The following is a 57671-nucleotide window of genomic DNA, read 5'->3' as shown; positions in this document are numbered from 1 at the left end:
GGGCGCCTCGTCGACGCGTCGATCACCCCGCCACACGTGACCACGGGGGCGCTCGCACACGGCGAGTTCCTGGACCGGCTCGCCGGCTGCGACGTGCTGCTGACCTCCCCGGGCCTGACCACCCTCCTCGAGGCCGGCCGGCAGCACGTCCCCACCCTGTGCCTGCCGCCGCAGAACCTCAGCCAGATCTTCAACGGGCGTTTCCACAGCCGCGCGATCGGTACGCAGACCCGAATCGCCTGGCCCAAAGCGGTGTTCGCCGAGGAGGAGGCGCTGTCGCTGCGCACCCGCGGCGAGGACCACGCCCTGGAACGCATCTACGCCGGAATCGCCGCGGCGGCGGACACGGCGGGCCGGAGCACGGCCGTCGTGCTGCGCGACGACATCCTGACCGCGCTGCGCGCCGCCGCCGCCGAGACCCGCGACTGGGGCGCGCTGACCGCGACCGTCGGTGTCGACGGGGCCGCGGACGTGGCCGACGCCCTGCTCGCGCTGCTGCCGGGCGTACCCCGGGCCGCCTGACCGCCACACACCCTCGACCGTCGCACCACCGCCACACCCATGCCCGCCCCGCCTCCGACCGGCCCGAAGGGGTCCCCCGTGCGTGAGCGTCATCGTTATCTGTTCGTCCGGATTCTCGAAGCCTGCAACGCCGACTGTTTCATGTGCGACTTCGCCTTGTCGCGCGACACATTTCGTTTTTCCCGCGAGGACTTCGCCGACCTGCTGCCGAAAGCCCGCGCGGCCGGCGTGGCCTACGTGCGCTTCACCGGCGGCGAACCGCTCATGCATCCGGACGTGGTGGACCTGGTGCGCTCGGGCACGGCGGCCGGCATGAAGATGTCCCTGATCACCAACGGCTCGATGCTGCCCAGGATGGCCGAGCCGCTGGCCGAGGCGGGCCTGGCCCAGGTGATCGTCAGCCTCGACGGGGCGTCCGCGGCCACCCACGACGTCTACCGCCGTTCGCCCGGCATGTTCGACAGCGGGCTGCGCGGACTGCGCGCCGCCGCCGACCTCGGCGTCCTGCCCCGGGTCAACACCGTCGTCGGACCGCACAACTACTCCGAAATGCCGCAGCTCCAGCAGGTGTTGACGTCCGCCGGAGTGCGCCAGTGGGAACTGTCCGCGCTGAAACTGGACCGCAGCATCACCTACCCCGACCCCGACGACGTGCGCCGCGTCTGCGGCCGCGTCTACGACGCGGACCCGAACGTGCTGCTCGTGCCGATGGGCAAACGTTTCTACGGGGACGAACCGGCGGAACAGGAAGCCTACTTCACCGAATCCGTCACCCCCCGCGCGTCGCTGCCGCAGTGCCACGTCGCCGACGACGTCATCTACATCGACGGCAAGTACGGACGGATGTACGCGTGCAGTTGCATCCCGCACCGCGAAGGCGACGACGGGCCGGGCGGCGCGCCGCTGCGCGAGGCGGGTGTGATCGACCTGGACACACCGGCGTTCCGCGCGCATGCCGACTTCTACCGTGAACACGGGCCCCTGGTGTGCAACGGCTGTTCCACCACGGCGGCCGGCTACAGCGACGACGTCGCCCGGCTCGGGTCGGTGACGGCATGGCAGTACTGACTCCCCGGGAAGGGGCCGACGCCCGACGGACGGCCGCCGAGGATCCCGGACCGGGCTCCGCGCCACCACCCGCCGAGTCCGGGCGGCGGATCCTCCTGGTCTCCCGCGACGAGCACCTGGACTCGCTGCTCGCCCGGCGCCGGATCGCCGCCCACCTCGGCGACCTGCGGCCGGTCCTGGAGGCGCCCGACGAGCCGCCGCCGCACGTGGTGTTGGTCTGCGACGACGAGGGCGCCACGGAACGGCTGCGCGCGTCCGGCGTGCCGGTGGTACATCTGACCTCCGGCCACCGGCCTCCGAGCGACCCACCCGCGCGCCTCGACGGTGTGCTGCATCGGGTCCACCGACCCGGATGGTTGCCCGACCCCGCCCCCGACCCCGTCCCCGGGGCCACGGACGCCCGCCCCACCGGCCTGCTCGCGCCCGCCCGGACGGCGCGCAGGCGGAAACGCGAAGGAACCCTGCTGCTGTTGTCGGCGTGGAACGTGCCGGCCGCCGAGGCGGACACCTTCGCCGCCGAGACGGTGCCCGCGCTGGTCCGCGCGGCGCTGCGCCGGACCGGCCGGTGCGACGTGGTCTGCGATACCCGGCTCGAGCCGATCCGGGCCGCGCTGGCGGGCCTCGGCGACGACCGGCGGGTGCGGGTGCGTCGCGCGGTCGACGTGGACGTGGACACGCTGCACGCCGAGGCCGAAGTGTTCCTGGCCGCACCGACGTTGGGCGCCGTCGGCCTGGCCCGGGCCCGGCGGGCGCCGCTCGCGTTCGTGCCCGCCCTGGGCGCGGCCCAGCGCGATCTCGCCGCACAAGTGCGGCAGTTGGTCCCGATTCCGCTCGTCGACGATCCCGAGCACGACTCCGTATGGGAATCGTCCGACGACGCCGTGCCGTGGGATGTCCTCGATCCCGAACCGGACGATCTGCGCGGCGCCCAGCGCGTCGCCCGCACCCTGCGCCAACTCGCGCTCGCACCACTGTGAGCAGCCCGACCCCCGGCGAGGCGGTCCATCGGGCGCCGACCCGGCCGTACCGCCACCGCTGAGCGCCCGCGTCACCCCCCACCCGGCCGGGTCCCGCCCCGCGCGCCCCGACCGAACGCCTCGTGTCGCCGAAGGCCCGTCAACCCTGGAGCCGCCATGTCCACCACACCCCTCGACACCGACACCCAGGCCGCCCCCACGATCGTGCGCCCCGATGTCCCCGACTCGGACTGGAACGACTGGCACTGGCACATGCGTCGACGCATCACCAACGTCGACAAGGCCCGGCAGTGGATCAACCTCAGCCCCGAGGAGGAGCAGGCGATCGCCGGGGTGGCGGGGCGATATCGCTGGAGCGTCACGCCCTACTACGCCTCGCTGATGGATCCCGACGACCCGCTGTGCCCCGTGCGACAACAGGCCGTGCCCGCGGGCGGCGAACTGGTCGAGTTCACCGGCGCGGAGGTCGACCCCGTCGGCGACACGTACTACCGCAAGACCAACCGCGTCGTGCACAAGTATCCGGACCGCGTCATCCTGCTGGTCACCGAGGCGTGCCCGGTGTACTGCCGGCACTGCACGCGCAAGTTCCACACCACCGACGTCAACGGCACCTACTTCCGCGACGACGAGGGCGAGTCCTTCGACGAGGATCTGCGCTACATCGCCGATCACCCGGAGATCCGGGACGTGTTGCTGACCGGCGGGGATCCGCTGTCCTATCGGGACGGCAAACTCGAGGAGATCATCGCGGGACTGCGGGCGATCCCGACCGTGGAGATCATCCGGATCGGCAGTCGATTCCCGGTGTTGTTGCCGCAGCGCATCACCGACGAACTGTGCGAGATGCTGGCCCGCCATCACCCGGTGTGGATCAACACCCACTTCAACCACCCCAAGGAGATCACCCCGGAGGCGAGCGCGGCGGTGGACCGCATGCTGCGTCACGGGATCCCGGTCGGGAACCAGACCGTGCTGCTGCGCGGGATCAACGACGACGTCGCGACCATGCGCACGCTGATGACGGAACTGCTGCGCATCCGGGTCCGCCCGTACTACCTGTACCACTGCGACAACGTCACCGGCGTCTCGCACTTCATGACCTCCGTGGCCAAGGGCTGGGAGATCATGGAGGGCCTCCAGGGCCACATCACCGGGTTCGGGGTGCCGCAGTACGTGCTGACCACCCGCCTCGGCAAGATCCCCATCGCGCGACCCTACTTCAGCGTCACCCCCGACGGCCTGCGCCTGCGCAACCACAAGGGCGAGGAAATGCTCGTCGACAACGCGGTGTACCCGATCACGGAGGCGGACGCGCAATGACCCTGGACAAGCGACTGGGACAGCGCTTCCTGCCCTACGGCGCGAACTGGCTCGACTGGTCCGACATGACGGAGCTGCGGGAGGTCATCGACCACCGGGTGTTGTTCCGCTACCAGACCGAGACCGAGAGCATGGCCTCGCGGTTGGAGCGGGTCACCTGCGAACGCCTGGGCGCAGCCCACACGTTGGCCGTACACAACTGCACCGAGGCGCTGAGGCTCGCGCTGATCGCCACCCGCCCGCGCATCGGGGACCGGGTGTACATGCCGGCCGTCACGTTCGTGGCGGTGGCCGGCGCGGTGTTGTCCTGCGGGCTGATCCCGGTACTGGTGGACGCCGACGACTCGTTGTCGCTGGACCCCACGCTGCTGCCGGCCGACGCCGAACGGGTGATCGTGGCCCACATGGAGGGCACGGTGGCCACGCTGCCCGAGGGCGTGCCGTATCTCATCGAGGACTGCGCCCAGTCCCTCGGCGCCCGCTTCCCGGACGGCCGTTCGGTGGGGACCGCGGGCTACGCGGGGACCTTCAGCTTCCACCACAACAAGATCCTCACCTCGGGCGAGGGCGGGTTGGTGATCAGCAACGACGAGCAGGCCTGGGCGGCGATGCGCCGCTACCACGACCACGGCTCGGCGCGGGTGCCCGGGCGCTATCCCACCTGGAACGAAGACGCCCACTACGGCGAGAACTTCGTCACCGGCGAGCAGGTCGCCGCGGTCCAGTGCCAGCAGTTCCGCCACCTCGACGAGCTCCTCGAGGGGCTGGAGCGCATGTACGCCATCGCGATGCGGGACCTGCCGGACCGTGCGGACCTGGAGGTACGGCCGCGCGCGGCGGGCGACGCGAAGGTCAGCCTGCGCTTCCGCTGCCGCGACCGCGCCCTGCGCGACGCCGCCGTGGCCGCGCTGACCGCCGAGGGCATCGCCAACTGGACGCTGAACAAATACCTGTTGCCGGAGCATCCGGTACTCACCGGCCGCCGCTCGATCTACGCCGACGGCTTCCCGTGGAATTTCGCCCCCGAGGGCTCGCTCATGCTCAGCCACGACGGATTCGCCCGTACCCGCGACCGGTTGGACCGCACGCTGTGTGTGCCGCTGGCCCCGGAGTTGCCGGAAGCGGAACAGGTCGCCGCGGTCAAGGCGATCCGACGCGTCCTGGAGGCGGTGTGAGCACGGGGCGGGCGCCCGCGCTGCTGATGGTGGACGACCGTGCCTCCTCGTTCACCCGCTACGCGGCGCGGGCGTTGCCCCAGGAACTGGTCCTGCTGCGGTTCGCCGAGGCGCGTGGCGATCTGCGGGAGGACTACCTGAGCGAGACCGCGCACCTGCCGGCGTTCTGGGTTCGCGAGGGGGCGCCCCTGGCAGAGGAGGCCAGGCGCTACCGGGAGTGGGCCGCCGAACTGCCCACGCCACCCACCCGGTTCTGCAACCCCTCCGAGCCGCGTCAGCACGTCGCACAGCGCTTCGCCGCCCTGGCCGGGTTGCCCCACCTCGGCGAACACCAGGTGGCCTGGGTGCGCGACAAGGCCGCGATGAAGCGGCGATTTCGCGAACTCGGCCTGCGTACCGCCGCCTTCGACCGGGTGCGGTCGGCGGCCGAGGTGGAGCGGTTCGCCGCCGAACACGGCTGGCCGCTCGTCCTCAAGCCGGTGGACTCGTTCGCCTGCGTCGACACCCACCTGCTGCGCGGCCGGGACGCGGTGCGGGACATCGACCTCGCCGCCCGGGACTTCATGGTCGAGCAGTACCTCGGCGGCACCGAATGGGAGGTGTGCGCGCTCATCCACGACGGCGAGGTGCTGAGCGCCTGGCCCAGCGCGATGCCCCACCGCCCGCTGGCCATCGTCGACGGCGCGATGAACGCCAACATCAGCGTCGCCACGGACGAGGGCCCGGCCGTGGATCTGCCCGACCTGCTCCAGCGCATCGTCACCGGCATGGGCATCGACCACGGATACGCCCACATGGAGTTCTTCGTGGTCGACGGGCAGGTGTACGCCGGCGAGATCGGGATCCGACTGGCCGGCTGCGAGATCCCCGCCAACCACGGACACGCCTACGGATTCGACGTCTTCGCGGCGACGCTGGACGTGTACCTGGGGCGCCGCCCCCGCCTGGACTACCGCGAACGCCGGTGCGCCGGGGATCTGCTGCTGCCGCTGCCCGGATCGGGAACGGTGCGCCGGGTCACCTCGGCGGACGAACTCCTGCGCCTGCCGGGCGTGGTCGACGCGGTCGTGCGGGCCGGGGTCGGCGACTCGGTGACGGCCCGCCGCGCCTCGCACAACGCCTCGGGGCACGTCCACGTCGTGGGCGAGTCGATCGGGCAGGTCGAACAGCGCATGAGGGCGGTCCTGGACGCCTTCACGATCGAGGTGGCCCCGGTCCGCGAACCCGATCCGGTGTCCGGATGACCGCCGCTCCGCGTCGGGACGGCACCGATACCGGGATCGACGCCGGATCCGAGGTCGCCCCGGGCCCGGCCGCCGGGAACTCGGCACCGGCGGCGGCTTCCGGGCCCGACGGTGGGCTGCTCCCCCGCTTCCGTGCCCTGCTCACCCGCCCGGGCGTCGCCGGTGTGGCCTGGTGGAGTGTCGTCGCCCGGTTGCCCGTCTACCTGATGTCGCTGGCCATGGTGCTGACGATCCGCGAGCAGGGCGGGAGTTACCCGCAGGCCGGGCTGATCGCCGCGCTGTATACGGCGGGCATGGCCCTCGGCAGTCCGCTGATCGCCCGGCTGCTCGACCGCGACGGCCGCCGAGGCGTGCTGATCGTGACCGGCCTCGCCTATCCGGCCACGCTCGCCGCGCTGGTGTGGGCCACCCGACCCGGTTCCTGGGCGCAGCCCGTCCTGGCCGTCGCCTCGGGCATCGCACTGCCGCCGACGAACGCGTGCATGCGGGCGCTGTGGGCGCGCATGCCGCTCGACGACGCGCAACGCGAGACCGCCTACCTCTGGGAAGCCCTGCTCACCGAGGTCCTGGTCATCGGCGCGCCACTGATGCTCGCGGCCCTGATGGTGTGCGGATCCGCCGGAACGGCGCTGACCGTGGTCGCCGTCGTCGGCGGCGCGGGCGCCCTCGGCCTGGCCTGCGTGCGCGTGCCCACGAGCCCGGAGGCGGCGACCGAGTCCGGCCCGGAGGGGGTCGCCGCCCGGGATACGCCGCGCCACCCCCTGCGTGATCCGTCGATGCTCGTGCTGATGGGCGTGATGGCGGCGAGCGCCGTCCCGATCGGTCTGATGACGCTGGCCATTCCGGCCTCGGTGTCCGCGCACGGATCGAGCGACGGCACGGGAGTCGTGTACGCGTGCTGGGGAGTCGGCAGCGCACTGGGCGCGCTGTGGCTGGGGCGTGCCCCGTCGCGGGTCGCGATGCATGTGCGCTTTCCCCGGCTGGTGCTCGCCTACGCGATCGGTACGGGGCTGACCGTGCCCACCACCACCCCGGTGACCCTGGGCATCGCCCTGGTGGTCGGGAGCATGCCGATGGCCCTGGTGTCGGCCGGCGAGATGACCCTCGTCGGCGCCCTCGCGGACCGGCGGCTGCTGGCACAGGCGTTCACCTGGGCGTCGCTGGCAACGGTCCTCGGGGACGCGGTGGGTCAACAGGTCGGTGGTCTGCTGATGGACCCGATCGGTCCGCGCGGTGTGTTCACGGTCGCGTTCGGCGTGGCCCTGGTGGGGGCGGGACTGGCCTTCGCGGGGCGCGGGTTGCTCGTTCCCGAGGCCGCGGCCCCGGCGCGGTGCGCGACGTGACCGCCCCGCTGCGACCGCTCCGCCGGGACCGTTCCGACCCTGCCATCGCCGTCCACCGCCCACGGAATCCCCATCCGCCCCCGGTTCGTCCCGTGCCCGACCGGGCCAATCCACATCACACACGAGGTCACCCGTCATGAACGCTCCCGTTGTCGCCGCAGCACCAGACCGCCCGGATCCGACGCCCGCCGGCGCGCTGTTCACCGTGGTCGACGTCGACCGACTGCCCCAGGCGGTGGCCGAGTTCCTGGTCGCGCCCGCGCACACCCCCGTGCCCGTGGCGTGCGCGGAACGCCCGGACCTGGCGCACGCCGTCGACCTGGCCTCGCGCCTGTACGCCGGGATCGAACTCCCCGAGCCCCTGGACGTCGGCGTCCTGCTCGGGGCGGAGGACCTGCCCGACGGCCTGCCCGCGCTGGCCCGCCCGCTCGCCCGCACGTGGGTCACCGAGCACGAACTCTGCGGCACGGCGGAGGCGTTCCGGCGTCGACACCCCGGGACACTGCTGCTCGTCGGGTGCTACGACCGGCTCAACCTGGACCCGATCCGCGGCCTGCTGTTGACCACCTACCGCGGCCGCGAGCCCGGCCTCACCCTGCTGAGCGGACGCGACGCGGCCTCGGTGGCCTGGAATGTGGCCAAGCAGTACACCTCGACACCGGCCGCCGGGGTCGACGCGATCGGCCTGTTCACCGACACCGACCGCCCGCCGCACCCGTCCGGGGTCCGGGTGTTCGACGACCGGGATTTCGAACGGGTCGACATCCGCGCCGAGGTCCTGGGCACGCGCTGGCACCGGGTGGCGTTCCAGGGGCACGGCAAGGACGACAGCGTCAACCTCGGCGAGTTCACGATCTGCGGCCTGAACGCGGCCGTGCCGGCCCGGGCCGGACTGCTCGGGCCGCGCTGCGCGTACGGACTGCCCTGCTACAAGCCCGAGGACAAGCTGATCCCGCTCAACCGCGTGGAGGCGGCCGAGGTGGTGCTCAGCGCCTGCAACAGCGGACCGCTGGCCGACCTCGCGCTGTACGACCCCCGGTATCAACTGCTCCTCAACGCCCTGGACGGACCGGCCCGCACGGTCGTGGCCGCAGTCTCCGTGCACGACTCCGACCGGCCGGAGAACGTCGCGTGGATGCGCGCGGCCCTGGCCGGCGCGGACTCCGTGGACACCCTGAACGCCGGTCTCGCCGGATCGCACCCCTACCCGGCGTTCATGCGCTTCGGATTGCCCCGCACGCCCCGGGACATGCCCGCGCCGACCCCCTCCGAGCACCGCCCCGACCCGCTCGTGCTCACCGTCGGACGGCGTCTCACCACCTTGCTCACCTCGGAACTGCTGCCGCACAACCACGCGTTGCGTCCGAGGCTGGTCAAGCTCGCGCGCAAGGTGGACCTGTGGCTCGCCCGGCCGACGCATCTCGCCGACCAGTCGCCCGACGAGATCCGCTCCTCGCTCACGGCCGACCTCCAGTCGCTGGACCACGTGATCACCGAACAGGTCGTGGCGAACCCCGAGAACGAGATCATGAGCTACCCCGCGCACTTCGGCGACCGCAGTTCGCTCGACCCGCAGGTGCGGGAGGTGGCCTGCCACTGCGGGCGCCCCGCCCAGGAGTTCACCCGGCGCGGACTGCTCCCGCACGTCTCGGACACGATCTGCGCGGTCTGCATGCGCTGCGGCGACGTCACCTTCCGGGTGCCCGAGGCCCCGTCCCTGCTGGCATACGCGGCCGACGAGGTCGCGCAGGGCGGGGTGTTGGAGGTGCGCGTGGCGCTCCGGGCCGCCCGGCCGGGACCGGTACGACTGGGCCTGTTCGTGCCTACGTACCTGCGTGAGGACACGACCGTGGAACCGGCCGCCGTCCGCATCCGGGCCGTGGACGACCGGCCCCGGGACGTCACCTTCCGCGTCCGGTTCGCCGCGGAAACCGCGCCGCAGGCCTACTACTTCACGGTCTTCGCCGTGCAGGACCTCGCCGTCTCGACGGCACGCCGCCACTTCGGGGTCGTGCCGCGCCCGACCTGAGAATCCGCCCGCCCACGAACCCCCTTTCCCTCGTCACCGCAAAGGACGGATGCCATGGAAACCCGAGACAAGCCCGAGATCGAACTCGTCGAGCAGGACGGCGAGGTGACCCTGAGCATCGGCGGCGAACAGGCCATGCAGGCCTGGGAGCGCGACCTGATGTGGGCCAGTGCCGACATGTTGTGCGAGTACGGCCGGGACTTCTACGAAGTCGGCCTCGGCCTGGGGCTGTCCGCGCTGCGCATCGCCGGCAACCCGGCCACCCGCAGCCACACCGTGCTCGAACTCTTCGACGAGGTCGAGGAGTTGTTCCGCAGCGAGCACCCGACGTTGCCCGACAACCTCACCATCGAACGCGGCGACTTCTTCCAACGCGTCTTCGAACTGCCGTCGGAGAGCATCGACGGGATGTTCTTCGACCCCGCCCTGGACATGGACGTATGGAAGGACGAGGCGCTGTGGGCGAGGACCATGCCCGAGGTCGTGCGGGCGCTGCGCCCCGGCGGGGTGTTCATCCCCTTCTTCAGCACCCGGCCGGAACTGCGGTGGCAGTACCTGCCGCACTTCCGGAGCATCCGGGTCGAGTCGCATCCGTACCAGGCGTACGCGGGCACCGAGTACACGTACGGCACCAGCGGCCAGGCGTACATCCAGTGTTTCCGCAAGACCTGACCACGCCGTTCCGTTCCCACGATCTCATTCCGGAGGCAGCCGCATGACCATCGCCCCCTCGACCGACCAACTGTGCGGCCTCGACGTGAGTTCGCTGTTCCTGGCCGGGCCGTTCATCCAACTCCTCGACCCGGCCACCGGCGAGATGCCGGAGCATGCCCGGGCGCCCTTCGACATCCTGATCCGACACTTCGAGGCACGCGGACTCGCCGTGCACAACGCGCACCGCCGCGAGGCATGGGGCGCCGAGTTGATGCGCCCGGACCAGTGCACCGGCCTCGACCAGGACGAGATCCGCAAGGCCGACGTCTTCGTCGCGCTCCCGGGCTTCCCCGCCTCGCCGGGCACCCACATCGAGATGGGCTGGGCCAGCGCCTTCGACAAGCCCATCGTGCTGATGCTGGAGGAGGGACGGGAGTACACGTTCCTCGTCCAAGGGCTGCACACCGTGGCCACGGTGGAGTATGTGGAGTACGCGCAGGGCCGGGACATCGCGGAATACCTGCCCGAAGTGGACGCGGCGCTGCACCGGGCGGTGTCCCGGCACCGCGAGCGCACTCGCAAGAGCGAGGGCTGAGCGGCACGTCGCCGCACCGGCGGGTGGCCGAGCGCGGGCTCGGCCACCCGCCTCCACACGTCGCCGATCCGACGGGGACAGCGAGGGGATCGCGATGGGGACAGGGGTTCGATGAGAATTGCCGTGGCCGCCCTAGCCGCCCTGGCCACGTTCGTCGCGGGGGTCGCAGCGAGTTCCGGGTCGGTGCGCCCGGAAGGGGCACGAGCGTTCACGGCGGCGCCGGCGGAGGCGGTCCGCACGCCGGCGGCGCCCCGCTACACGGTCGAGGTGACCGGGGACGCCTCGGGGAGCGGGTGGACCGGCCGCGAACGGGTGGGGTTCACCAACGTGTCGGCCGCGCCGCTCGGCGAGGTGTACCTGCGGTTGTGGGGCAACGCGCACGGTACGTGTTCGGCGCCGCCGATCGAGGTCTCCGAGGTCACCGGCGGTGTTCCGGCGGGCCTGTCCGTCGGCTGCACGGCCCTGCGGGTCGTGTTGGGCGAGCCGCTGCGCCGAGGGGAGAGCGCCACGATCGGCTTCCGGCTGCGGATCCGGGTCCCGGCCGGTATCGACCGGTTCGGCCACGACGGCGACCACGCCTTCCTCGGCAACGCGCTGCCGGTGCTGGCGGTTCGGGACGGGACGGGCCGGCACCTGGACCCGTACACGAACACGGGTGAGTCCTTCTACTCGCTCGCCGCCGACTTCGACGTCACGCTCGACCACCCGTCGAACCTGCGGGTACCGGCCACCGGCACCTCGGTCCACCGTCCGGGCGCACCCGGACGCACCGTCACCACCGCAACGGCGCGCGACGTACGGGACTTCGCCTGGGCGGCGGGGCCGTTCACCGCGGTATCCGGGACCTCCGCGACCGGCGTCGAGATCAACGTGTATGCGGACGGCGGCGTCGAAGCGGCCGACGCCCGCGCCATGTTGGAGGTCGCGCGGGCGGCCGTCGACGCCCACGCCGGGCGCTTCGGCGCGTACCCGTACACCGAACTGGACATCGTCCTGGACGACGACCTGTGGTTCAGCGGCATGGAGTATCCGGGCTTCGTCCTGGACCGCGTGCGCCCCACGGCGCTCGTGCACGAACTCGCCCACCAGTGGTGGTACGGGATCGTGGGCAACGACGAGTACGACGACCCGTGGCTCGACGAATCGTTCGCCGAATACGCGACGGACCTCGCGCTCGGGAAGACGGGGGAGGGGTGCGGGAGCGAACTGTCCTGGGCCGCGCCGACGGAGCGGATCACGAACTCGATGCGGTACTGGGACGCGCACCCGGCACGCTACGAGACGGTGGTGTACGACCACGGCAAGTGCGCGCTGCACGAACTGCGGCGTCTGATCGGCGAACCCGCGATGGAGACGCTGCTGCGCGACTACGCCGCCGCCCACCGGTACGGGATCTCCACCACGGCGGAGTTCAAGAAGGCGGCTCGGGCGGCCGCTTCGCGGGACCTGACGCCGTTTTGGGCGCGGTACCGCATCGACGGCTGACGGTGCGCGTGCGGGGCACGGACCCGTAGGGGGGATCCCCGGCAACGGCGGCAGTGCTTGAGGGAGTTGCTGCCCCGATGGACCAGGGTCGGTGTCCTCCGCGCCGACGATTCGCGCGGACGGCGGGCCTCGCAGACTGAAGTGGCGATGTCCCTTCGATCCTTGGGAAGAGCCCATGCGTACCCGTACCTCGATCCTTGCCTCAGCTCTCGTCCTGACCCTGGCCGCCGGCCCCTTGGCCGCACCCGCGTTCGCCGCGGACGCGCCGGCGCCGGCGGCCGTACACACCGAGCCGAAAGGCCCGGACGCCGAGGCGCTGGCCGCCGCGTTGGCCGGATTACCGGATGCGACCGCGACCGCGGCGCTCGTTCGGGTCGGCGGTACCGAGGGGGTGTGGCGCGGCAGTTCGGGTGTGCACGATCTGATCAGTCGTCGGGACGCGGACGCCTGTGCACGCTTCCGGGCGGGGTCGACGACCAAGGTGGTGACCGCCGCCGTGGTGCTGCAACTCGCCGCCCACAACACGATCGACCTGGGGGAATCCGTACAGCACTATCTTCCGGGGCTGTTGGAGTCGGGGCGGTCGCATGTGCCCTTCAAGCCCGTCACCGTACGCCAGTTGCTCAACCACACCAGTGGCATCCAGGCCGGTGACGGCTTCGGGGACACCTTCGAGGAGGCCTACGCGCACCGCTTCGACACCCTGAAGCCCCGCGACGTGGTGGCATCGGCGGTGGCGAAGGGCCCGGAGTTCGACCCGGGCACGCGGCAGCACTACCTCAACATCAACTACACAATCCTCGGCATGCTGATCGAGAAGGTGACGGGAGACTCGTACACGTCGCAGGCCACCCGGCGCGTGTTGCGCCCCGCCGGCATGACGAGCACATACTTCCCCGGCACTGATCCGCGGATCCGCGGCCCGCACAACCGGGGCTACCAGGCGGTCGCGTGGGCCGACGGCACGACCGAGTTCGTCGACGTCACCGACTGGAACCAGGCGGACCGCTGGGCGGCGGGCGACATGATCTCGACGACGGCCGATCTGGAGCGGCTGATCACCACGCTCTTCCGGGGCCGCATCGTCCCCCTGCCGCAACTGCGGGAGATGTTCACGGTCCCCGCCGACATCCCGGGCGCGAAGATGAGTGCCGGATTCGAGCGCTTCGAGTACGGCGGCAAGGTCTACTGGATCAAGTCGGGCGCCCGCTACGGCTACAGCACGGTCATCGCCGCACCCGAGGACCTGAGTCGCACGCTGGTCGTGTCGGTGGGCTCCACGGACGCGAAGGGCGAATCGATGAACCCCGTGGTTCAGCGCATCAGCCTGGCTGCCCTGAAGGAGAGCCGGGAGCCCTCGGCCCCTGACGGCGGGGCGAGTGTGTTTCGGGTGTAAGGGATCTCGGGGGAGGGCAGGCGGGAAGATCGCCGGCCTGTGCGCCGGTCGGTGTCCGAGGCGAGGGAGACGGTTGTGGAGTTCGGTCCGAGTCGGCGCGGGGTTCTCGGTGGGGTGGCCGCGGGGGTCCTCGCCGTTGTTGTTCCGGGTGCCGGAAGCGCCGTCGCGCGGGGTCTGGACGACCGGGGGGTCGTCGGGCGGTTGCGGGCGCTGGAGCGGGCGCATTCGGCGCGGCTCGGGGTGTTCGCGTGTGATGCGGTTTCCGGGCGGGCCGTGGTCCATCGTGCGGATGAACTGTTCCCGATGTGTTCGTCGTTCAAGACCATCGCGGTGGCCGCGGTGCTGCGGGACCTCGATCGGGACGGGCAGTTCCTGGGCAGTCGCATCCGGTACACGGAGAAGGACGTCACCGAGTCCGGGTACGCGCCGATCACGGGGCGGCCCGAGAATCTGGCCGACGGCATGATCGTCGCGGACCTGTGCGCCGCCGCCATCGCCTACAGCGACAACGGGGCGGCGAATCTGCTGCTGCGTCGGCTCGGCGGTCCCGGCGCGGTGACCGGTTTCTGTCGGTCCGTCGGGGACGAAGTGACTCGACTAGACCGGTGGGAGCCCGCGCTGAATTCGGCGGAGCCGGGGCGGGTGACGGACACGTCGAGTCCGCGTGCACTCGGCCGGACCTACGCCCGGCTCGCGCTGGGTGGCGCGCTCGACGCGCGGGACCGCGAGCGGTTGACCGGGTGGCTGCTGGCCAACACGACCGGCGGCAAGCGGCTGCGGGCGGGGCTTCCCGCGGGCTGGGTCGTCGCGGACAAGACCGGCACCGGAAGCTGCGGCACCACCAACGACGTGGCCATCGTCCGGCCGCCGGACCGGGGGCCGATCGTGATGGCGGTCCTGTCCACGAAGGACGACGCCGCGGCGCCGGCCGATGAGGCGCTGCTCGCCGAGACCGCGACGGTGCTCGCGGAGGCATTGGGCTGACGTGTGCGGGGGCGGGGCGGGGGCGGCCATCGTCCCCGGCCGGGTTCGCTACCGCGGGTCCCACCAGGCCGGTGACACGTCGATGGACCATACGTCGCCCGCCTGATGATCCTGCGGGCCGGGTGGCTCGTGGTCGCCGCGGGCGTAGGGGTCGGGATCCGCGATGACGAAGATGCGGGCGCCGGATTCGGCCACGCGGTAGCGATGGATGTCGCCCGTCCCGTCGTCCGTTTCGACCGTGTGGCCCAGACCCGTGACACGGGCCCGGAGCTCGTCGAAGCGGATGCGGGGCGCGAACGGCCCGTACCTCCGGGACAGGGGCGACGGCACCGTGCGCCGAGTGCGATCGTGGATCAGCCGGTGGATCTTCACGCCGAAGCCGAAGCAGGCCATCCGTCCTCCCGGCGCGGGCGCGAAGGAGATTTCCACGAGCCCGTGATCCCGCCGCAGGAGTCCGTCACCCGGAACGTCGAGGTGGTCCGGCCCCACAGCGGCTTCCCACGTGTCGGGATCGTCGCCGATGCCTGCTCCGAGGACGGTGCGGGCCGTGGCGACGAGGGCGTAGAAGTCCGGATCGGATGGGTCGGACAGTGGGCCGGTCACCTCCACAGCCTACGTGTGGGAGTGCGGGCGGGGGGCGGGGTTTTCGGCGGGAATCCGTTGTTGTTGCGGTGCGGGTGGGTCTGCGGTGGGCGATTGCGTGCTTGCATGTGGCGGGCGGCCCGCACGGGTCGCGCATGAGAGGACGGGATATCGATGGCGGAAGAACTGATTGCCACGCTGAACACGACGCTCGGACAGGTCGTCGTGCGACTGTTTCCCGAGCACGCGCCGGAAACCGTCGCCAACTTCGTCGGACTGGCCGACGGCAGTCGCCAGTGGCGTGATCCGTCGACCGGCGCGCCCGGGAAGGGAGCGCTGTACAACGGAACGATCTTCCATAGGGTGATCGACGCCTTCATGTCCAGGGCGGCGACCCCGAGGGAACGGGCATGGGCGGGCCGGGATACGAGTTCGAGGACGAGTTCCACCCCGCCCTGAAGTTCGACCGGCCCTACCTGCTGGCGATGGCCAATGCCGGACCGGGAACCAACGGCTCCCAGTTCTTCATCACCGTCGCCCCGACGTCGCACCTCACCAACCGGCACACGATCTTCGGCGAGGTGGTCCAGGGCCGGGAGGTCGTCGACGCCATCGCGAAGGCCCCGACGGGCAGGAACGACCGCCCGCTCACGGACATCGTCATACAGTCCGTCACCATCGAGCGCCGGCAGTCCTGACCCATGCCGATCGTGGTGCCCCGCCTCGGAGGTCGGAGGTCGGAGGCACCACGATCGCGCACCGGGCTACCGCCCTATCGGCCGGACTTGCCATAACCGCAAGATTTCGTGCCGCCGTGGTGTGGGCCGGCGAGGCTGGGGTGCGTCGAACGAGCCGCTGGTTGCCGGGGTCGTTCGGTTCCCGTAGTCACCGGGTGCCGTCGGGCGGGTTTCGCGGACGGCCGGTGATCCCCCGTCCCGAGGGCAGGAATACATGAATTTCGGACCAGGGTTGTTGCCGCGTCGCCTTCTTCGATCCGGGCGGGTGGTGGTGGCCTTCGTACTTGCGCTTCTGCTCACGGTCGGCGTTGCCGGCTGTTCGGCGTCGAGTGGCGACGATGTGCCCTCCTACGCCGCCGCGACTCGGGGTGATCGCGACTTCGAGGGTTCGTTTCGGCATGAGTTCGCCGATGTCGACGGCGTCCGCATGCACTATGTGACGGGTGGCAGCGGCACGCCGGTGGTGTTGCTGCACGGGTGGCCGCAGACCTGGTACGGCTGGTGGCCGATCATGCCGGAACTCGCCAAGCGCCACACCGTGTACGCCGTGGACCTGCCCGGACTGGGCGACAGCACCGGATCGCCGACCGGGTACGACAAGGCAACCCTGGCGCGGTACGTCCACACGCTGATCGCCGATCGGCTCGGGGTGCGTGACGCCCGCGTCGTCGGGCACGACTTCGGGGCCGCGGTGGCATTCCAGTACGCCGGGCAGTTCCCCGGCGACACGGCTCGGCTCGGCTACCTGGATCTGCCGTTGCCCGGACCCGCGATCGATGCGCGCACGTATCGAACGCTGAGTTGGCACATCGCTTTTCACTCCCAGCGGCGGGTCCCCGAGGCGGTCGTGGGCAATGACGTCCGGAAGTACCTGGCGCTGTTCTATCCCCAAGTCGCCTTCGGTGGTTCGGCGTTCGGCGGCAATTCGGACCGATCCCCGTTCGACGACGCGGAGGTCGAGGAGTATGCCCGCACCTACAGCCGGCCCGGTGTTCTGTCGGGGGGCTTCGAGCTTTATCGTGCCTTGGACAAGGACGTCAGCGACACCGTGGCGGTGGCACCGGTACGTGTGCCGACACTGCTGATGACCGCGCAGGGGCAACTCGACGCGATCCGGGGCACGGTGGCGCCGCGCGTGACCGACATCGTGCGGGCGGTGGATGTGCCGAACGCGGGGCACTGGCTGGTCGAGGAGAACCCACGTTTCGTGGCGGGGGAGTTGTCGCGGTTCCTTGACGGGTGATCCCCGCTCAGTCGGGGCGCGTGGCGGTGACCCGGTCGAGGTCGTCGCGGGCGGATCGGGCAGCGGCCGAGGCGTCTTGGGCCGCCTGGTCCGCGCGCGTCCGTTCGGCTTCCGCCTTGTCGGCCGCGGTGCCGAGACGGGCGGCCCGGGTGCGGGCCTTTTCGAGGCGGGTGGCCAGGGCTTCGGCCTCGGCGAGGGCTTTTGTGTGGCCGGCTCGGGCTTTTTCGGCGGCGGTGCGGCGTTCCCGGGCCGTGCGGGTTGCCTGCCGGGCGGACTTCTCCGCGGCGTCGACGGTGGTGCGGGCGTGGGCGAGTTCGGATTCGTACTGCTTTCGGGCGCGTTCGCGGGCGGCGCGCTCTTCGGCCGCGTGGTCGCCCTGCGTGGCTTTGGCGTCCCGGGCTCCCTTGGTTCCCTTGGTTCCCTTGGTTCCCTTGGTGGCCTTCCCCGTCTTCCCCGTCTTCCCGGCCTCGGCGGGTGGAGCGGCCTCGTCTCGCTCGGTCGTCGGGCCCGTCGGGGCGGCGGCGAAGGCGTCCTCGGGGTGCAGTGGGGCGGTGAGTCTGCCGGCGGCGAGTCGTTGCGCGGCTTCGGGGTCGGCCAGGGCCGTGTTCAGGGTGTCCTGGAGATCACGGAGGGTGGTGTCGCCGAGGGAGGGGTGGTCGTGGGAGGCGGCGAGGGCGAGGGCCCGGTGTTGGAGCGCGTCGATCACGCGGTGGCGTTGGCGGGAGAGTTCGCGCAGTTCGGGGCCCTGCAACTGCTCCTGTGCGTCGCGCATGGCGGCGCCGAGTCGGAGGAAGGCGTCGATTTCGTCGCGGTGTTCGCGGACCAGGAGGTTCGCGAGCCAGGCCGCCAGGACGGGGCGCCGCAGATCGCCGATCCGGCCTGCCAGGGCCCGGTCACCGCCGGCGCGGGCGGTGTGGGCGTGCGCGTCGCGGGCGGCGACGAACTCGTCGGGGGCGAGGCCGTACAACTCGTCGACGATCGTGTCCTCGTCGACGCCCGCGTCCTCGGAAGTCGGCTTCCCACGTGTGGCCATGGCCCCATGGTGGCGTCTCGGCACCGCCGCGTCCCGGTAGTCCGGGCGCGGCCGGCGTGTCGGCGATGCGCGGCCGCCGCCGTGTTCCCGGGTGACCGCCCCGCGCCCGCTCCGGTCAGCGGCCGCCCGCCGCCTGGGCGACGGCGTGGTGTTGGCGCTCGATCGCGGCGGCGAGGCGGGCCGTGTCCTCCAGGACGTAGTCGTCGACCATGCGGCCCCAGCGCAGGGTGACCCACTGGACGCCCTCGTTCTCGTAGCGGCTGCCGTCGGCCAGGGTCGCGGTGACGGCCAGCCGGACCACGACCGTCGTCTTCCACGGCCACCCCTTGGCCACCACGTCGGTCAGCCGCAGCCGCAGGTCGGGCAGCAGCCTGTACAGATCGGCGAACCACTGTTCGAACGCATCCCGGCCGACCAGTTCCGCGGCGGGCGCGGCGTCCCCGACGAAGCGAAAGCGCACCGTCGGCGCGGCCATGTCCACCGCCGCCCGGTAGTCGCCCCGAGCCATGCGAGCCCAGATCCTCCGCGTCTTCGCGCGCACGATCGTGTGGTACATGCCGGCCTCCGGCCTCGAACCAGTGACTTGTCTTCTGCAAGTCACCGTAGGCGCAGTGACTTGCCGAATACAAGGCACTAGCCTGATCCGGGTGAACAAAGACCGATTCGCGGACATGTCCTGCTCGGTGGCCCGTACCGCCGCCCTGATCGCGGACCCGTGGGCGCTGCTCGTGCTGCGTGACCTGTTCCTGGGATTGGTGCGTTTCGACGAACTGCGTCGCGATCTCGACATCGCCACGAACGTCCTGGCCGATCGCCTGGACCGCCTCCGGGCCGCCGGACTCGTGGTTCGGGAGCCCTACCAACAGCGCCCCGTGCGCCACGAGTACCACCTCACGGACGCGGGCCGCGACCTCTACGGCGTCGTCCTGAGCCTCCTGGCCTGGGGGGACCGGCACCTGGCCGTGGACGGAGTCCCGATGCGGCTGGTGCACAAGAGCTGCGGACGGCCGTGCACACCCACGGTGACGTGCGGTCACTGCGGCGAAGAGCTCGTCGACGAGGCGGTAGAGGTGCTCCCCGGCCCGGGCGGGCGCGACGCACCGGGCACCGCGGTCATCGCGCAAAGGCTCTTCGGGGCGCAGGATCGTGCCGACGACGCGGGCGAATCCGACGTACACGAAGCGGGTACGCGGCCCTGACGGGCGCGGCTCGGCCCTGCTGCCCGACGAATTCCGGTTGCGGCGGGGTCGGCGCGCCGGGTGGGGTGGTGCCATGGACGGTGTCACGGCGCGGATGCGAGCAAGATCGGGAGCACCCCTCGGCGGCCCGGTACGACCGGCTCCGTGGCACAGGGCGGCGATACTCGCGGCGCTGATGCTCGCCGCCTTCACCTTCAACACGGCGGAGAACCTGCCGGTGGGCCTCCTGGAGCTGATCTCCGCCGGCCTGCATGTGTCGGTGCCGGCGGTCGGCCTGCTGGTCACCGGCTACGGCGTGACCGTGGCCGTCGCCTCCGTGCCGCTTGCGCACCTCGTGCGGGCGGTGCCCCGACGGCATGTGCTCTCGGGCGTACTGGCCGCGCTCGTCGTGTCCAGCCTGGTCGCGGCGTCGGCGAGCGCGTACGGACTGCTGCTCGGGGCGCGATTGTCGACGGCGCTCGCCCAGGCGCTGTTCTGGGCGGTGATGGCGCCGGTCGCGGTCGGTCTGTTCGCGGCCGAGGTCCGCGGGCGGGTGCTCGGGGCGTTGTCCGTCGCCGGGTCGCTGGCCCTCGTCCTCGGCGTCCCCGCCGGGACCTGGCTGGGCCGGCACAGCGGTTGGCAGGTGCCGATGGCCGTGCCGGCCGGTCTGGGGCTCGTCTCCCTGGCAACGATCGCCGTACTGTTGCCGACTGCGCGGCCGGAGGAGGAGCAGGCCGCCTACGCCACCGCCCCCGACGCCCGCCGGTTCGCGATCGTGCTCGCGGCCGGGACCCTGTCCGCCTGCGGGGCGTTCGCCGGATTCACCTACATCGTGAAGTTCCTGGGCGACGTGAGCGGATTCGCCCCGAGCACGGTCGGCGTGCTCCTGGTCGTGTTCGGGGTCGCCTGTCTGGTCGGGGTGGGCATCACCGGCGCACTGCTCGACCGCTTCCCGTATGCCGCACTGGCCGCTGCGGTGGGCACGCAGGCGGTCGGCCTGCTCGGGTTGTACGCCTTCGGGGCCCATCCGGTGGCGGCGGTGGTGTTCCTGGTGCTGATGGGCGGTGCGCTCGGGCCGGTGTTCATGGCGGCGCAGAACGCGATGCTGCTGTGCGCCCCGGGACGCACCGACCTCGCCCTCGCGGCGAACTCCGGTGCCTACAACGCCGGTATCGCGGCCGGCGCCGCGCTCGGGGGCCTGACCCTGCCGTTCGTCGGCGCGCGCGGCACGTTCCTCGCCGGCGGGCTGGGAACGGTCGGGGCATGCGCGGTGCTCGGCGCCGGATGGGCGTGGCAGGCGCGGAGCGCTCGGGCGGTCGCCTGATCACCGCCCGCGCGAACCGCGGCAGATCGCATGTGTCGTCGGATCGCACCCGCCGTCGGCGGCTCAGTGCCGCCCGTGGGCGGAGTCCGAGGCGCCGCCGAACAGGCGGGCCAAGGCGCGGAACGGCAACGTGACAACGGTCGCGATGGCGCTCCCGATCTTGCCCAAGACGTCACCTATGGCTCTGAACATGCCTGCCTCCCGTCGACACACGCGCGCGATACAACAGTCATATCGTGCGGATGCCGCATAAACGATGTTTACCCTACGATCCATGGCTGCCCCGTGAAGTCGACGGGAAACGGACCCGATGGGCGCCCGGCGAGCGCCCGGCGCGGTCACCGTACGGAGCCGGTCGGGCGCCCGACGTATGCGGGGCGGTTGTCCACGCAGTCGCCTCGGAACAGGCCCGAGTCGGCGGCCTGTTCCTCCGGATCAGATGCCGACCGTCTGCGAGTGCGGCCCGGTGAACAGGGTCGAGGCCAGTTGCGCCCGGTCGTTGACGCCGACCTTGCGATACATGCGCGTCAGATGTTGCTCGACCGTACTGACCGTGATGTAGAGGAGTTTCGCGATCTCGCTGTTCGTGTGGCCCAGGGCCACCAGGTCGGCGACGCGCTGCTCCGCGTCGGTGAGCAGCGCCGACGGTGCCTTGGACTCGGCGTCGGGACGGTCCCGGTCCGCCGGGAGCAGCCTGCTCAGCGGCTCCGCCCCGCACGTGTCCGCGATGATCCTGGCCTGGGAGCCGATCACCCGGGCCCGCCGGGTCTCGCCGACCGCGTTGTACATGTCGGTCAGGTCGGCCAGCGCGCGGGCCAACTCGTAGCGATCCCCGCTCTCCTGCAACGCGTCGACGGCCTGACGCAACAGGGCCGGCCGCCGGTGCGGTTCGTGGGTCGCCGCCAACAGGCGCAACGTCGCCCCGCGAGTACGCGGCGAACTCCCGTGCTCGCCGCGGCTCGCCTGCTCCTCCAGTACGGCCCGGGCCCGGTCCCGCTCGCCCATCCGCAACCACGCCTCGCCGGCGTCGTTGCGCCACGCGATCAGCCCCGGCACGTCCATGCCCCAGCGGAGCATCAGCTCGCCACACCCCCGGAAATCCGCCAGCGCTCCCTCCCAGTCCCCGACGGCCATGCCGTACCGGCCCCGCGCGTGCAGATAGTGCAGGCCGGGTCGGCTGTGGAGCATGTGCTCCGGGATCGGCAGGTACAGCAGTTCGGCCGCCTCCTCCAGACGGCCCATCGAGGTGAGCGCGTTCAACAGACAGGACAGCGGCGCGCCGACCGCCGCGCCCCACGCGCCGATCGGGACCAGGTCGAACGCCGTCGTCGCGTGCAGCACCGCCCCGGGCAGATCGCCGAGACGGACGCAGATCTCCGCACGCAGCGCGTGCAGCCTGGCCTGGCTGCCCGTTTCGCCCCGCTGCAGCGCGGCGGCGATCAGTTCGTCGCAGTACGGCAGCGCCGACGCGGGACGCTCCGCGTAGATCAGCGCGAGCAACGCGCACTCGACGGTGTCCAGATCGGTGCCGTGCAGCCGGACGCCGTGCAAAATCCTTTCGGCGGTATGCACCACGTGGTCGCCGAAACCGCTGGTCAACACCGAGTCGAGCAGCGTCGCGGCGTCGTGGTGACGCCGACTTTCGGTCGAACCGGGCATGCCCGGCGTCGCCGTGTCGAACTCCCGCACGTGGAGCAGCAGTTCGAGCAGTAGGGGGTACGAGCAACGGATCCACATCCGGGCGGCGCGCAGTTCCGGTCCCGCCTCGGGGGTTGCGGCCCGACCCGATTCGACCAGAAGCCGCACCACCTCGCCGGCGGCGTCGAAGCGCCCGGTCCACACCAACGCCCGGACCACGGCCAGGATCTCGCCGCAGTCCGGGCCCCCGCCCGGGGTGCCCGTCGGGCCACCGACACGCACCGCCCGAAGCAGCTCGGGAATCCGTCGATCCAAAATCCCGGGTTCCAGCCGCCACTCCACCCGAAGCAACGCCACCGTGGCCCGCGCCAGTTCGCCCTCGCCCTCGCTCAACGCACAGGCCAGACGCAGACAGTCGACCGCGTGGGTACTGCGGCCCTCGGCCAGCGCGGACGACGCGGCGGCGTCGAGTACGGGCACCGCCCACGGTGCCCGCACCCCCCGGCCCGCCAGCAGATGCTCGGCGACCACGGTCGCGTCCGCACCGTCCGCGTACGCCAGTTCCGCCGCCTTCCGATGCAGCGCCGCCGTGCCTTCGGGGCCCAGATCCGCCAGGACCGCCGCTGCCGCCACCGGATGCCGGAACCGGCCCCGCTCCAGCACACCCGAGGCGTCGAGCACGCTCAGACACCGTGCCACCGCACCCGCTTCCAGACCCAGGAGTCGGGCGATCGGCTCCGGACCGCCCAGGACGGCCAGCGCCTGCGCCACCACCGCCGCGGGCGGCGGGCTCCGATGCAGGCACGAGAGCATCGCCCGCGTGTAGCCCGGTGACGACGCGTGTTCGCCGCGCCGGAAGTCGTCGAGGATCCCGTCGAGCAGCAGCGGGTTGCCTCCGCTCAACCGCTGCGCTCGAACCGCCACCTGCCCCGCCCGGTCCGCGCCGAGTCCGGCCGCCGTCGCCGCGACCCGTACCTGATCCGGGTCGAGCGGCGCCAAGCGCACACTGCGTACGTGCGGCAGCCGGAGCAACTGCTCGACGAAGTCGATGCTTTGCTCGTTCGCGCCGTCGCCGTGGCCGAACACCGCCAACAGCGGGGCGGTGTGCATGCGGCGGGACAGATAGGCCAGACACGCGAGCGAGGCCGGGTCGGCATGGTGGACGTCGTCCACCACGATGGCCAGGGGGCGGTGCCCGGCCGGGCCGAGCAGAGCCGCACACAACGACTCCACGATCTCGGCGTCCACCGCGGACAACCTGCCCGACGCCCCGTGCGGCGAGGCCGCCAGATGCGCCCGGGCGATCGCGAGCAGCCGGTCGACGCTCGTGCCGTCCGGGCCGGACGGCGCTGCCTCGTACAGCAGTTGGGCGACCACACCCAGCACGACGCCGGCCTCCGCCTCGGACCCCACAGCCGACCGGACCAGGCCGCCGGCCGCCCGTACCCGATGGGTGAACGTGGCCAGCAGTGTGGTCTTGCCCATGGCCACGGAGCCGCCGACGACGGCGATTCCGCTCTCGCCCGCGAGCGCGTCGTCGAGGAGTTCGACCAGCGCGGCGGTCGCGTGCGAACGATCCCGCGCGTTCATGTGCGGCTCGCGCCGTGCCGAGCGTCGGCCGGCGCCGGGCGATGGGGGAGTCGCGGGGGCAGGACCTCCGCGAACAGGGGCGGTGTGGACTCGGTGGGCGTGTGCGGCTGACGGCGATGGCGCTCGATGGTCTCCATGTACCTTCCTTCACAGCGGTGATGGGGACACGAAAACGTCGACGGGTGCCACGCGGTGGCACCGACGTCCCGGTCGCCGACCGCGCGACCGGCCGGGGACTCCCGCATCGGGATCCGCCGGGCTCGCAAAACGGTTGGCATCGGTCACGGTAACAGGGAATCCGGGACCGTTGGAGAATCCTCGACGCAAGCCTGACGGTGGCCCGAAAACGGCCTCCGGAGTCCGCGAACTCGGCCCCTTTCCAGTCGCGTTCGTCCAGTGCGGCGACCTCGTCGCGGGCCCGGGCGGTGGCACGTTCCCGTGGGCGTCCGCTGCCCGGCGGGGCGGGCGCCGGGGTGCACAGGGGTTGGAAACAGGGGTGTCGCGGGCCGTGGGAGCGGTCGAAGACTTGGTCGACCGTGAGACCGCCCGTCCGGCGGATGCCGGCGTGCCCGACCGGGTCGGTCGCCGGGCCCCGACAGCGGACGACCTCGGCCGAGAACCGAAAGGCTTGACATGGTAGGTGCGGACCGCCCGGGCGACGACCCGTTCGCGAACCGGGATTCCGGTCCGCACCGGCACGAGCCGATCGCCGTCGTCGGCATGGCGTGCCGACTGCCCGGCGTGGACGGTCCGGCGGATCTGTGGCGGTTGCTGCGCACGGGCGCGGACACCATCGGGCCGGCGCCCGCGGACCGTCCGGGCATCGGCGGCATGTCGGGTCGCGGGTCCTTCCTCGCCTCGATCGACGGCTTCGACCCGGCCTTCTTCGGCATCTCCCGGCGCGAGGCCGCCACGATGGACCCCCATCAGCGGCTGATGCTCGAACTGGCCTGGGAGGCACTGGAGGACGCGGGCATCGTCGCGGCCACCCTGGCCGGCACCCGCACCGGGGTGTTCGCCGCCGCCGGTTCCGACGACTACGCGCTGCTGCTCGGGGGCGAAGACCCGAACCCGGCCACGGCTCACGCCGTCACGGGTCAGCACCGCAGCATGGTCGCCAACCGGGTCTCCTACTTCCTTCGAGCCGGCGGCCCGAGCCTCACCGTGGACACCGGCCAGTCCTCCTCCCTGGTCGCCGTGCACACGGCCTGCGCAAGCCTGCGCTCCGGCGAATCCGAAACGGCCCTCGCCGGCGGGGTCAACCTGATCCTGACCGCGCGGTCCACCGACCGCCTGGAGCGTTTCGGCGCGCTGTCCCCGGACGGTCGCTGCCACACCTTCGCCGCCGGCGCCAACGGCTACGTTCGCGGCGAGGGCGGCGCCGTCGTGGTGCTCAAGCCACTGCCGCGCGCCCTCGCGGACGGCGACCGGATCCACTGCCTCGTGCGTGGCAGCGCCGTCAACAACGACGGGGGTGGCGAGACGCTGACCGCTCCCGACACGAGCGGGCAACGGGACGTGTTGCGCCGGGCGTACGAGCACGCGGACGTGGACCCGGCCCGGGTGGGCTACGTCGAGTTGCACGGAACGGGAACCAGGGTCGGCGACCCGATCGAGGCCGCCGCACTGGGCGCCGTGCTCGGGGCCGGGCGCGGTGCGGACCGGGTGCTGCCGGTGGGTTCGGTGAAGACCAATGTCGGTCACCTGGAGGCCGCGGCCGGAGTGGTCGGGTTCGTGAAGGCGGCGCTGGTGCTTTCCCATGGGGAGATTCCGGCGAGTCTGAACCACGCGAAGCCGAATCCGGAGATCCCGTTCGCGGAACTGCGGTTGGCGGTGGCCACGGAGTCGACGGCGTGGCCGGCACCGGGGCCGGCGAATGCGGCGGAGTCGGCGGGGCTGCGGATCGCCGGGGTGAGTTCGTTCGGCATGGGTGGGACGAACTGCCATGTAGTGCTCTCCGAGGCGGGGTTCGCGCCCGAGAGCAGGTCACAGGTCGAGACCGGGCCCCACCGCGCCGCAGTCCCGGCTTCGGCCGCCCCCGGCGGGCTGCCCCTGCTCGTCTCCGGCCGCACCGACCAGGCCTTGCGCGCCCAGGCGGCGCGACTCGCTCGCTTCGTCGGCGACCGGCCGGAACCGGATCTGCCCGACATCGCGCACTCGCTCCTGGCGACGCGGTCGGCGTTCGAGCACCGGGGTGTGGTGTTCGCCGGCAATCGGGCCGACGCGGTCGCGGGTCTGCGCGCGCTCGCCGCCGGGGAACCGGTGCCGCGGGTGGTGGCCGGGCGGGCCCGAGCCGCCGGACGCGCGGTGCTGGTCTTCCCCGGCCAGGGATCGCAATGGCTCGGCATGGCCGCCGCACTCCTCGACCGCGCACCGGTGTTCGCCCAACGGATCGCGGACTGCGACGCGGCGCTCGCGCCCTACGTGGACCGCTCGGTGGTGTCGACCCTGCGCTCGGCGTCCGCGGACTGGCTGGAGCGGGCCGACGTCGTACAACCCGCGCTCTGGGCGGTCATGGTCTCGCTCGCCGAGTTGTGGGGCTCCTTCGGCGTACGACCCGCCGCCGTGCTGGGCCACTCCCAGGGCGAGATAGCCGCCGCGTGCGTCGCCGGCGCGCTCACCCTCGCGGACGGTGCGAAGGTCGTGGCCCTGCGCGGCCGTATCCTCCTGGACCTGTCCGGCCGCGGCGGCATGGTCTCGGTGGGCGTCTCGGCCGAGCGGATCGACGCGCTGATCGCCCCCTTCGACGGGCGCCTGTCGGTCGCGGCCGTCAACGGCCCGGCGTCCGTCGTCGTCTCGGGCGAGCCGGACGCACTCGACGCGTTCCTCGTCGCCTGCGCGGCCCAGGGCACCCGGGCCCGCAGGGTCCCGATCGACTACGCCTCGCACTCTCCCCAGGTCACCGGAACCCGCACGGCCCTGCTCCGCGACCTGACGGACATCCGGCCGCGCCCGTCCCGCATCCCGTTCTGCTCGTCGGTGACCGGCGCGCCGGTGGACACCACCACCCTCGACGCCGAGTACTGGTACGCCAACCTGCGCCGGACCGTGCGCTTCGAGCAGGCCGTTCGGACCCTCCTCGCCGGGGGGCACGACGTCTTCATCGAAGTCGGCGCACACCCCGTGCTCGTCACCAGCATCCTGGAGACGATCGAGGACGCCGGCGCGGACGCTTCGGCGCTCGGCACGCTCCGCCGCGGTCAGGGCGGTCCCGAGCGCTTCCACACCGCGCTCGCCGAGGCGTACACCTGCGGCGTCACGGTCGACTGGAACCCGCTCCCGGGGCCGGGAGCGCGTCGGGTCGACCTGCCCACGTACGCGTTCCAGCGTGAGCGCTTCAGGGTCGGCGGTACGGCCGACACATCCGCCGCGACCCGCGGGCAGGCGCGGTCGGTGTGGGCCGATCGGGTGGCCGGGCTCGCCCGTGATGAGCGGGAACAGGCGGTATACGAACTGGTGTTCGCGCACACCGCGACGGTCGTGGACCGGCCCGCGTTGGGCGCGGCCGACGGCGAGCAGACGTTCGAGGCCCTGGGTCTGGATTCCCCGAGTGCCGTCGAACTGCGCAACCGGATCAACACCGACACCGGACTGCGGCTGCCCACGACGCTCGCATACGACCACCCCACACCGGTCGCGGTCGCACGGCATCTGGCCGGCCTGCTCCTCGACACGGCACCCGATCCCGAGCGGCCGGAGCTGGAAACGGCGGCGGAACAGCCGACCGACAGCGACCCGATCGCCATCGTCGGCATGGCCTGCCGGCTGCCCGGCGGCATCACCTCCCCCGAGGACCTGTGGCGACTCGTGGCCGCGGGCGGCGACGCCATCACGCCCTTCCCCGACGACCGGGGGTGGGACCCGGCGGCGCTCCACGACCCGGATGCCGACCCCGATCCGGGCTTCGTGAGTACCGGCTACGTCCGGTACGGCGGCTTCCTGGCCGGCGCCGCCGACTTCGACGCGGACTTCTTCGGGATCTCGCCGCGCGAGGCGTCGGCGATGGATCCGCAGCAGCGGCTGTTGCTGGAGACCTCGTGGGAGGTCTTCGAACGGGCCGGGATCGACCCGGCCGCCCTGAAGGGCAGTCGGACCGGTGTGTTCGTCGGCGCGATGGGCCAGGACTACGGCGCCCGGCTCGACGCGGCCGTCGACGGCTCCGAGGGCTACCGGCTCACCGGCAGCGCCGCCGGCGTCCTGTCCGGACGGCTCGCCTACACGTTCGGCTTCGAGGGGCCGGCCGTCACGGTCGATACGGCGTGCTCGTCGTCGCTGGTCGGCCTGCACCTCGCGGCGCAGGCCCTGCGCGCCGGCGAGTGCTCGATGGCGTTGGCGGCCGGAGCAACGGTGATGTCGACCCCGGGCATGTTCGTCGAGTTCGGTCGGCAGCGGGGGTTGGCGCCGGACGGCCGGTGCAAGGCGTTCTCGGCCGCGGCGGACGGCACCGGCTGGTCGGAGGGCGTCGGTGTGCTGCTGGTGGAGCGGTTGTCCGACGCGCGGCGGCACGGGCACCGGGTGTTGGCCACGGTGCGCGGTACGGCGATCAATCAGGACGGGGCGAGCAACGGGCTGACGGCGCCGAACGGTTCGTCGCAGCAGCGGGTCATCCGGCAGGCGCTGGCGAACGCGGGGCTGTCGGCCGGCGACGTCGACGCGGTCGAGGCACACGGCACCGGTACCACGCTCGGCGACCCGATCGAGGCCCAGGCGCTGATCGCCACCTACGGTCGGGGACGGAGCGCCGAACGGCCGCTGTACCTGGGGTCTTTGAAGTCGAACATCGGCCACGCCCAGGCCGCCGCCGGGGTGGCCGGGGTGATCAAGATGGTGATGGCGATGCGCGCGGGCGTACTGCCGCGGACCCTGCACGCCGACGAGCCGTCCGCGCACGTCGACTGGTCGGCGGGTGCGGTGGAGTTGTTGACCCGGGCCCGGGAGTGGCCCGAGGCGGGCCGTCCGCGCAGGGCCGGGATCTCGTCGTTCGGGATCAGCGGGACCAACGCGCACGTGATCGTCGAACAGGTGGCGGCCGAGAGCGTGCGGGCGGTGCCACCGCCCGATTCGCGTACGGGCGCGCTGCTCCCCTTCGTGGTGTCCGGGCACGGCCGCGACGGTCTGCGGGCGCAGGCGGCCCGACTGGCGCGGTTCGTCGGAGACGAACCCGATCTCGGGCCGGCCGACTTGGCGTCGGCCCTGATCACGTCGCGATCGCTGCTGGCGCGCCGGGGCGTCGTAATGGCCTCGGACCGGGCCGAACTCGTCGCCGGATTGGCGGCGTTGAGTGCGGAGAAGCCCCTTCCGGGCGTTGTCTCGGGCATGGCTCGCTCTTCGGGGCGGACGGTGTTGGTGTTTCCGGGGCAGGGGTCGCAGTGGGTGGGGATGGGCGCGGGGTTGCTTGACGAGTTCCCGGTGTTTGCCGCGCGGATCGCGGAGTGCGAGGTGGCATTGGGGCCGTTTGTGGATTGGTCGTTGGTGTCGGTTCTGCGGTCGGGGTCGGGGGTGTGGCAGGGCCGGGTGGAGGTGGTGCAGCCGGTGTTGTGGGCGGTGATGGTCTCGCTTGCGGAGTTGTGGTGTTCGTTCGGTGTGGTGCCGGGTGCGGTGGTGGGTCATTCGCAGGGGGAGATCGCGGCTGCGTGTGTGGCGGGGGCGTTGTCGTTGGCGGATGGCGCGAAGGTGGTGGCGTTGCGGAGCCGGGCGCTGGGGGTGTTGGCGGGTTCCGGGGCGATGGTGTCGGTGTCGTTGGCGTATGCGGACGTGGTCGCGTTGTTGGGTCCGTTCGGGGAGCGGTTGTCGGTCGCGGCGGTGAACGGGCCGGTGTCGGTGACGGTGTCCGGTGATGCGGGTGCGGTGGACGAGTTGGTCGCGGTGTGTGAGGCGCGGGGGGTGTGGGCGCGTCGGGTGCCGGTGGACTACGCGTCGCATTCGGAGCGGGTGGAGTCGATCCGGGACCGGCTGCTCGCCGAGTTGGCGGACATCGATCCGGTGGCGCCGTCAGTGCCGTTCTATTCGACGGTGACCGCCGAACGGCTGGAGTCCACGGCCCTCGACGCCGACTACTGGTATGCCAATCTGCGGCGCACGGTGCGTTTCGAGGAGACCGTGCGGTTGCTGTTGGCTCAGGGGTTCGATGCGTTTGTCGAGGCGAGCGCTCATCCGGTGTTGACCACGCCGATCGAGAGCACGGTGGAAGCCGCCGGGGCCGAGGCGGTGGTGCTGGGGACGTTGCGGCGCGGTGAGGGCGGCCCGGAGCGCTTCACCGCGGCACTCGCCGAGGCGCACGTCAACGGGCTCGCCGTGGACTGGTCGCCGCTGGTGGGCGAACCCGCCTCCTTGGACCTCGAGTTGCCGACCTACGCCTTCCGGCGTCGCCGATACTGGGCGGCCCGTTCGGCGTCCCACGGTGACGCGCGCGGCCTCGGTCAGGCCTCGGCGCGCCATGCGCTGCTCGGAGCGGTGGTGCGGCTCGGCGACGGGCGGGGAGTCCTGTCGACGGGACGACTGTCGTTGTCCACGCACGCCTGGCTCGGGGATCACGTGGTTGCCGGGACGGTGCTGTTGCCGGGTACGGCGTTCGTGGAACTGGCGATCCGGGCGGGGGACGAGGTCGGCTGCGGTCGGCTCGCCGAACTCGCGCTGGAGGCGCCGCTGGTGATCCCCGAGCACGGCGCGCTGGAGATCCAGGTCGTGGTCGGCGCGGCCGAAGCCGACGGGTTGCGTTCGGTCGCCGTGTACGCCCGCAGCGCGGACGAGGCGGCGTCGGACTGGACCCGGCACGCCGTCGGGACGCTCTCGGCAGGCGGATCGGCGCAAACCGCGTCCTTCGGGTCGGAGACCTGGCCGCCGACCGGTGCGGAACCGGTGGATCTCGAAGCCTTCCACGCCGACCTGGAGCGCGGCGGCTATGCGTACGGGCCCGCGTTCCAGGGCCTGCGGGCCGCATGGCGGGTGGGCGACGACACGTACGCCGAGGTGGCGCTGCCCGATGAGGAAGCGGCGAATGCGGGCCGTTTCGGACTGCACCCGGCGCTGCTCGACGCCGCGTTGCACGCCGCACTGTCCCCGGGCGGCGAGCGGGTGCTGTTGCCGTTCGTCTTCAAGGGGCTGACGCTGCACGCGAGCGGCGCCTCCCACCTGCGGGTACGGCTGTCCCCCTCCGGGCCGGACGGCGTCCGGGTGTCGCTGGCCGATGCGAGCGGGAGTCCGGTCGCCGTGATCGAGGCGCTGACGTTGCGCCCGATCGCCCACGACGTGCTTGCCGCCGCGCGGCCCGCCGCGGAACACGATCTGTACCGCGTCGAGTGGGTTCCGGCCGGTGGGGTCGATGCCGCCTTCGCCGGTGCGATCCGGGTACTCGGCGCGGATGCCCCCGATCTCGGGGCGGTGGCTGCGGACGGCGTACCCGAGGTGGTTGTCCTGCCCTGTTTCGCCGACTCGACGGCGGACGACGACAGGGCTATGGCGGCCCATCGGATGGCGGTTCGGGTGTCGTCCGTGGTGCGGGAGTGGCTTGCCGACGAACGGTTCGCCGGGGCGCGACTGGTCGTGGTGACGCGGGGTGCGGTGGGTGTCTCGACGGGGTCGGAAGCCTCGGCGCTGCCGGGCCTCGCGGCGTCGGCTGTGTGGGGGTTGATGCGGTCGGCGGCGACCGAGCACCCCGATCGTTTCGTCGTGACGGACGTCGACGACGCGGAGTGGACGGCCGCCCTGCCGAGCGTACTGGCGTCCGGGGAAAGGGAGTCGGCGGTACGCGGGGGCGCGGTTTCGGTGCCGCGATTGGTCCGGCACGCCGCTTCCCCCGTCGAGGCAGTGGGTCGCTTCGGTGACGGGACGGTCCTGATCACCGGCGGCACCGGCCTGCTGGGCGGGTTGGTGGCCCGGCGGATCGTCTCGCGGCACGGGGTGCGCAATCTGGTGCTGCTCGGCCGGCGGGGTGAACGGGCCCCCGGGGTCCCCGAGTTGATCGAGGAGTTGGCGGCGCTGGGTGCGTCGGTGGTGGTCGAGGCGGGTGATGTGGCCGATCGGGACGTATTGCGCGGGGTATTGGATCGCCTGCGGGTCCCGCTGACGGGTGTGGTACACGCCGCCGGACTGCTGGACGACGGTCTGGTCGCGGCCATGACCGACGACAGGTTGCACGCCGTGCTGCGCGCCAAGGTCGACGGCGCGGTCAACCTGCACGAGCTGACCGTCGGCCACGACCTCGCCGCCTTCGTGCTCTTCTCCTCGATCGCCGGCATCCTGGGCGGTCCGGGTCAGGCGAACTACGCGGCGGCGAACACCTACCTGGACGCACTCGCCCACGCCCGTCGCGCCGCCGGCCTCCCGGCCACCTCGCTCGCCTGGGGGTTGTGGGGCGAGGCCGGCGGGATGACGGGTGCGATGAGCGACGCCGACCGGCAGCGTATGCGCCGGCTCGGCATCGGACCGCTCGCCACGGAGCAGGCCCTGCGCCTCTTCGACGCCGCGCTCGGTTCGACGGAGGCCCTGTTGGTCCCGGCCGCGTTGGACCCGCCCGCGCTCCGTGCCCGCGCCGGGAGCGGCGTGCCGGCGGGCATGTTGCGCGATCTCGTGCGCGCTCCGGCCCGCCCCGCCGCGGCCGCCGCGGGCGCCCTCCGGTCGGGGCCCGCGCCCGACCAGCGGCTCGGCGCGCTGCCGGAGGCCGAGCGGGATCGGGCCCTGGCGGCGGTGATCCGCGAACACGTGGCGGCCGTACTCGGCCTCCCCACGGATGCCGACATCGTCTTCACCGCGACCTTCAAGTCGCTCGGCTTCGACTCGCTGACCGCCCTCGACCTGCGCAACCGGCTCAACACGGCCACCGGCCTGCGCCTGCCCGCCACCCTCGTCTTCGACCACCCCACACCGGCGGCACTGCTGCGCGAGGTCCGCCGGGAACTCGTGGGCACCCGGGACGCGCCGCCCACCATGGCGCCCGCCGCGCCGGTGGACGACGACCCGATCGCCATCGTCGGGATGGCCTGCCGCTACCCCGGCGGAGTGGAATCGCCCGAGGACCTTTGGCGCCTGGTCGCCGACGGCCGGGACGTCGTCTCGCCATTCCCGTCCAACCGCGGCTGGGACCTGGCCGGCCTGTACGACCCCGACCCGGCGGCCTCCGGAAAGAGCTACGCCCGCGAGGGCGGATTCCTGCACGAAGCCGGGCAGTTCGACGCCGGGTTCTTCGACGTATCGCCGCGCGAGGCGTTGGCGATGGATCCGCAGCAGCGGCTGTTGCTGGAGACCTCGTGGCAGGTGCTGGAGCGCGCCGGGATCGATCCCGGCACGCTGCGCGGCAGTCGAACCGGCGTATTCGTCGGGGTGATGTACCACGACTACGCGTCGGGCATGCGGAAGGTACCCGAGGGTGTGGACGGCTACCTGCTGCTCGGCAACTCCGGCAGCGTCGCCTCGGGACGGATCGCCTACACGTTCGGGTTCGAGGGCCCGGCGGTGACCGTGGATACCGCGTGCTCCTCGTCGTTGGTCGCGCTGCATCTGGCCGCTCAGGCCGTGCGCAACGGGGAGTGTTCGATGGCGCTGGCCGGTGGCGTGACGGTGATGGCCACGCCGCAGGTCTTCGTCGAGTTCAGTCGGCAGCGGGGGTTGGCGCCGGACGGCCGGTGCAAGGCGTTCTCGGCCGCGGCGGACGGCGCGGGCTGGTCGGAGGGTGTCGGTGTGCTGCTGGTGGAGCGGTTGTCCGACGCGCGGCGGCGCGGGCATCGGGTGTTGGCGACGGTGCGGGGTACGGCGATCAATCAGGACGGGGCGAGCAACGGGCTGACGGCGCCGAACGGTTCGGCGCAGCAGCGGGTCATCCGGCAGGCGCTGGCGAACGCGGGGCTGTCGGCCGGCGACGTCGACGCGGTCGAGGCACACGGTACCGGTACCACGCTCGGCGATCCGATCGAGGCCCAGGCGCTGATCGCCACCTACGGTCGGGGGCGCAGCGCCGAACGGCCGCTGTACCTGGGGTCTTTGAAGTCGAACATCGGCCACGCCCAGGCCGCCGCCGGGGTGGCCGGGGTGATCAAGATGGTGATGGCGATGCGCGCGGGCGTGTTGCCCCGGACGCTGCACTGCGACGAGCCGTCCCCGCACGTCGACTGGTCGGCGGGCACGGTCGAACTGCTCACCGAGGCGCGCGAGTGGCCCGACAGCGGGCGCCCCCGCCGGGCCGGTGTCTCGTCGTTCGGCGCGAGCGGCACCAACGCCCATGTTCTCCTGGAGCAGGAACCCGAACCGGCGTTCGTCGCGGAGGCGACCGAAGTCACGGCCGGCGAACGGATCCTCGCCTGGCACGTTTCGGCGAGGTCCGACGAAGGCCTGCGTGCCCAGGCGGCGACTCTGGCCGCCTATCTGGACGAGAATCCCGAACTCGACCTTGCCGCGGTCGCCTCGGCGCTGGCCGGCTCGCGTGCGGCGCTCGAGGAGCGCGCCGTGGTGGTCGGTTCCACGCGTGCCGCGCTGTCGGGCGGGTTGGATGCGCTGGCGGCGGGCGAGTTCGGGACGGGCGTCGTCCGGGGATCGGTGCTCGGGGCGGGGGAGCTTGCGTTCCTGTTCGCCGGGCAGGGGAGTCAACGGGTCGGGATGGGGCGCGAACTGCACGCCGTCTTTCCGGCGTTCGCGACGAGCTTCGACGCCGCGGCAGCGGAGTTGGATCGCCGACTGGCCGGGCATGTCGCGCATTCGGTGCGGGATGTGGTGTTCGGGGCGGAGGGCACCGCGGGACTGCTGGACGAGACGGTGTTCACCCAGGCGGCGCTCTTCGCGATCGAGGTGGCGCTGTTCCGGTTGCTCGAATTCTTCGGCCTGCGGCCACAGTTCCTGCTGGGGCATTCGATCGGAGAGGTGGCCGCCGCGCATGTCGCGGGTGTCTGGTCGCTCGCGGACGCCGCCGAGGTCGTCGCGGCGCGTGGGCGGTTGATGCAGGCGCTTCCACCCGGTGGCGCGATGGTCGCGGTACAGGCCGGCGAGGACGAGGTGACGGCGGCGCTGGAGACGGCGGGTGTCGGCGACACGGCGGGGATCGCAGCACTGAACGGTCCGACGTCGGTGGTGATCTCCGGTGACGAGGAGCCGGTGCTCCGGGTGGCGGCCGAGTTCGCGGCGCGCGGACGCAAGACCAAACGATTGACGATCAGCCGCGCGTCCCACTCGCCGCGGATGGACGCGATGGCGGCCGAATTCCGGGGCGTGCTGGAGGGGGTGACCTTCGGCCCACCCACACTGCCGATCGTCTCCACCCTGACCGGACGGCTCGCGAGCGCCGAGGAGTTGACCGAACCGGACTACTGGGTACGGCAGGTGCGCGGAGCCGTGCGTTTCGCGGACGGTGTGCGGGAACTGCGCGCGGCGGGCGTGGGAACCTTCCTCGAACTGGGGCCGGACGGGGTGCTGACCGCCCTGGTGCAGGACTGTCTTGCCGCGTGGACCGGGATCGAGACCGGCACGCCCGACGTTGCCGCCGGCTCCGTGCTGCGCCGGGACCGCCCGGAGCACGAGGCGTTGTCGACGGCACTCGCGCTGGCCCATGTACGCGGTTGCTCGATCGACTGGTCGGCGGTGCTCGCGCCGACCGTGCACGGGCACCTCGATCTGCCCACCCATGCCTTCCGGCGTCGGCACTACTGGCTCGACGACGTGGCGGGCACACCGGTCGATGCCGCCGGGCTCGGACTGGTCGCGGCCGGTCACCCGTTGCTCGCGGCGACGGTACGCCTGGCCGGGGCCGACGAGGTCGTGCTGACCGGCCGGATCTGCCTCCGGGCCCAGCCGTGGTTGCGCGATCACGCCGTCGCGGGGACGGTGTTGTTGCCCGGGACCGCGTTTGCGGACCTGGCCGTTCAGGCGGGCGATCGGGTGGACTGCGGACGCGTCGACGAACTGACGCTGCACACGCCGCTCGTGGTGCCCGAGCACGGCGCGTGCGCCCTTCAGGTGCGGGTGGAGTCGCCGGCCGCCGACGGTCGCCGGGCGATCGCGGTGTACTCCCGGGACGAGGCGTCGGGCGAGGACGGCGAATGGACCCGGCACGCCGCCGGATTCCTGGCCGAGACGGTCACCGACGCGGCGTTCGACCTGGTGGCGTGGCCCCCGCCCGGTGCGCGACCGGTCGACCTCGACGGCTTCTACGCTCGTGCCGCCGACGGCGGATACGGTTATGGGCCCGCGTTCCGGGGGCTGCGGGCGCTGTACCGGGGCCGGCACGGCGAGTTGTTCGCCGACGTGCGGTTGCCGGACGAACTCCGCGGCGAGGCGGGCCGTTTCGCGGTGCACCCCGCGCTGCTGGACGCCGCGTTGCACGGCCTTGTCGGTGCCGACGTCGATGCGGCTCCGACGGGCACGATGCGGCTGCCGTTCGGGTGGCAGGGGCTTACGGTGCATGCGGTCGGGGCGTCGGTGCTGCGGGTGCGGCTGGCGCCGGTCGACGGCGATCCCGATCGGATCGTCGTGCAGGCCGCCGACGGCACCGGGCGGCCGGTGCTCTCGGCCGAGGCGCTCGAACTGCGCGCCGTCGACCGGGCCCGGTCGAGCGCCGGCTCGGCGGCGGATTCCCTGTACTCGGTGGTCTGGAGTCCCGTCGCTCCGCCCGCTCCGGACAGCGACCGGCCCGATCCGCACCCGGACCTGACCATCCACACCTGCCCCCCGATCCCGGCGGCGGGCGCGGATCTCGCCTCGGCCGTCGAGGCGGCGGCCGTCCGCGTGCTCACGGAGATGCGGGGTTGGCTGACCGCCGCGTCGGCCACGTCGTGCTTCGTGGTGGTCACGCGCGGGGCGGTGGCGACGGCATCCGGTGACGCGGTGTCGGATCTCGTACACGCTCCCGCGTGGGGGCTGGTGCGGTCGGCGCAGCACGAACACCCGGGCCGATTCCTGCTGATCGATCTCGACCCGGATGTCGACGCCGATGCGGCCGACCCCTTCGAGGTGGCAGGCACGGCACTGGCGGCGCGGGAGACCCAGGTCGCCGTGCGGTCGGGCGTCGTGCTCGCGCCGAGGCTGGTTCGGGCGGATCGGGACGGGACGCTGACACCGCCGGCGGATCCGTGGCGACTGGATGCGATCTCGCGCAGGACGCTGGGAGACCTGGCGCTGGTGCCGGCGCCGGAGGCCCTGGAGCCTTTGGGATCCGGGCAGTTGCGGATCGCGGTACGGGCGGCGGGGCTGAACTTCCGCGATGTGCTCATCGCACTGGGCATGTACCCGGAGGCCGGCGCGTCGATGGGCGGCGAGGGCTCGGGCCTGGTGACCGAGGTGGGTCCGGGGGTGACCGACTTCGCGGTCGGCGACCGGGTCTTCGGGATGTTCCCCGAGGCGTTCGGGTCGCACGCCGTCGCCGATCACCGGACGGTCGCCAGGATTCCGACGGGATGGTCCTGGGAGCAGGCGGCGTCGGTACCGGTGGTGTTCCTGACGGCGTATCACGGGTTGGTGGAGTTGGCCGGTCTGCGGGCCGGTGAGTCGGTGCTGATCCATGCCGGGTCCGGTGGGGTGGGGATGGCGGCGGTGCGGATCGCCCGGTACCTGGGTGCCGAGGTGTTTGCCACCGCGAGTCGTGGCAAGTGGGATGTGCTGCGGTCGTTGGGGTTGGACGACGCGCACATCGGGGATTCGCGGACGCTCGACTTCGCGGAGGAGTTCCGGGCCGCGACGGACGGTCGTGGTGTGGACGTGGTGTTGAACTCGCTGGCGGGCGAATTCGTGGACGCGTCGTTGCGACTGACGTGTGCCGGCGGCCGGTTCATCGAGATGGGGAAGACCGACATCCGGGACGGGGACGCCGTGGAGTCCGCGTTTCCGGGCGTTGTGTATCGGCCGTTCGACCTGTTGGAGGCGGGGCCGGAGCGGATCGCGGTGATGCTCGGCGAACTCTCGGCGCTGTTCGCGTCGGGAGTGTTGTCGCCGGTTCCGGTGCGGTGTTTCGACGTGCGGCGGGCGCCGGAGGTCTTTCGGTTCATGGCGCAGGCGCGGCATACGGGCAAGTTGGTGCTTCGGATGCCGGTGCCGTGGGATCCGGACGGGACGGTGTTGATCACCGGTGGTACGGGCACGTTGGGCGCCCTGGTGGCCCGGCATCTCGTCGCCGAACACGGGGTGCGCGGCCTGGTGTTGCTCAGCCGCAGCGGCATGGCCGCGCCGGGTGCGGCGGAGCTGGTGTGCGAACTGGGCGCTCTCGGGGCGCGGGTGGTCGTCGAGGCGTGCGACGCGGCCGACCGCGAAGCCCTCGCCGAAGTGCTCGCGCGCATCCCCGAATCCGCCCCGCTCACCGGAGTCGTACACACCGCCGGCGTCCTGGCCGACGCGCCGGTCGAGTCGATGACCTCCGAACACGTGGAGCGGGTGTTGCGGGCGAAGGTCGACGGCGCGATCAACCTGCACGAGTCGACCGCCGGCCACGACCTCGCCGCCTTCGTGCTCTTCTCCTCGATCGCCGGAGTGCTCGGTGGTCCGGGGCAGGCCAACTACGCGGCGGCGAACACCTTCCTGGACGCGCTCGCCGCGCGCAGGCAGGCCGGCGGCCTTCCCGCCGTCTCCGTGGCCTGGGGCCTGTGGGGTGCGGCGAGCGGCATGACCGGACACCTGGGCCGTCGGGACCTCGCCCGGATGCGCCGCTCCGGCATCGTCGCCATGACGGCCGAACAGGGCCTCGGGCTGCTGGACGCCGCTCTGAGGACGGCGCAGGCGAGCTCGGCCGCCGTGCGGTTCGACCTCGGCGCCCTGCGTACGGCGGCCGAGCAGGGCACCTTGCCGGTGCCCCTGCGCGCCCTGGCGCGTGCTCCACTGCGGCGGGCCGTCACGGCCGAAGCCCACGCGGAACCGGCGCTCGCCGGGCAGTTGGCGGGACGCTCCCGGGCGGAGCGCGAGCGCATCCTGGTCGACCTCGTGCGTCGGCACAGCGCCCTGGTCCTGGGGCACGCCTCGATGGACGCGATCTCCTCCGAACGCGGCTTCCTGGAGTCCGGCTTCGACTCGCTGACCATGGTCGAACTGCGCAACCGGCTCGGCGTCGCCACCGGACTGCGCCTGCCGACGACGGTGACCTTCGACTGTCCGACCCCCCGGGCACTCGCCCGGTTCCTGGACGAGGCACTGGATCCGGTACCGGAGTCCGCACCGGCGCCGCTGCTCGGAGAACTCGCGCGGTTCGAGGCGGCGTTCGCCGAAACGCCCCCGGATGCGGACGACGAACGGGAGTCGGTGCTGCGCCGACTGCGCGAACTGGTGTGGCGGTTGGAGGCGACGCCGAACGGGACGGCACCGGCCGCCGACGGCGCCGGCGACGAGCGACCGGGCGGCTTCGACGACGTGACCGACGACGAGATGTTCACCCTGCTCGACGAGGAGTTGGGCCTGGACCGACCCGGCGAACAGCCGGACCCGTGGGCCGCCGACCGGCCGGACCGGTTCGCGCCCGATCCGCCGGACCCGTCGGCCGCCGATCGATCCGGACCCCCGACCCCTGGAGAGCGTGGACGATGAGCGCCGGCGACACCGAGCACAAGCTGCGCGACTACCTCAAACGGGTGGCCGAGGAACTGCGGCAGACCAAGCGGCGATTGGCCGCCGTCGAGGCCCGCGGCCGGGAACCGATCGCCATCGTCGCCATGTCGTGCCGCTTCGCCGGCGGGATCCGCTCGCCCGAGGACCTGTGGCGGCTGGTCGCGTCCGGCGCCGACGTGCTCTCCGATTTCCCGACCGACCGGGGCTGGGACGTCGACGCGATCCACGACCCGGACCCGGCCGCCCCCGGCAAGACCTATGTGCGCCGGGGCGGCTTCGTGTCCGACGTGGCCGACTTCGACGCGGAGTTCTTCGGCATCTCTCCGCGCGAGGCGCTGGCGATGGATCCTCAGCAGCGGTTGTTGCTGGAGACGTCGTGGGAGGCGTTCGAGTGGGGCGGGATCGACCCGGCCGGGCTGAAGGGCAGCCGCACCGGTGTCTTCGTCGGGGCCGGCGCGCTCCGCTACATCGAGCATCCGGACGACGTGCCGCAGACCGTCGAGGGCTACCTCCTGACCGGAAACGTCGCCAGTGTGCTGTCCGGCCGGGTGTCCTACACGTACGGGTTCGAAGGCCCGGCGGTGACCGTGGACACGGCCTGCTCCTCGTCGCTGGTCGCGCTGCACCTGGCGGCGCAGGCCCTTCGGCAGGACGAGTGTTCGATGGCCCTGGCCGGCGGGGTGACGGTGCTCTCGGATCCGTCCCTGTTCGTCGAGTTCAGCCGGCAACGCGGCCTCGCGCCGGACGGCCGCTGCAAGGCGTTCGCCGCCGGAGCCGACGGCACCGGCTGGTCGGAGGGTGCGGGCCTGCTGTTGCTGGAGCGGTTGACCGACGCGCGCCGCAACGGCCACCAGGTGCTCGCCGTACTGCGCGGCAGTGCGGTCAACCAGGACGGCAGCAGCAGTGGGCTGACCGCACCCAGCGGGCCCGCGCAGCAGCGGGTGATCCGACAGGCGCTGGAGAACGCCCGACTGACGGCGGATCAGGTCGACGCGGTGGAGGCGCACGGCACCGGCACCGCACTCGGCGACCCGATCGAGGCGAGGGCGCTCCTGGCCACCTACGGACACGACCGCGACCCGGAGCGGCCGCTGTGGCTGGGCGCGCTCAAGTCCAATCTCGGTCACTCGGTCGCGGCTTCGGGGGTCGCGGGGGTGATCAAGATGGTGCAGGCGATGCGACGGGGCGTATTGCCCAAGACGCTGCACGTGGATGCGCCGACCCCGCACGTGGATTGGTCGGTGGGCGCCGTGGAACTGTTGACCCAGGCGCGACCGTGGCCGGAGACGGGTCGGCCGCGTCGGGCCGCCGTGTCGTCGTTCGGGATCAGCGGGACGAACGCGCACGTGATCATCGAGGAGGGCGAGGGGGCGGCGCCCGACGCCGACTCCGAAGACGGCGGCGGCCGGTCGGCGACGGCGGCATGGTCCGCCCACGACCACATCCCCTGGCTCGTCTCCGCCCGCTCCGAGGCCGGACTGCGCGCCCAGGCGCGGCGGTTGTCGGACCACATCGGGGCGCACCCCGACCTCACCCCGCTCGACCTCGCCTACTCGCTGGCCGCGACCCGGTCGGCGCTGGAGGTGCGCGGTGCGGTCTTCGGGTCCGATCGTGCGGAACTCCTCGCGGGGCTCGGCGATTTGGCGGACGGCGCGCGGGCGCCCGGCGTGGTGACGGGGACGGTCCGCACGGACGGTCGAGTGGCGTTTCTCTTCAGTGGACAGGGCAGTCAGCGGGTCGGGATGGGGCGTGAACTGTACGCCGCCCACCCGGTGTTCGCGGCGGCCTTTGACGAGGCCGTGTCCGCGTTGGATGGCCGGTTGGCCGGGCATGTGGCGCATTCGGTGCGGGACGTGGTCTTCGGGACGGAGGGCACCGACGGGCTCCTCGGCGAGACGGTGTTCACCCAGACGGGGTTGTTCGCCGTCGAGGTGGCGCTGTTCCGCCTGGTCGAATCGTTCGGTGTGCGACCCGATTTCCTGCTGGGTCATTCGATCGGGGAGTTGGCCGCCGCGCATGTCGCCGGTGTGTGGTCGCTTGCGGACGCGGCGATGGTCGTGGCGGCGCGGGGGCGGTTGATGCAGGCGCTGCCGGCGGGTGGGGCGATGGTCGCGGTGCGGGCCGCGGAGGAAGAGGTGCGCGGCGTCCTGGACGGGCGCGGCACGGTGAGTGTGGCCGCGGTGAACGGGCCGACATCGGTGGTGGTTTCGGGGGACGAGGGCGCCGTACTGGCGGTGGCCGCGCGCTTCGCGGAGCGGGGGCGGCGAACCAGGCGGCTCCGGGTCGGGCACGCGTTCCACTCGGCGCGGATGGAGCCGATGCAGGCCGACTTCCGCGCCGTGCTGGAGGGCGTGTCGTACGGGACCGCGCGGGTTCCGGTCGTCTCGAACGTCACGGGCCGGATCGCCGAGGCGGCCGAACTGGCCGATCCGGCCTACTGGGTGCGCCAGGTGCGCGAACCGGTCCGCTTCGCCGACGGCATCGGCACGCTGGTCGCGGAGGGCACCACGGCCTTCGCGGAGATCGGCCCGGATGCGGTGGCCGCCGCGATGGCACGGGAGAACGTCGGCTCGCGGACCGGACCCACCGTCGTGCCGTTCCTGCGCCGGGACCACCCCGAGACCCGGACCACGAACACCGCACTGGCCGGCCTGCACAGCGCCGGAGTCCCCGTGGACTGGCCGGGCATCCTGGCCGCGCGTGGTGGCAGGCGCGTGGAGTTGCCGACGTACGCCTTCCAGCGGCGGCGCTACTGGCTCGCCACGCGACGCCGCGACGCCGATGCCGTTCCGGTTGCCGCCGGCCGGGACACGGACGGCGTCGATCCGGGAGCGAGTCTGCGCTACACGATTCGCTGGCGCCCGGTCGCCGCACCGCCCGGTGCCCGGTTGTCCGGCATCTGGCTGCTCATCTCGTCCGAACCGGCCGACACCACTCTCGGCGCGGCGGCGGGGCCGGCGCTCGAAGCACGCGGCGCGCACGTCGTACACCTCGTGGTCGAGCCGGGTGCGGCGAACCGCGGGGCGTTGACCGAACGGCTTCGGGCGTACCCCGACATCACCGGTGTCGTCTCGCTCCTGGGACGGGCGACGGCACCCGACCCCGGCGTGCCCGGGCTCACCGCCGGCCTCTCAGGCACGCTTGCTCTCGTTCAGGCGCTGTGCGATCTCGGCCTCGACGGCCGGGTGCGGGTGTGGAGTCTGACCCAGGGCGCGGTGGGCACGAGCCCCTCGGATGTGCTTCGCCACGCCGAACAGGCCCAGGTCTGGGGCCTGGGCCGCACGGTCGCGCTGGAGCATCCCACACTGTGGGGCGGCCTGATCGACCTGCCCGCCGCACCCGACGCAACGATCTGGTCGCGGGTCGCCGCGATCATCGCCGACGGCGCCGAGGATCAGGTCGCCGTGCGCACGACCGGGGTGTGGGTACGGCGGCTGACCGCCGGGGCGCCGTCGCAGCACTCCGCCGATTGGCGGCCGACCGGCCGCTTCCTGATCACCGGCGGTACCGGGGGCCTGGGCGCCCGAGTGGCCCGCTGGGCGGCGGAACACGGCGCGAGCGATGTCGTGTTGGTGAGCCGGAGCGGCCCGGATGCCCCGGGCGTGGACGAACTCCTGGCCGACCTCGCCGAGTCGGGTGTGCCCGCAACCGTCGTCTCCTGCGACCTCGCCGATCGGGCCGCCGTGGCCCGGCTCGTCGCCGAAGTGGAAGCCGACGGCGTCCCGATCGAGGCCGTCGTACACGCCGCCGGCGTCGCCCGGGACCGCGCCCTGCTCGACACCGATCCCCGAAGTGGTGCGGATGTCCTCGCCGGCAAGGCGGTCGGAGCCGCGAATCTCGACGCGGTGTTCGGCGAACGCCCCCTGAGAGCCTTCGTGTTGTTCGCCTCGATCGCGGGTGTGTGGGGCAGCGGTACGCAGGGCGTGTACGCCGCGGCGAACGCCGCCCTCGACGCACTGGCCGAGCAGCGCCGCGCGCGCGGACTCGCCGCGACCTCGATCGCGTGGGGACCGTGGAGCGGCGACGGCATGGTTGCCACGGCACGCGACGTGGAGTGGGTGGCCAGGCGCGGCCTGCGCCCGCTCGACCCGGACACCGCACTGGCCGCACTGGCCCGCGCGGTCGGCGGCCCCGAGCCCACGGTGACCGTCGCGGACGTCGACCGACGACGATTCACCGCCACCTTCACCGCACTGCGACCCAGCCCGCTGTGGAGCGAACTCGAGCCCTGCGCCGAGGAATCGGCGCAGCCGGAAGGCGACGAGACCACCGAAACGGGCCGCCGGCTCAGCGCGTCCCCACCCGCCGGCCGACCGGCGCTTGCCCTCGACGCGGTCCGCGCCGAGGTCGCGCGGGTACTCGGACACGCGTCACCGCAGGCGATCGACCCCGACCGGGCCTTCCGCGACCTCGGCTTCGACTCGCTCACCGCCGTCGAACTGCGCGACCGGCTCGCCACCCTGATCGGCCTGCCCCTGCCCGTCTCCGCCGTCTTCGACTACCCGTCGACGACCGCCCTGGCCGGGTATCTGTGCGCCGAAGTCGACGGCGGGCAGCGGCAGGCGAGCCTGTCGGTACCGTCCGTCGCACGGGCCTCGGCGGACGAACCGATCGCGATCGTCGGCATGGCCTGCCGGTTCCCCGGCGGAATCGGCTCGCCCGAGGACCTGTGGCGGCTGGTCGTCGACGGCGGCGACGCCATCGGGCCCTTCCCGGACGATCGCGGCTGGGACCTGGAGGGCCTGTACCACCCGGACCCCGACCACGCCGGGACCTCCTATGCCCGGCACGGCGGATTCCTGGCCGGCGTCGCCGAGTTCGACCCCGGCTTCTTCGGGATCTCACCCCGCGAGGCGCTGGCGATGGACCCGCAACAGCGGCTGCTCCTGGAGACGTCGTGGGAGGCGTTCGAGCGGGCCGGGCTCGATGCGTCGGCGCTTCGGGGCACGCCCACCGGTGTGTTCGTCGGCGGCACCCCGTCCGGGTACGGAATCGGCGCGCGCGACACGGAGGGCTACGCGCTCACCGGCGGCGCGGGCAGTGTCCTGTCCGGCCGACTGGCCTACACCTTCGGCCTCGAAGGCCCGGCGGTGACCGTGGACACCGCGTGTTCGTCCTCGCTGGTGGCGCTGCACCTGGCCGTGCAGGCGCTGCGACGCGGCGAATGCGCGACGGCCCTGGCCGGGGGTGTCACCGTGCTGGCCGATCCCACGGGCTTCGTCGAGTTCAGCCGGCAACGCGGACTGGCCCGGGACGGCCGCTGCAAGTCGTTCGCGGCGGCGGCCGACGGCACCGGCTGGTCCGAGGGGGTCGGCGTGGTCCTGCTCGAACGGCTCAGCGACGCCCGGCGGCACGGCCGGCGGATATGGGCGCTCGTGCGCGGCAGCGCGGTCAACCAGGACGGCGCCAGCAACGGGCTCAGCGCGCCGAACGGTCCGGCGCAGCAGCGGGTGATCCGACTCGCCCTGGCCGACGCCGAGTTGACGGGCGATCAGGTGGACGCGGTGGAGGCGCACGGTACCGGTACCACGCTGGGCGATCCGATCGAGGCGCAGGCACTGCTGGCCACCTACGGCCGGGACCGGCCCGCCGACCGACCGTTGTGGCTCGGCTCGGTGAAGTCCAACCTCGGCCACGCGGCGGCGGCCGCCGGGATGGCGGGCCTGCTCAAGACGGTGATGGCACTGCGGCACGGCGTGCTGCCCAGGACGCTGCACGTGGACGCGCCGACGCCGCACGTCGACTGGTCGGCCGGCGCGCTCGCGCTGCTGACCGACCAGGCGCCGTGGCCGGAGTACGACCGGCCGCGCCGGGCCGGTGTCTCCTCGTTCGGGATCAGCGGCACCAACGCGCACGTGATCGTGGAACAGGCGCCGCCCGCGCCCGCCCGCGCCGAAGAGCCCGCCGCTGTCATGCCCGCCGTTGTCGAGACCGAGGCCGACGAGCCCGCCGCGCCGCTGCCGTATCTGCTCTCCGCCGCCGGCGAACGCGGACTCCGCGCGGTCGCCGACCGCCTGCGTGCCCACCTCGCGCGACACCCCGAACTCGCGGCGGTCGACGTCGCGTTCTCGTTGGCCCGCACCCGCACCCGGCTCGCCCATCGCGCGGTCGTGGTGGCCCGGGACCGGGACGCCCTGCGGCGCGCGCTGGACGGCCTCGCGGCGGGCGAGGCGGCGGCGGGTGTCGTCGAGGGCAGCGGTCCGGCCCGCGACCGGGTCGTGTTCGTCTTCCCCGGCCAGGGCTCGCAATGGTCCGGCATGGCCGCCGAACTGTTGCACCAGTCACCGGTGTTCGCCGAACACATCGAGCGGTGCGCGGCGGCACTGGCCCCGCATGTCGACTGGTCGCTCACCGAGGTGCTGCGCGACCCGGAGGGCGCCGGCCTGGAACGGGTGGACGTGGTGCAGCCCGCGTTGTGGGCGGTGATGGTCTCGCTCGCCGAACTCTGGCGCGCCTACGGGGTACGACCCGCCGCCGTGGTCGGGCACTCCCAGGGCGAGATCGCGGCGGCCTGCGTCGCCGGCGCGCTGACTCTGGCGGACGGCGCTCGGATCGTCGCGCTGCGTGGCAGGGCACTGCTCGACCTGGCCGAGCGCGGCCTGATGGCCTCGGTCGCCACGTCGGAGGCCGAAGCGATCGCGCGCATCGCGGAATTCGGCGGCCGGTTGTCCCTCGCGGCGGTGAACAGCCCCGGACAGGTGGTCGTTTCGGGCGAGCCGGCGGCGGTGCGGGAACTGGTCGAGGCGGCGGAGCGCGGGCGGATCCTGCCGGTGAACTACGCCTCGCACTCGGCCCGGGTCGAGGAGATCCGCGATCGGCTGCGCGGCGACCTCGCCGGGATCGAACCGGTGGCCGCGGCGGTGCCGTTCCACTCCACGGTGACGGGCGGGCCGCTGGACACCACGCGGTTGGTCGCCGAGTACTGGTACGACAACCTGCGGCACACCGTGCGGTTCGAACAGACCGTACGCGGGCTGCTGGCACAGGGATACGACACGTTCGTCGACGTAGGTCCGCACCCCACCCTGCTCACCCCGATCCAGGAGACGGCGACGGCCGTCGGCACCGAGGCCGCGACCGTCGGGACCCTGCGTCGCGAGCAGGGCGACCTCGAACGTTTCCTGCTCTCGGTCGGTGAGGCGACCGTCCTCGGCGTCACACCCGACTGGGGCGCGGTGTTCGCCGGCCGCCGGGCCGAGGCCGTCGACCTGCCGACGTATCCCTTCCACCGGCGGCGCTACTGGCTCGACCGGGCGCACGTCGCGGCCGAGGCGAACCGCGACCCGGGCGAGGCGCGTTTCTGGGAGCTGGTCGAGGCCCGGGATTCGCGGGCCCTCGCCGATCTGCTCGACACCCCCGACGCGCGGCCGTGGCACGCGGCGTTGCCCGCGTTGCGGACCTGGCGCCGCCGGGCCCGCGAGCAGCGCACCGCCGACGCGTGGCGCTACCGCGCCGTCTGGCTGCCGGCCGACGACCTGCCCGCCGACCCCGCCACGCCCACCACGTGGCTGGCGGTGGTGTCGGCCGGCGACGCGGGAGGCGGCGCATGGGCGGCGGCCCTCGCCGAACGGGGCACGACCGTCGCCACCCTCGTCGTCGACCCCAGCGGGCCCACCACCGTGGCCGAACCGGCGCGCGGCCTCGAAACGATGCTGCCCGACGGCGCGGAACCGCTCGGGATCCTGTCCCTCCTCGGCCGCGACCCGGCCGGTCTCGCCGGTACGCTGCTCCTCGCCCAGGCCGCCGCCGCCCGCGGCGCGGACACCCGGCTGTGGTGCCTGACACGCGGCGGCGTCGAGGTCGACGGCGACCCGGCGCCTCCGGACCCGGAACAGGCCCGGATCTGGGGCCTGGGCCGGGTCGCCGCCCTCGAACTGCCCGACCGCTGGGGCGGCCTGATCGACCTGCCCGAGCACCCGGACCCGGACGCCGTCGACCGGGTGTGGCGGGCGCTGGGCAACGCCGCCTCCGAGGACCAGCTCGCCGTCCGACCGACCGGGACGTTCGCCCGCCGCATGACACACGCGCCGGTGGCCGGCGCGGAAGCGGTACGCCACTGGCGGCCCTCCGGCACCGTGCTGATCACCGGAGGCACCGACGCGCCGGCGGCCCGCCTCGCCCGCCGACTGGCCCAGCGCGGCGCGGAACACGTCGTGGTGGCGGGGCGGATCGACCCGGACACCGCCGTCCGTCTCGAAGCCGACCTCGCCGCGACGGGTACCGGGCTCACCACCGCCGCGTGCGACCTGCGCGACCGGCGCGAGGTGGCCGGCCTGATCGAGCGCCTCACCGCGGCGGGTCGCACGATCACCCACCTGATGCACACCGCCGGCGACCCGGGCCTGACCGCCCTGCTCGACACCGACCCCGCCGCCGTCGCCGACGTCCTGGCCGCCAAGGTGGACAGCGCCCGCATCCTCGACGAGCTCCTCGACCCGGACGAACTGCGCACCATCGTGTACTTCTCGTCGGTGGCCGCCTTCTGGGGCAGCGGCGCACACGGCGCCTACGCCGCCGCCTGCGCACACCTGGACGCCCTCGCCCGACGACACCGCGCGCGCGGCCGGCACGCCCTGTCCGTGGCCTGGTCTGTCTGGGACCCGACGACGGACCCGGGCCCGGGCCCGGCGGGTGAACCCGGAACGAAGCAGGGCGCCGCCGACCCCGAGATCGGCCGCGCACTACGCCGCGTCAGCCTCGGCGGCCTGCGTGCGCTCGACCCCGAAGCGGCCCTGACGGCACTGCAGCGGGCCCTCGACCACGACGACACCTGCGTAACCGTCGCCGACGTCGACTGGCCGGTCTTCATCCGCGCCTTCACCGCCCGCCGACCCAGCCGCTTGTTCGACATCCTGCCCGAGGTCCGCACCACCCCGACCGCGACCGAGGAGCAGGTCCACGCGGCCGACGAACTCCGCCGCGAACTTGCCGAGTTGCCGGCCATCGACCGCTCGCACCGCCTCCTGGAACTGGTCCGTACACACACCGCCGCCGCCCTCGGCCACGACTCGGTCGAGGACATCCGGCCCGAACGCGCCTTCGCCGACCTCGGCTTCGAGTCCGTCACCGCCGTCGACCTGCGCAACCGGCTGAACCGGCGGACCGGCCTGGACCTGCCGGCCACCCTCGTGTTCGACCACCCGACCCCGCTCGCCCTGGTCGACCTGCTGACCGCCGAACTCCTGCCGGACACACCCGTGAACGCCGCCCACGTCCACGCCGAACTCGACCGCCTCACCGCCGATCTGGCCTCGGCCTCGGTCGGCGACACGGACCGAGCAGGCATCGCCCGGCGATTGCGGACGCTGCTCGCCGACTGGAACGGCACGGCAGGCCCGAACACCGAACCCGCCACCGGCCCGCCGAGCGTCGCCGCCGAACTCGAAGCGGCCTCGGACGACGAGATGTTGACGTTCATCGACCGCCGCCTCGGCCGAGGCACCCCGGCCGGAGGCACGCCATGACCCGCCCCGGCCCCACGCACACCGCGACCCCAGCACCGGAGGACTGCCGTGGCCACTGAGGAAACCCTTCGCGAATACCTGAAGTGGGCCACGACCGAACTGCACGACGCACAGCAGCGGATCGCCGCCTTCGAGGCGGCCGCCACCACCACCGAACCCGTGGCGATCGTCGGCATGGCCTGCCGCCTTCCCGGCGGCGTCGCCTCGCCGCAGGACCTGTGGGACCTGCTCGAACGCGGCGAGGACACGATCGGCCCACTGCCCCGGGATCGCGGCTGGGACGTGGACCGGCTGTACCACCCCGACCCGGAGCACCCCGGCACCACCTACACGGCAGCCGGCGGCTTCATCCGCGACATCGCGGGTTTCGACGCCGACTTCTTCGGCATCTCGCCCCGCGAGGCGTTGGCGATGGACCCGCAACAGCGGCTGCTCCTGGAGACCTCCTGGGAGGCCTTCGAGCATGCCGGCATCCCCCCGGCCGGTCTGCGCGGCGGCAGGGCGGGTGTATTCGTCGGCGCGAACAGTGTGGACTACGCCTGGACGAGCGGTCGGGTGCCCGACGAACACCTCGGACACCTGACCACCGGTACGGCCGCCGCCGTGCTCGCCGGCCGACTGTCCTACCTGTACGGGCTTGAAGGCCCCGCCGTGACCGTGGACACCGCGTGCTCCTCGTCGTTGGTGGCCCTGCACCTCGCCATGCAGGCGCTGCGCAACGACGAATGCTCACTGGCGCTGGTCGGCGGCGTGACGGTGTTGTCGTCCCCGGTCCAGTTCCTCGGCTTCAGCGCCCAGCGCGGGCTGGCGGCGGACGGCCGCTGCAAGGCGTTCGCGGAGACCGCCGACGGTATGGGCCTCGCCGACGGCGCGGGCGTACTCCTGGTCGAGCGACTGGCCGACGCACGGCGCGCCGGCCACCGGGTGCTCGCGGTGCTCCGGGGTAGCGCGGTCAACCAGGACGGCGCGGGCAACGGCCTGACCGCCCCCAACGGCCCCTCGCAGCAGCGGGTCATCCGGCTCGCGCTGGCGAACGCCGGTCTGTCGGCCGGCGACGTCGACGCGGTCGAGGCGCACGGTACCGGCACCACGCTCGGCGATCCCATCGAGGCGCAGGCGCTCCTGGCCACCTACGGCAAGGGCCGCCCGGCCGATCGCCCGCTGTGGCTGGGCTCGGTGAAGTCCAACATCGGCCACACCGGCGCGGCGGCGGGTGTGGTGGGCCTGATCAAGACCGTGTTGGCGATCCGGGCCGGGGTCCTGCCCAAGACCCTGCACGCCGAGAAGCGTTCGACCCGGATCGACTGGTCGGCGGGCGCGGTGGAACTGTTGACCGACGCGCGGGCGTGGCCCGAGGTCGACCGTCCACGCCGGGCCGCGGTCTCGTCGTTCGGGATCAGCGGGACGAACGCCCACGTGATCGTCGAGCAGGTGGCCGACCCGGAGCCGGCGCAGCCGCGCCTTGCCGTGTCGGGGGCGCTGCCGTTCGTGGTGTCGGGCAGGTCGGAGGCAGCACTGCGAGCGCAGGCGGGCCGACTCGCCGAATTCGTGGCCGAGCACCCCGAGTCCGACCCGACGGCGGTCGCGTCGGCGCTGGTCGCCACGCGGTCGGCATTCGAGCACCGGGCCGTCGTATCGGCCTCGGACCACGCGGCGTTGACCGCCGGCCTGGCGGCGCTGGCGGTGGGGGAGCCGGCGGCGGGTGTGGTGCCCGGGGTGGTGCGGTCCTCGGGGCGGGCGGTGTTGGTGTTTCCGGGGCAGGGGTCGCAGTGGGTGGGGATGGGTGCGGAGTTGCTTGACGCGTTTCCGGTGTTCGCTGCTCGGGTGGCGGAGTGTGGGGTGGCGCTTTCGCCTTTTGTGGATTGGTCGTTGGCGTCGGTTCTGCGGTCGGGGTCGGGGGAGTGGTTGCACCGGGTGGAGGTGGTGCAGCCGGTGTTGTGGGCGGTGATGGTCTCGCTTGCGGAGTTGTGGCGTTCGTACGGTGTGGTGCCGGGTGCGGTGGTGGGTCATTCGCAGGGGGAGATCGCGGCTGCGTGTGTGGCGGGGGCGTTGTCGTTGGCGGATGGTGCGCGGGTCGTGGCGTTGCGGGGGCGCGCGCTTGCGGGGTTGGCGGGTTCGGGGGCGATGGTGTCGGTGTCGTTGCCGTGTGCCGAGGTTGCGCGGTTGCTGGTTCCGTTCGGAAGTCGGTTGTCGGTGGCGGCGGTGAACGGGCCGGTGTCGGTGACGGTGTCGGGTGATCCGGGTGCGGTGGACGAGTTCGTCGGGGTGTGTGAGGCGCGGGGTGTGTGGGCGCGGCGGGTGCCGGTGGATTATGCGTCGCATTCGGCGGGGGTGGAGTCGATCCGGGACCGGTTGCTCGCGGAGCTGGCGGGCATCGAGCCCATGGCGTCCACGGTGCCGTTCTATTCGACGGTGACGGCCGGACGGTTGGAGACCTCGACCCTCGATGCCGGGTACTGGTACGCGAATCTGCGGGGGACGGTGCGGTTCGAGGAGACCGTGCGGTTGTTGTCGGCTCAGGGGTTCGACGCGTTCGTCGAGGCGAGTGCCCATCCGGTGTTGACCACGGCGATCGAGAGCACGGTGGAAGCCGCCGACGCCGAAGCGGTGGTGCTGGGGACGCTGCGGCGCGGTGAGGGCGGCCCGGAGCGCTTCACTGCGGCGCTCGCCGAGGCGTACGTCAACGGGCTCGCCGTGGACTGGTCGCCGCTGGTGGGCGAAGGCAAGCCGGGTGAGGTCGAGTTGCCGACCTACGCCTTCCGGCGTCGCCGATACTGGCTGCGCGACGTCACGACCGGCGGCGCCGACGATGCGGCCGGGCTCGGGCTGACCGGCGAGGGTCATCCCCTCCTCGGCGCCTCGGTGTTCCTGGCGGATGGGCAGGGATTCCTGCTCACCGGGCGGCTCTCGCTGTCCTCGCACGCCTGGCTCGGGGACCACGCGGTCGCCGGGACGGTGCTGCTGCCCGGTACGGCCTTCGTCGAACTCGCCCTCCGAGCCGGGGATTCCGTGGGATGCGGCCTGCTCGACGAACTGACCCTGGAAGCGCCGCTGGTGCTGCCCGAGCAGGGCGGCGTGCGGATCCAGGTCATGGTCGCGGCGCCGGCGGCCGACGGCGGCCGGGCGGTCTCCGTGTTCTCGCGGGTCGACGACGACGCCGACCGGGAGTGGACCAGGCACGCCGGCGGCCTCCTCCTGCCCGACGCCGCCGCGCCGGCCGACAGCGGCACCGCGCCGACCGTGTGGCCGCCCGTCGGTGCGCGGCCGATCGAGCTGGATCGTTTCCATGCGGACCTGGCCGAGGCCGGCTACGCCTACGGCCCGTCGTTCCGGGGGCTGCGCGCGGCGTGGCACGTCGGTGAGGACGTGTTCGCCGAAGTGGCCCTGCCCGCCGAACAACGCGAGCAGGCCCACCGCTTCGGCCTCCATCCGGCGCTCCTGGACGCCGCGGTACAGGTGGCGGCATTGACCGGCATCGGCGACGCCCGCACCACGATCCGCCTGCCGTTCGTGTGGAGCCGCGTACGCTTGACGGCCTCCGGCGCGTCGTCGCTGCGGGTCCGACTGTCCGTGGGTGACGGCGACTTCGTGCGCATCGAGGCCACCGACGGCACCGGCGAACCGGTCTTTTCCGCGCAAAGCCTCACCCTGAGACCGATCACCCCCGACCGACTCGTCCACGCCGCCGGCGAGACGACCGACAGTCTCTTTCACCTGGACTGGATCCCGATCGAGGTGGTCGAACGGCCGGGCGTGGGCGAGGTGACCCGGCTCGACTGTGCCCCGTCGGCTTTCGGCGACGGGCTCGCGAACGCCGTCGCGGCGGCGACGGCCGAGGTATTGGCGCGCGTTCAGGGATGGCTCGCGGCCGAGGGGCAGGCGCGGTCGCGGTTGGTCCTGGTGACCCATGGCGCGGTGGCGGCGGGACCGGCCGATGTGGTCACGGACCTCGTACGCGCGGCGGTGTGGGGCCTGGTCAGGTCCGCGCAGACCGAACACCCTGGCCGGTTCGTGCTGGTGGACACGGACGACAGCCCGGCGTCGGCGGCGCTTCTGGACGCCGCCGTGCACAGCGGCGAGCCGCAACTCGCCCTGCGCCACGGCGACATGCTCGTGCCGCGGCTGGCCCGCGCCGGCGGCGGCGACGCGCTGATCCCGCCGTCGGGTGCCTGGCGGTTGCACACGCCCGGGACCGGCACGCCGGCGGATCTGGCGCTGGTGCCCGCGCCGGAGGCCCTGGAGCCCCTGCGGTCCGGGCAGGTGCGCATCGCGGTACGCGCGGCGGGGCTCAACTTCCGCGATGTGCTGATCGTGTTGGGCATGTATCCGGAAGCCGCGATGATGGGCGGCGAAGGCGCCGGCGTGGTGACCGAGGTGGGTCCCGGCGGCTCCGAATTCGCGGTCGGGGATCGGGTGCTGGGGCTGTTCCCGGCTTTCGGGGACACCGCGGTGGCCGACGTGCGGACCCTCGTGCAGGTGCCCGTGGGGTGGTCGTGGGAGCAGGCGGCGTCGGTGCCGGTGGCTTTCCTGACGGCCTATCACGGGCTGGCCGCGCTGGGTCGGCTGGGTGCGGGCGACACGGTGCTGATCCATGCCGGGTCCGGTGGGGTGGGGATGGCGGCGGTGCAGGTCGCCCGGTACCTGGGTGCCGAGGTGTTTGCCACCGCGAGTCGTGGCAAGTGGGATGTGCTGCGGTCGTTGGGGTTGGACGACGCGCACATCGGGGATTCGCGGACGCTCGACTTCGCGGAGGAGTTCCGGGCCGCGACGGACGGTCGTGGTGTGGACGTGGTGTTGAACTCGCTGGCGGGCGAGTTCGTCGACGCTTCGCTGGAACTGCTGGCCGATGGCGGCAGGTTCGTGGAAATGGGCAAGACGGATGTCCGAGACGAGACCGTGGTTCGGGCGGTTCACCCCGATATCGCATCGTATCGAGCCTTCGACCTGGTCGAGGCGGCGGGTGCGGACGGGATCGCGGAATTGTTCGCGGTGCTGATGCCCCTGTTCCGGTCGGGAGTGTTGTCGCCGGTTCCGGTGCGGTGTTTCGACGTGCGGCGGGCGCCGGAGGCGTTTCGGTTCATGGCGCAGGCGCGGCATACGGGCAAGTTGGTGCTTCGGATGCCGGTGCCGTGGGATCCGGACGGGACGGTGTTGATCACCGGTGGTACGGGCACGTTGGGCGCCCTGGTGGCCCGGCATCTCGTCGCCGAACACGGGGTGCGCGGCCTGGTGTTGCTCAGCCGCAGCGGCATGGCCGCGCCGGGCGCGGCGGAGCTGGTGTGCGAACTGGGCGCTCTCGGGGCGCGGGTGGTCGTCGAGGCGTGCGACGCGGCCGACCGCGAAGCCCTCGCCGAAGTGCTCGCGCGCATCCCCGAATCCGCCCCGCTCACCGGAGTCGTACACGCCACCGGAGTCCTGGCCGACGGCCTGGTCGAGTCCATGACGCCGGAAGATCTCGAATCGGTACTGCGGGCCAAGGTCGACGGCGCGATCAACCTGCACGAGTCGACCGCCGGCCACGACCTCGCCGCCTTCGTGCTCTTCTCCTCGATCGCCGGCGTCCTGGGCGGCGCGGCGCAGGCCAACTACGCCGCAGCCAACGCCTTCGTGGACGCACTGGCCGCACACCGGCAGGCCGCCGGCGCGCCGGGTACGTCGCTGGCCTGGGGGCTGTGGGCGGAGACCAGCGGCATGACCGGGCGGCTCGGCCGGGACGACCTGAACCGGATGGCGCGCAGCGGCGTCCTGCCCATGTCCAACGCACTCGGGCTCCGGCTCTTCGACGCCGCCCGATCCGGGCCGCGGACGCTCGTCGTCCCGATGCGGGTGGACCCGGCGGCGCTGCGCATCCTGGCCGGGACCGGCACGCTGCCGGTGGTGTTCGCCGGCCTGGTACGCGGTCCGGCCCGGCGGGTCGCGGCGACCGACGGGGACGTGGGCGGGTCGACCTGGCAGCGGCGCACCGCCGCACTCGTGCCCGCCGAACGCGCGCGGGTGTTGCTGGAACTGGTCCGTACGCACGCCGCCGCCGTGCTCGGCCACGGCGACGAGACGGCCGTTCCCGCCGACCGCGCCTTCAAGGCGCTCGGCTTCGATTCGCTGACCGCGGTCGAACTGCGCAATCGGCTCGCCGCGGGCACCGGACTGCGGTTGCCCGCCACGCTGATCTTCGACCACCCGACCCCGACCGCGTTGGCCGGCCGGCTCGGTGCCGAACTGTCCGGATCCGAGCCGGAGCCGGTCACCGAGGAGCCACCGGTCGCCGCCGGCCACGAGCCGATCGCGATCGTCGGCATGGCCTGCCGATTCCCCGGGGACGTGCGCTCCGCCGACGACCTGTGGCGGCTGATCGTGGGCGGTGGGGACGCGATTTCCGAGTTCCCGACGAATCGCGGCTGGGACCTGGCCGGACTGTTCCACCCGGACCCCGACCATCCGGGCACCAGTTACACCCGATCCGGTGGATTCCTGTACGACGCCGACCGGTTCGACGCCGACCTCTTCGGCATCAGCCACCGCGAGGCGCTGGCGATGGACCCCCAGCAGCGGCTGCTCCTGGAGACGTCCTGGGAGGCCCTCGAACACGCCGGCATCGCGCCGGACACCCTCGGCGGCAGCCGGATCGGCGTGTATACCGGACTCGCCGCGCAGGGGTATGCGGGCAGGCTCGACCGGGCCCCGCACGAACTGGAGGGTTACCTGGGCACCGGGAACACGCCGAGCGTCGGCTCCGGGCGGGTCGCGTACACGTTCGGGTTCGAGGGGCCCGCGGTCACCGTCGACACGGCCTGTTCGTCCTCCCTCGTCGCGCTGCACCTGGCGGTCCAGGCACTGCGCGGCGGGGAGTGCACGATGGCCTTGGCGGGTGGGGTGACCGTGATGTCGGAGCCGGGGCTGTTCGTCGAGTTCAGCCGGCAACGCGGTCTCGCGGCGGACGGCCGCTGCAAGGCGTTCGCGGCGGCCGGCGACGGGTTCGGGCCGGCCGAGGGCGTCGGCGTCCTGGTGGTCGAGCGCCTCTCGGACGCCGTCCGCAACGGGCACCGCGTACTCGCCGTGATCCGCGGATCCGCGGTGAACCAGGACGGCGCGAGCAACGGGCTCACCGCGCCCAACGGGCCGTCGCAGCAGCGAGTGATCCGGCAGGCACTGGCCAACGCGGGGCTGGCGACGCGGGACGTCGACGCGGTCGAGGCGCACGGGACGGGCACCACGCTCGGCGACCCCATCGAGGCGCAGGCGCTCATCGCGACCTACGGTCGGGACAGGCCGGCGCGTCGGCCGGTGCTCGTCGGCTCGGTGAAATCCAACATCGGGCATACCCAGGCCGCGGCGGGCGTCGCGGGCGTGATCAAGATGGTGTTGGCGATGCGCGCGGGGGTATTGCCCGCGACGCTGCACGTCGACGAGCCGACCCCGCACGTCGACTGGTCGGCCGGCACGGTGGAGTTGGCGACGGCGCCGCGCGCCTGGCCCGACCTGGGCCGGCCGCGCCGGGCCGCGGTCTCGGCGTTCGGGGTCAGCGGTACGAACGCGCACGTGATCCTCGAACAACCCCCCGCCGCGCCGGCGCGCGAGCGGACGCCCCGACCGGCCGTCAACGCCGGAAGACCCCCGCGTCGCCTGCCCGTTGTCCTGTCCGCCCATTCCGCCCAGGCGCTCCGCGCGCAGGCCGCACGGCTGGCCGAACACCTCGAGTCGGCGACACCGGAGCGGTCCGCGCACGGCCGGCCCTCGCGCGAACCCGGGAACGAGTACCGCGAGTTGGTCGATCTCGCGTACTCGTCCGTGGTTTCGCGGGCCGGGCTCGAATACCGGGCCGTGGTCACCGCGGGCGACCGGAAGGGGTTGGCGGCCGCCCTTGCGGGGTTGGCGGCCGGGAACTCCGGGGTCGACGCGGTGCTCGGTGTCGCCCAGGCTGGGCGGCGTCCGGTGTTCGTCTTTCCCGGACAGGGTTCCCAGTGGGTCGGGATGGCCGGTGGGCTGCTCGACGCGTCACCCGAGTTCGCCGCGCGGATCCGGGCGTGCGAGGAGGCGCTCGCGCCGTTCGTCGACTGGTCGTTGACCACGATCCTGGGCTCCGATTCGGACGGGTGGCTGGAGCGGGTCGACGTGGTGCAGCCGGTGTTGTGGGCGGTGATGGTCTCGCTGGCCCGGTTGTGGCGGGCGTACGGCGTGCACCCCGCCGCCGTGGTGGGCCACTCCCAGGGCGAGATCGCCGCCGCCTGCGTCGCGGGCGCCCTCTCCCTGGAGGACGGCGCCCGGATCGTGGCACTGCGCAGCCGTGCGCTCCTCGACCTGTCCGGCGGGGGCGGGATGGCCTCGGTGGCGCTGTCCGCCGAACAAGCGGCCGAGTTGGCCGCTCCCTTCGGCGACCGCGTGGCGCTCGCGGCGGTCAACGCCCCGCATTCGGTGACCCTTTCCGGCGACCCGACCGCGCTGGCCGAGATACTGGCGCGGTGTGCGGAGCGCAACGTCTGGGCACGGCGCGTCCCGGTCGACTACGCCTCGCACTCCCCGCAGGTCGAGTCGATCCGCGAGACACTGCTCACCGCCCTCGCCGATCTCGAACCCCGCGCCGCGGAC

Annotated in this window: 23 protein-coding genes and 2 pseudogenes (2 of these 25 cut by a window edge); 20 read left to right on the top strand and 5 right to left on the bottom strand. The window is 72.7% G+C overall.

What is annotated here, in order from left to right:
- The 13 genes from B4N89_RS38330 to bla all read left to right on the top strand — a co-directional run.
- On the top strand, positions 1 to 522 hold the final stretch of the coding sequence (locus B4N89_RS38330; protein WP_078981156.1) for a hydroxymethylcytosylglucuronate/cytosylglucuronate synthase. Its footprint begins 687 nt before the window's first position; only the last 522 of its 1209 coding nucleotides appear in the window; the start codon falls outside the window, past its left edge; the stop codon is at positions 520 to 522.
- Positions 523 to 600: 78 nt separating this feature from the next.
- A complete protein-coding gene (gene blsE, locus B4N89_RS38325) occupies positions 601 to 1590 on the top strand; it encodes a cytosylglucuronate decarboxylase (RefSeq protein WP_078981155.1) in 990 nt (329 codons plus the stop codon).
- Positions 1578 to 2567: a CGA synthase-related protein gene (gene blsF / locus B4N89_RS38320; RefSeq protein WP_078981154.1), complete on the top strand. Its 990-nt coding sequence runs from the start codon at positions 1578 to 1580 to the stop codon at positions 2565 to 2567. The genes blsE and blsF overlap by 13 nt, the downstream gene beginning before the upstream one ends.
- Positions 2568 to 2723: 156 nt before the next feature.
- Positions 2724 to 3890 (top strand): arginine 2,3-aminomutase, encoded by a 1167-nt coding sequence (gene blsG / locus B4N89_RS38315; RefSeq protein ID WP_078981153.1) that lies wholly within the window; start codon positions 2724 to 2726, stop codon positions 3888 to 3890.
- Positions 3887 to 5065 (top strand): DegT/DnrJ/EryC1/StrS family aminotransferase, encoded by a 1179-nt coding sequence (locus B4N89_RS38310; protein WP_078981152.1) that lies wholly within the window; start codon positions 3887 to 3889, stop codon positions 5063 to 5065. Before blsG ends, B4N89_RS38310 begins: the two co-directional genes overlap by 4 nt.
- Positions 5062 to 6309 (top strand): ATP-grasp domain-containing protein, encoded by a 1248-nt coding sequence (locus B4N89_RS38305; RefSeq protein WP_235619203.1) that lies wholly within the window; start codon positions 5062 to 5064, stop codon positions 6307 to 6309. Before B4N89_RS38310 ends, B4N89_RS38305 begins: the two co-directional genes overlap by 4 nt.
- Positions 6306 to 7652 carry an MFS transporter gene (locus B4N89_RS38300; RefSeq protein WP_078981151.1) on the top strand — a complete coding sequence of 449 codons (1347 nt, stop codon included), beginning with the start codon at positions 6306 to 6308 and terminating at the stop codon, positions 7650 to 7652. Before B4N89_RS38305 ends, B4N89_RS38300 begins: the two co-directional genes overlap by 4 nt.
- A gap of 136 nt (positions 7653 to 7788) precedes the next feature.
- Positions 7789 to 9681, top strand: coding sequence for a hypothetical protein (locus tag B4N89_RS38295; protein ID WP_078981150.1), 1893 nt, complete (start codon positions 7789 to 7791; stop codon positions 9679 to 9681).
- Between the two features lie 54 nt (positions 9682 to 9735).
- Entirely contained in the window at positions 9736 to 10353 is a 618-nt protein-coding gene (locus tag B4N89_RS38290) for a class I SAM-dependent methyltransferase (RefSeq protein ID WP_078981149.1), read from the top strand.
- Positions 10354 to 10396: 43 nt separating this feature from the next.
- Positions 10397 to 10930, top strand: a complete 534-nt coding sequence (locus tag B4N89_RS38285; protein ID WP_078981148.1) for a nucleoside 2-deoxyribosyltransferase — start codon at positions 10397 to 10399, stop codon at positions 10928 to 10930.
- Between the two features lie 123 nt (positions 10931 to 11053).
- The gene (locus tag B4N89_RS38280) at positions 11054 to 12415 is read left to right on the top strand and encodes a M1 family metallopeptidase (RefSeq protein ID WP_321170748.1); all 1362 of its coding nucleotides are present in this window, start codon (positions 11054 to 11056) and stop codon (positions 12413 to 12415) included.
- Positions 12416 to 12590: 175 nt separating this feature from the next.
- A complete protein-coding gene (locus B4N89_RS38275) occupies positions 12591 to 13811 on the top strand; it encodes a serine hydrolase domain-containing protein (protein WP_078981146.1) in 1221 nt (406 codons plus the stop codon).
- 75 nt (positions 13812 to 13886) lie between these two features.
- Positions 13887 to 14795, top strand: a complete 909-nt coding sequence (gene bla / locus B4N89_RS38270; protein ID WP_078981145.1) for a class A beta-lactamase — start codon at positions 13887 to 13889, stop codon at positions 14793 to 14795.
- Positions 14796 to 14843: 48 nt separating this feature from the next.
- Here bla and B4N89_RS38265 read toward each other — a convergent pair whose 3' ends face one another.
- Positions 14844 to 15398, bottom strand: a complete 555-nt coding sequence (locus tag B4N89_RS38265) for a hypothetical protein (protein WP_235619202.1) — start codon at positions 15396 to 15398, stop codon at positions 14844 to 14846.
- Between the two features lie 153 nt (positions 15399 to 15551).
- Here B4N89_RS38265 and B4N89_RS38260 point away from each other — a divergent pair.
- Both B4N89_RS38260 and B4N89_RS38255 read left to right on the top strand, forming a co-directional pair.
- A pseudogene (locus tag B4N89_RS38260) lies at positions 15552 to 16075 on the top strand (peptidylprolyl isomerase).
- Between the two features lie 253 nt (positions 16076 to 16328).
- Positions 16329 to 17357 carry an alpha/beta fold hydrolase gene (locus B4N89_RS38255; RefSeq protein ID WP_078981144.1) on the top strand — a complete coding sequence of 343 codons (1029 nt, stop codon included), beginning with the start codon at positions 16329 to 16331 and terminating at the stop codon, positions 17355 to 17357.
- Between the two features lie 7 nt (positions 17358 to 17364).
- On the opposite strand, the gene B4N89_RS38250 is transcribed toward B4N89_RS38255, so the two are convergent.
- Together B4N89_RS38250 and B4N89_RS38245 are read right to left on the bottom strand one after the other, a co-directional pair.
- Positions 17365 to 18390: a hypothetical protein gene (locus tag B4N89_RS38250; RefSeq protein ID WP_078981143.1), complete on the bottom strand. Its 1026-nt coding sequence runs from the start codon at positions 18388 to 18390 to the stop codon at positions 17365 to 17367.
- Positions 18391 to 18505: 115 nt separating this feature from the next.
- Positions 18506 to 18946, bottom strand: a complete 441-nt coding sequence (locus B4N89_RS38245; RefSeq protein WP_161500958.1) for a nuclear transport factor 2 family protein — start codon at positions 18944 to 18946, stop codon at positions 18506 to 18508.
- A 91-nt stretch (positions 18947 to 19037) separates the two neighbouring features.
- Here B4N89_RS38245 and B4N89_RS38240 point away from each other — a divergent pair, with 91 nt between their 5' ends.
- Both B4N89_RS38240 and B4N89_RS38235 read left to right on the top strand, forming a co-directional pair.
- Positions 19038 to 19589: a winged helix-turn-helix transcriptional regulator gene (locus B4N89_RS38240; RefSeq protein WP_078981141.1), complete on the top strand. Its 552-nt coding sequence runs from the start codon at positions 19038 to 19040 to the stop codon at positions 19587 to 19589.
- Between the two features lie 175 nt (positions 19590 to 19764).
- Positions 19765 to 20892 carry an MFS transporter gene (locus tag B4N89_RS38235; protein WP_414646464.1) on the top strand — a complete coding sequence of 376 codons (1128 nt, stop codon included), beginning with the start codon at positions 19765 to 19767 and terminating at the stop codon, positions 20890 to 20892.
- A gap of 63 nt (positions 20893 to 20955) precedes the next feature.
- Here the strand turns inward: B4N89_RS38235 and B4N89_RS52815 are convergent, their stop codons facing one another.
- Positions 20956 to 21084, bottom strand: a complete 129-nt coding sequence (locus B4N89_RS52815; protein WP_268812575.1) for an LPFR motif small protein — start codon at positions 21082 to 21084, stop codon at positions 20956 to 20958.
- A gap of 243 nt (positions 21085 to 21327) precedes the next feature.
- On the bottom strand, positions 21328 to 24120 hold the full coding sequence (locus tag B4N89_RS38230; protein ID WP_078981140.1) for a helix-turn-helix transcriptional regulator: 2793 nt from the start codon (positions 24118 to 24120) through the stop codon (positions 21328 to 21330).
- Between the two features lie 633 nt (positions 24121 to 24753).
- Between B4N89_RS38230 and B4N89_RS38225 the strand changes: the two genes are divergently transcribed.
- The 3 genes and pseudogenes from B4N89_RS38225 to B4N89_RS52115 all read left to right on the top strand — a co-directional run.
- Complete coding sequence (locus B4N89_RS38225) at positions 24754 to 39603, top strand: type I polyketide synthase (protein ID WP_101897483.1); 14850 nt, start codon at positions 24754 to 24756, stop codon at positions 39601 to 39603.
- Positions 39567 to 49088 carry a type I polyketide synthase gene (locus B4N89_RS38220; RefSeq protein WP_414646463.1) on the top strand — a complete coding sequence of 3174 codons (9522 nt, stop codon included), beginning with the start codon at positions 39567 to 39569 and terminating at the stop codon, positions 49086 to 49088. Before B4N89_RS38225 ends, B4N89_RS38220 begins: the two co-directional genes overlap by 37 nt.
- Before the next feature lie 57 nt (positions 49089 to 49145).
- A pseudogene (locus tag B4N89_RS52115) lies at positions 49146 to 57671 on the top strand (SDR family NAD(P)-dependent oxidoreductase); its annotated part runs 1932 nt beyond the window's last position; the annotation flags it as partial.

Origin of the sequence: Embleya scabrispora (assembly GCF_002024165.1) — a bacterium.
GTDB lineage: Bacteria > Actinomycetota > Actinomycetes > Streptomycetales > Streptomycetaceae > Embleya > Embleya scabrispora_A.
This window is presented reverse-complemented; position numbering and strand designations above follow the sequence as displayed.

Coding starts and splice junctions, on each gene's coding strand:
- blsF (WP_078981154.1), top strand. CDS start 1,578: ATGGCAGTACTGACTCCCCGGGAAGGGGCCGACGCCCGACGGACGGCC.
- blsG (WP_078981153.1), top strand. CDS start 2,724: ATGTCCACCACACCCCTCGACACCGACACCCAGGCCGCCCCCACGATC.
- B4N89_RS38310 (WP_078981152.1), top strand. CDS start 3,887: ATGACCCTGGACAAGCGACTGGGACAGCGCTTCCTGCCCTACGGCGCG.
- B4N89_RS38300 (WP_078981151.1), top strand. CDS start 6,306: ATGACCGCCGCTCCGCGTCGGGACGGCACCGATACCGGGATCGACGCC.
- B4N89_RS38295 (WP_078981150.1), top strand. CDS start 7,789: ATGAACGCTCCCGTTGTCGCCGCAGCACCAGACCGCCCGGATCCGACG.
- B4N89_RS38290 (WP_078981149.1), top strand. CDS start 9,736: ATGGAAACCCGAGACAAGCCCGAGATCGAACTCGTCGAGCAGGACGGC.
- B4N89_RS38285 (WP_078981148.1), top strand. CDS start 10,397: ATGACCATCGCCCCCTCGACCGACCAACTGTGCGGCCTCGACGTGAGT.
- B4N89_RS38275 (WP_078981146.1), top strand. CDS start 12,591: ATGCGTACCCGTACCTCGATCCTTGCCTCAGCTCTCGTCCTGACCCTG.
- B4N89_RS38255 (WP_078981144.1), top strand. CDS start 16,329: ATGAATTTCGGACCAGGGTTGTTGCCGCGTCGCCTTCTTCGATCCGGG.
- B4N89_RS38250 (WP_078981143.1), bottom strand. CDS start 18,390: ATGGCCACACGTGGGAAGCCGACTTCCGAGGACGCGGGCGTCGACGAG.
- B4N89_RS38245 (WP_161500958.1), bottom strand. CDS start 18,946: ATGTACCACACGATCGTGCGCGCGAAGACGCGGAGGATCTGGGCTCGC.
- B4N89_RS38235 (WP_414646464.1), top strand. CDS start 19,765: ATGCTCGCCGCCTTCACCTTCAACACGGCGGAGAACCTGCCGGTGGGC.
- B4N89_RS52815 (WP_268812575.1), bottom strand. CDS start 21,084: ATGTTCAGAGCCATAGGTGACGTCTTGGGCAAGATCGGGAGCGCCATC.
- B4N89_RS38230 (WP_078981140.1), bottom strand. CDS start 24,120: ATGAACGCGCGGGATCGTTCGCACGCGACCGCCGCGCTGGTCGAACTC.
- B4N89_RS38225 (WP_101897483.1), top strand. CDS start 24,754: ATGGTAGGTGCGGACCGCCCGGGCGACGACCCGTTCGCGAACCGGGAT.